The organism is Paucilactobacillus kaifaensis (assembly GCF_005405145.1).
Lineage (GTDB): Bacteria > Bacillota > Bacilli > Lactobacillales > Lactobacillaceae > Paucilactobacillus > Paucilactobacillus kaifaensis.
Map to the genome: position 1 here is coordinate 1 of NZ_BJDM01000008.1, position 57,671 is coordinate 57,671.

At 38.0% G+C, this 57,671-nt stretch carries 61 protein-coding genes (1 of these 61 running past the window's edge); 7 read left to right on the forward strand and 54 right to left on the reverse strand.

Annotation, left to right across the window (positions count from 1 at the left end):
* Nucleotides 1-279: 279 nt before the first annotated feature.
* Nucleotides 280-645, reverse strand: a complete 366-nt coding sequence (locus FFM51_RS04720) for a hypothetical protein (protein ID WP_137597487.1) — start codon at nt 643-645, stop codon at nt 280-282.
* A 173-nt stretch (nt 646-818) separates the two neighbouring features.
* Here FFM51_RS04720 and FFM51_RS04725 point away from each other — a divergent pair, with 173 nt between their 5' ends.
* Nucleotides 819-1,328: a phosphatidylglycerophosphatase A family protein gene (locus FFM51_RS04725; protein WP_137597488.1), complete on the forward strand. Its 510-nt coding sequence runs from the start codon at nt 819-821 to the stop codon at nt 1,326-1,328.
* A 49-nt stretch (nt 1,329-1,377) separates the two neighbouring features.
* Nucleotides 1,378-2,004, forward strand: a complete 627-nt coding sequence (locus tag FFM51_RS04730; RefSeq protein ID WP_137597489.1) for a VTT domain-containing protein — start codon at nt 1,378-1,380, stop codon at nt 2,002-2,004.
* Between the two features lie 8 nt (nt 2,005-2,012).
* On the opposite strand, the gene FFM51_RS04735 is transcribed toward FFM51_RS04730, so the two are convergent.
* The 17 genes from FFM51_RS04735 to ccpA all read right to left on the reverse strand — a co-directional run bounded on the left by FFM51_RS04735 (nt 2,013) and on the right by ccpA (nt 14,993).
* Nucleotides 2,013-2,654, reverse strand: a complete 642-nt coding sequence (locus tag FFM51_RS04735) for a TIGR01906 family membrane protein (RefSeq protein ID WP_137597490.1) — start codon at nt 2,652-2,654, stop codon at nt 2,013-2,015.
* Nucleotides 2,629-3,408 (reverse strand): TIGR01457 family HAD-type hydrolase, encoded by a 780-nt coding sequence (locus tag FFM51_RS04740; protein ID WP_137597491.1) that lies wholly within the window; start codon nt 3,406-3,408, stop codon nt 2,629-2,631. The genes FFM51_RS04735 and FFM51_RS04740 overlap by 26 nt, the downstream gene beginning before the upstream one ends.
* 16 nt (nt 3,409-3,424) lie before the next feature.
* On the reverse strand, nt 3,425-4,060 hold the full coding sequence (locus tag FFM51_RS04745; RefSeq protein WP_137597492.1) for a YutD family protein: 636 nt from the start codon (nt 4,058-4,060) through the stop codon (nt 3,425-3,427).
* Between the two features lie 25 nt (nt 4,061-4,085).
* Complete coding sequence (locus tag FFM51_RS04750; protein ID WP_137597493.1) at nt 4,086-5,465, reverse strand: bifunctional metallophosphatase/5'-nucleotidase; 1,380 nt, start codon at nt 5,463-5,465, stop codon at nt 4,086-4,088.
* Between the two features lie 40 nt (nt 5,466-5,505).
* Entirely contained in the window at nt 5,506-6,114 is a 609-nt protein-coding gene (locus FFM51_RS04755) for a metallophosphoesterase family protein (RefSeq protein ID WP_137597494.1), read from the reverse strand.
* A gap of 79 nt (nt 6,115-6,193) precedes the next feature.
* Complete coding sequence (locus tag FFM51_RS04760; RefSeq protein ID WP_137597495.1) at nt 6,194-7,384, reverse strand: acetate/propionate family kinase; 1,191 nt, start codon at nt 7,382-7,384, stop codon at nt 6,194-6,196.
* A 14-nt stretch (nt 7,385-7,398) separates the two neighbouring features.
* A complete protein-coding gene (locus FFM51_RS04765) occupies nt 7,399-8,412 on the reverse strand; it encodes a class I SAM-dependent methyltransferase (protein ID WP_349720520.1) in 1,014 nt (337 codons plus the stop codon).
* Between the two features lie 66 nt (nt 8,413-8,478).
* A complete protein-coding gene (locus FFM51_RS04770; protein ID WP_137597496.1) occupies nt 8,479-8,763 on the reverse strand; it encodes a hypothetical protein in 285 nt (94 codons plus the stop codon).
* Nucleotides 8,756-9,202 carry a competence type IV pilus minor pilin ComGF gene (locus FFM51_RS04775; RefSeq protein ID WP_137597497.1) on the reverse strand — a complete coding sequence of 149 codons (447 nt, stop codon included), beginning with the start codon at nt 9,200-9,202 and terminating at the stop codon, nt 8,756-8,758. The genes FFM51_RS04770 and FFM51_RS04775 overlap by 8 nt, the downstream gene beginning before the upstream one ends.
* The gene (locus FFM51_RS04780; RefSeq protein ID WP_137597498.1) at nt 9,199-9,486 is read right to left on the reverse strand and encodes a hypothetical protein; all 288 of its coding nucleotides are present in this window, start codon (nt 9,484-9,486) and stop codon (nt 9,199-9,201) included. The genes FFM51_RS04775 and FFM51_RS04780 overlap by 4 nt, the downstream gene beginning before the upstream one ends.
* Nucleotides 9,470-9,910 carry a prepilin-type N-terminal cleavage/methylation domain-containing protein gene (locus FFM51_RS04785; protein ID WP_137597499.1) on the reverse strand — a complete coding sequence of 147 codons (441 nt, stop codon included), beginning with the start codon at nt 9,908-9,910 and terminating at the stop codon, nt 9,470-9,472. The genes FFM51_RS04780 and FFM51_RS04785 overlap by 17 nt, the downstream gene beginning before the upstream one ends.
* Nucleotides 9,903-10,235 carry a competence type IV pilus major pilin ComGC gene (gene comGC / locus FFM51_RS04790; RefSeq protein WP_137597500.1) on the reverse strand — a complete coding sequence of 111 codons (333 nt, stop codon included), beginning with the start codon at nt 10,233-10,235 and terminating at the stop codon, nt 9,903-9,905. Before comGC ends, FFM51_RS04785 begins: the two co-directional genes overlap by 8 nt.
* Before the next feature lie 2 nt (nt 10,236-10,237).
* Complete coding sequence (gene comGB, locus FFM51_RS04795; RefSeq protein ID WP_137597501.1) at nt 10,238-11,293, reverse strand: competence type IV pilus assembly protein ComGB; 1,056 nt, start codon at nt 11,291-11,293, stop codon at nt 10,238-10,240.
* Nucleotides 11,229-12,215 carry a competence type IV pilus ATPase ComGA gene (gene comGA / locus FFM51_RS04800; RefSeq protein WP_137597502.1) on the reverse strand — a complete coding sequence of 329 codons (987 nt, stop codon included), beginning with the start codon at nt 12,213-12,215 and terminating at the stop codon, nt 11,229-11,231. The genes comGB and comGA overlap by 65 nt, the downstream gene beginning before the upstream one ends.
* Before the next feature lie 106 nt (nt 12,216-12,321).
* Complete coding sequence (locus tag FFM51_RS04805) at nt 12,322-13,056, reverse strand: YebC/PmpR family DNA-binding transcriptional regulator (RefSeq protein ID WP_137597503.1); 735 nt, start codon at nt 13,054-13,056, stop codon at nt 12,322-12,324.
* 100 nt (nt 13,057-13,156) lie between these two features.
* Nucleotides 13,157-13,966, reverse strand: a complete 810-nt coding sequence (locus FFM51_RS04810; RefSeq protein WP_137597504.1) for a hypothetical protein — start codon at nt 13,964-13,966, stop codon at nt 13,157-13,159.
* Nucleotides 13,967-13,991: 25 nt separating this feature from the next.
* Entirely contained in the window at nt 13,992-14,993 is a 1,002-nt protein-coding gene (ccpA, locus tag FFM51_RS04815) for a catabolite control protein A (protein WP_137597505.1), read from the reverse strand.
* 169 nt (nt 14,994-15,162) lie between these two features.
* Between ccpA and FFM51_RS04820 the strand changes: the two genes are divergently transcribed.
* Nucleotides 15,163-16,260 carry a M24 family metallopeptidase gene (locus FFM51_RS04820; RefSeq protein WP_137597506.1) on the forward strand — a complete coding sequence of 366 codons (1,098 nt, stop codon included), beginning with the start codon at nt 15,163-15,165 and terminating at the stop codon, nt 16,258-16,260.
* 73 nt (nt 16,261-16,333) lie between these two features.
* Here the strand turns inward: FFM51_RS04820 and FFM51_RS04825 are convergent, their stop codons facing one another.
* Nucleotides 16,334-16,762 (reverse strand): YtxH domain-containing protein, encoded by a 429-nt coding sequence (locus FFM51_RS04825; protein ID WP_137597507.1) that lies wholly within the window; start codon nt 16,760-16,762, stop codon nt 16,334-16,336.
* Between the two features lie 24 nt (nt 16,763-16,786).
* A complete protein-coding gene (locus FFM51_RS04830) occupies nt 16,787-17,203 on the reverse strand; it encodes a DUF948 domain-containing protein (RefSeq protein WP_137597508.1) in 417 nt (138 codons plus the stop codon).
* Nucleotides 17,204-17,365: 162 nt separating this feature from the next.
* Here FFM51_RS04830 and FFM51_RS04835 point away from each other — a divergent pair, with 162 nt between their 5' ends.
* On the forward strand, nt 17,366-18,232 hold the full coding sequence (locus FFM51_RS04835) for a mechanosensitive ion channel family protein (protein ID WP_137597509.1): 867 nt from the start codon (nt 17,366-17,368) through the stop codon (nt 18,230-18,232).
* Nucleotides 18,233-18,312: 80 nt separating this feature from the next.
* On the opposite strand, the gene FFM51_RS04840 is transcribed toward FFM51_RS04835, so the two are convergent.
* From FFM51_RS04840 to murI, 6 genes are all read right to left on the reverse strand, one after another.
* On the reverse strand, nt 18,313-19,458 hold the full coding sequence (locus tag FFM51_RS04840; RefSeq protein ID WP_137597510.1) for an N-acetyldiaminopimelate deacetylase: 1,146 nt from the start codon (nt 19,456-19,458) through the stop codon (nt 18,313-18,315).
* Nucleotides 19,459-19,475: 17 nt separating this feature from the next.
* Complete coding sequence (dapD, locus tag FFM51_RS04845; protein WP_137597511.1) at nt 19,476-20,186, reverse strand: 2,3,4,5-tetrahydropyridine-2,6-dicarboxylate N-acetyltransferase; 711 nt, start codon at nt 20,184-20,186, stop codon at nt 19,476-19,478.
* 24 nt (nt 20,187-20,210) lie between these two features.
* Entirely contained in the window at nt 20,211-20,678 is a 468-nt protein-coding gene (gene cbpB, locus FFM51_RS04850; RefSeq protein WP_137597512.1) for a cyclic-di-AMP-binding protein CbpB, read from the reverse strand.
* A 112-nt stretch (nt 20,679-20,790) separates the two neighbouring features.
* Nucleotides 20,791-21,312: a metallophosphoesterase gene (locus FFM51_RS04855; RefSeq protein ID WP_137597513.1), complete on the reverse strand. Its 522-nt coding sequence runs from the start codon at nt 21,310-21,312 to the stop codon at nt 20,791-20,793.
* Entirely contained in the window at nt 21,309-21,908 is a 600-nt protein-coding gene (locus FFM51_RS04860) for an XTP/dITP diphosphatase (RefSeq protein ID WP_137597514.1), read from the reverse strand. The genes FFM51_RS04855 and FFM51_RS04860 overlap by 4 nt, the downstream gene beginning before the upstream one ends.
* A 3-nt stretch (nt 21,909-21,911) precedes the next feature.
* Entirely contained in the window at nt 21,912-22,712 is an 801-nt protein-coding gene (gene murI, locus FFM51_RS04865) for a glutamate racemase (RefSeq protein ID WP_137597515.1), read from the reverse strand.
* 151 nt (nt 22,713-22,863) lie between these two features.
* On the opposite strand from murI, the gene FFM51_RS04870 reads away from it, so the two are divergent.
* Nucleotides 22,864-23,355 carry a YslB family protein gene (locus FFM51_RS04870; protein WP_137597516.1) on the forward strand — a complete coding sequence of 164 codons (492 nt, stop codon included), beginning with the start codon at nt 22,864-22,866 and terminating at the stop codon, nt 23,353-23,355.
* 49 nt (nt 23,356-23,404) lie between these two features.
* On the opposite strand, the gene trxA is transcribed toward FFM51_RS04870, so the two are convergent.
* The 4 genes from trxA to FFM51_RS04890 form a co-directional block, all read right to left on the reverse strand.
* On the reverse strand, nt 23,405-23,719 hold the full coding sequence (trxA, locus tag FFM51_RS04875; protein WP_137597517.1) for a thioredoxin: 315 nt from the start codon (nt 23,717-23,719) through the stop codon (nt 23,405-23,407).
* A gap of 80 nt (nt 23,720-23,799) precedes the next feature.
* A complete protein-coding gene (locus FFM51_RS04880) occupies nt 23,800-26,175 on the reverse strand; it encodes an endonuclease MutS2 (protein ID WP_137597518.1) in 2,376 nt (791 codons plus the stop codon).
* A 21-nt stretch (nt 26,176-26,196) separates the two neighbouring features.
* Complete coding sequence (locus FFM51_RS04885) at nt 26,197-26,730, reverse strand: CvpA family protein (RefSeq protein ID WP_137597519.1); 534 nt, start codon at nt 26,728-26,730, stop codon at nt 26,197-26,199.
* Entirely contained in the window at nt 26,731-26,979 is a 249-nt protein-coding gene (locus FFM51_RS04890) for a cell division protein ZapA (RefSeq protein ID WP_137597520.1), read from the reverse strand.
* A gap of 112 nt (nt 26,980-27,091) precedes the next feature.
* Here FFM51_RS04890 and rnhC point away from each other — a divergent pair, with 112 nt between their 5' ends.
* Nucleotides 27,092-28,009: a ribonuclease HIII gene (gene rnhC, locus FFM51_RS04895; RefSeq protein ID WP_137597521.1), complete on the forward strand. Its 918-nt coding sequence runs from the start codon at nt 27,092-27,094 to the stop codon at nt 28,007-28,009.
* A 68-nt stretch (nt 28,010-28,077) separates the two neighbouring features.
* Here rnhC and FFM51_RS04900 read toward each other — a convergent pair whose 3' ends face one another.
* The 21 genes from FFM51_RS04900 to yfmF form a co-directional block, all read right to left on the reverse strand.
* Nucleotides 28,078-28,392, reverse strand: a complete 315-nt coding sequence (locus FFM51_RS04900) for a DUF1292 domain-containing protein (protein ID WP_137597522.1) — start codon at nt 28,390-28,392, stop codon at nt 28,078-28,080.
* Between the two features lie 9 nt (nt 28,393-28,401).
* Nucleotides 28,402-28,839: a Holliday junction resolvase RuvX gene (gene ruvX / locus FFM51_RS04905; RefSeq protein WP_137597523.1), complete on the reverse strand. Its 438-nt coding sequence runs from the start codon at nt 28,837-28,839 to the stop codon at nt 28,402-28,404.
* A complete protein-coding gene (locus FFM51_RS04910) occupies nt 28,839-29,099 on the reverse strand; it encodes an IreB family regulatory phosphoprotein (protein ID WP_307722379.1) in 261 nt (86 codons plus the stop codon). Before FFM51_RS04910 ends, ruvX begins: the two co-directional genes overlap by 1 nt.
* Nucleotides 29,100-29,214: 115 nt before the next feature.
* Entirely contained in the window at nt 29,215-31,866 is a 2,652-nt protein-coding gene (gene alaS, locus FFM51_RS04915) for an alanine--tRNA ligase (RefSeq protein WP_137597524.1), read from the reverse strand.
* Nucleotides 31,867-32,132: 266 nt separating this feature from the next.
* A complete protein-coding gene (locus FFM51_RS04920; protein WP_137597525.1) occupies nt 32,133-33,485 on the reverse strand; it encodes a DEAD/DEAH box helicase in 1,353 nt (450 codons plus the stop codon).
* A 2-nt stretch (nt 33,486-33,487) separates the two neighbouring features.
* Nucleotides 33,488-34,444 carry a DHH family phosphoesterase gene (locus FFM51_RS04925; RefSeq protein WP_137597526.1) on the reverse strand — a complete coding sequence of 319 codons (957 nt, stop codon included), beginning with the start codon at nt 34,442-34,444 and terminating at the stop codon, nt 33,488-33,490.
* A 97-nt stretch (nt 34,445-34,541) separates the two neighbouring features.
* Nucleotides 34,542-35,660, reverse strand: a complete 1,119-nt coding sequence (gene dinB / locus FFM51_RS04930) for a DNA polymerase IV (RefSeq protein WP_137597527.1) — start codon at nt 35,658-35,660, stop codon at nt 34,542-34,544.
* Between the two features lie 184 nt (nt 35,661-35,844).
* Nucleotides 35,845-36,237, reverse strand: coding sequence for a preprotein translocase subunit YajC (gene yajC, locus FFM51_RS04935; protein WP_223875895.1), 393 nt, complete (start codon nt 36,235-36,237; stop codon nt 35,845-35,847).
* A gap of 70 nt (nt 36,238-36,307) precedes the next feature.
* On the reverse strand, nt 36,308-37,450 hold the full coding sequence (gene tgt / locus FFM51_RS04940; RefSeq protein WP_137597528.1) for a tRNA guanosine(34) transglycosylase Tgt: 1,143 nt from the start codon (nt 37,448-37,450) through the stop codon (nt 36,308-36,310).
* Nucleotides 37,451-37,461: 11 nt separating this feature from the next.
* On the reverse strand, nt 37,462-38,499 hold the full coding sequence (queA, locus tag FFM51_RS04945; protein WP_137597529.1) for a tRNA preQ1(34) S-adenosylmethionine ribosyltransferase-isomerase QueA: 1,038 nt from the start codon (nt 38,497-38,499) through the stop codon (nt 37,462-37,464).
* Nucleotides 38,500-38,502: 3 nt separating this feature from the next.
* Entirely contained in the window at nt 38,503-39,528 is a 1,026-nt protein-coding gene (gene ruvB, locus FFM51_RS04950; RefSeq protein ID WP_137597530.1) for a Holliday junction branch migration DNA helicase RuvB, read from the reverse strand.
* A 13-nt stretch (nt 39,529-39,541) separates the two neighbouring features.
* Entirely contained in the window at nt 39,542-40,141 is a 600-nt protein-coding gene (ruvA, locus tag FFM51_RS04955; RefSeq protein ID WP_137597531.1) for a Holliday junction branch migration protein RuvA, read from the reverse strand.
* Nucleotides 40,142-40,251: 110 nt separating this feature from the next.
* Nucleotides 40,252-42,219 (reverse strand): DNA mismatch repair endonuclease MutL, encoded by a 1,968-nt coding sequence (gene mutL, locus FFM51_RS04960; protein ID WP_137597532.1) that lies wholly within the window; start codon nt 42,217-42,219, stop codon nt 40,252-40,254.
* Nucleotides 42,216-44,801: a DNA mismatch repair protein MutS gene (gene mutS, locus FFM51_RS04965; protein WP_137597554.1), complete on the reverse strand. Its 2,586-nt coding sequence runs from the start codon at nt 44,799-44,801 to the stop codon at nt 42,216-42,218. Before mutS ends, mutL begins: the two co-directional genes overlap by 4 nt.
* A 176-nt stretch (nt 44,802-44,977) precedes the next feature.
* Nucleotides 44,978-46,537 (reverse strand): ribonuclease Y, encoded by a 1,560-nt coding sequence (gene rny, locus FFM51_RS04970; RefSeq protein ID WP_137597533.1) that lies wholly within the window; start codon nt 46,535-46,537, stop codon nt 44,978-44,980.
* 242 nt (nt 46,538-46,779) lie between these two features.
* The gene (gene recA / locus FFM51_RS04975; protein ID WP_137597534.1) at nt 46,780-47,844 is read right to left on the reverse strand and encodes a recombinase RecA; all 1,065 of its coding nucleotides are present in this window, start codon (nt 47,842-47,844) and stop codon (nt 46,780-46,782) included.
* Between the two features lie 94 nt (nt 47,845-47,938).
* Nucleotides 47,939-49,186 (reverse strand): competence/damage-inducible protein A, encoded by a 1,248-nt coding sequence (locus tag FFM51_RS04980; protein WP_137597535.1) that lies wholly within the window; start codon nt 49,184-49,186, stop codon nt 47,939-47,941.
* A gap of 117 nt (nt 49,187-49,303) precedes the next feature.
* Nucleotides 49,304-49,888: a CDP-diacylglycerol--glycerol-3-phosphate 3-phosphatidyltransferase gene (pgsA, locus tag FFM51_RS04985; protein ID WP_137597536.1), complete on the reverse strand. Its 585-nt coding sequence runs from the start codon at nt 49,886-49,888 to the stop codon at nt 49,304-49,306.
* 35 nt (nt 49,889-49,923) lie between these two features.
* Nucleotides 49,924-50,868 carry a helix-turn-helix domain-containing protein gene (locus FFM51_RS04990; RefSeq protein ID WP_137597537.1) on the reverse strand — a complete coding sequence of 315 codons (945 nt, stop codon included), beginning with the start codon at nt 50,866-50,868 and terminating at the stop codon, nt 49,924-49,926.
* 91 nt (nt 50,869-50,959) lie between these two features.
* Nucleotides 50,960-52,258 carry an EF-P 5-aminopentanol modification-associated protein YfmH gene (yfmH, locus tag FFM51_RS04995; protein WP_137597538.1) on the reverse strand — a complete coding sequence of 433 codons (1,299 nt, stop codon included), beginning with the start codon at nt 52,256-52,258 and terminating at the stop codon, nt 50,960-50,962.
* Nucleotides 52,258-53,514 (reverse strand): EF-P 5-aminopentanol modification-associated protein YfmF, encoded by a 1,257-nt coding sequence (gene yfmF / locus FFM51_RS05000; protein ID WP_137597539.1) that lies wholly within the window; start codon nt 53,512-53,514, stop codon nt 52,258-52,260. The genes yfmH and yfmF overlap by 1 nt, the downstream gene beginning before the upstream one ends.
* A 201-nt stretch (nt 53,515-53,715) precedes the next feature.
* On the opposite strand from yfmF, the gene FFM51_RS05005 reads away from it, so the two are divergent.
* Nucleotides 53,716-55,074 carry an aspartate kinase gene (locus FFM51_RS05005; RefSeq protein ID WP_137597540.1) on the forward strand — a complete coding sequence of 453 codons (1,359 nt, stop codon included), beginning with the start codon at nt 53,716-53,718 and terminating at the stop codon, nt 55,072-55,074.
* A 53-nt stretch (nt 55,075-55,127) separates the two neighbouring features.
* On the opposite strand, the gene cls is transcribed toward FFM51_RS05005, so the two are convergent.
* From cls to FFM51_RS05020, 3 genes are all read right to left on the reverse strand, one after another.
* Entirely contained in the window at nt 55,128-56,576 is a 1,449-nt protein-coding gene (cls, locus tag FFM51_RS05010) for a cardiolipin synthase (protein WP_137597541.1), read from the reverse strand.
* A gap of 64 nt (nt 56,577-56,640) precedes the next feature.
* The gene (locus tag FFM51_RS05015; protein ID WP_137597542.1) at nt 56,641-57,483 is read right to left on the reverse strand and encodes an amino acid ABC transporter substrate-binding protein; all 843 of its coding nucleotides are present in this window, start codon (nt 57,481-57,483) and stop codon (nt 56,641-56,643) included.
* A 23-nt stretch (nt 57,484-57,506) separates the two neighbouring features.
* Nucleotides 57,507-57,671, reverse strand: partial view of an amino acid ABC transporter ATP-binding protein gene (locus FFM51_RS05020; protein WP_137597543.1) — the final stretch only. It continues 492 nt past the right edge of the window; only the last 165 of its 657 coding nucleotides appear in the window; its start codon lies beyond the right edge, outside the window; the stop codon is at nt 57,507-57,509.

Sequence of the window (57,671 nt, forward strand, 5' to 3'; positions counted from 1 at the left end):
AATGTTTCTTGCCTTAAACCCGAAGGTTTAAGGACCCTACACATTTGATTTGTCGAAACTTTGTTCAGTTTTCAAAGGTCTACTTTGTTGCCGCAAGACAACTGTTATATAATATCATCATGTCAATCAAGTGTCAATTTAATTTTTTAAAAATGAATAAATATTCATTTTGCTCTCATTAAAGTTCAACTTAATTCATTCAATTAATTAACTTATCCTTTGCGACAACAAATATCATAGCAATAAAATTCAGCTCGGTCAAGGCCGAATTTAAAAAAATTAATCAAAAAAAGGAGCAGTATCCATTTCAATTGTTTGAAATAGATGTTGTAGCTGATCAACCTCAACAAACTTAAGGCCTTTGATACGTTGACATGCCGTAACAACACTACCTTCGTGATCATGGATGGAGAAGACAAACAAAGTCTGTTTATTATCTCCTTTGACCATTGATAGTTCTTCCAATCTTAAGCAGTCTGTATCAACGCCAACTGAATTCTTTAAATATTCAAGCATTGTTGCTAAGACAGTTGCATGTTCCTTTTCACTTTCAATAGATAAAAAATGATATGGTGCCTCACCCGTAACTAGAAAAGTTGTACTTTTAGAGTTACTGATTACGATTGTACCTGCTACTTTTGTCAAAGTTTTCCCCTCAAATCTCTCTTGATTATCTCATTATAGCTTCGTCGTCTAAGCAAGTAAAGCAACATGGTTAAACGCTAAAACACTACCTGTCTTATCAATAACATAACTACTGTGGATCAGTTAAATATGATATACTATGTGTCGTATTTTGAATATAGGAGGAATTTGAGTTGGTAAAAAAAGATACTCCTCTGCGCGAGCAGACTGTTGCCCTACTAAACAACCGTGGTGTAACAATTGATGATATTAGTGAATTAGTCTATTTTCTCCAAAAGGACTATGTTGTAGGAATTACAACTAACCAATGTAAAGAAAATGTGGATGCTGTTTTAAGTAAACGTGAAGTTCAAAACGCCATCATTACTGGTATTCAACTAGATATAATGACCGAAAAAAACGAACTTTTCGAACCACTCCAATCAATGTTAGATAAAGATGAGAGTCTATATGGTGTTGATGAGACCCTGGCGTTATCAATTGTAAATGTTTATGGCTCAATTGGCTTCACCAACTACGGCTACATCGATAAAATAAAGCCTGGAATTTTAACCAAACTAAATGCCCATAAGCAAGGAGAGGTGCACACATTCCTTGACGACTTAGTTGGAGCAATTGCGGCAGCTGCCGCAAGTAGAATGGCACACAAGGATCCTATCGATCAAGATGATCGCTTTCGCTAAAATCTACTAATTACAAATATCTTTCATACTAATTTAAAGGAGCAAACTATTGGAAACATTAATCGATTTTATCATTCATATCGACGCACACCTAATCTCAATTGTTAACACTTTTGGTAATTGGTCCTATTTGATCCTATTTGCAATTGTTTTTGTAGAAACCGGTGCCGTAATCTTACCCTTTCTTCCTGGGGACTCGCTATTGTTTGCAGCTAGTGCTTTAGCAGCAAATCCCAAATACAACTTGAGCTTCAGTGTCTTTTTTATTTTATTTTTAATTGCCTGCATAGCTGGTGACTCTCTAAACTTTTTGATTGGTCAAAAAGTAGGTAAAACACTATCAAGCCACTCATTGTTTGGAAAATTAATTGATAAAAAGAGCCTGGCCAGGTCCGAACAATTTTTCGAAAAGCATGGGGCTCCCGCAATCATACTTGCCCGCTATATGCCAATCATTCGTACCTTTGCACCTTTTGTAGCTGCTGGATCTGGTTTCGCGTATCATAGTTTCATTCGTTTCAGCCTAATGGGCTGCATCTCTTGGGTTTTAATTTGTACTCTGTGTGGTTATTTCTTTGGTAACTTACCATTTGTCCAGGATCATTTTTCTGTAATTATTTTAGCAATCATCGTAGTTACTTTAATTCCGGCAGTTGTGGGATTAATTCGCTCTTGATTTTCTTCTCACACAGATGAGCTAGATTGATGTTTGCTGATTAAATATAAACTGACCAATTCGACTTCAAGTAAAATAACAAACAACAACAGCGTTTGGGTAAAAAATGTTTCGTCTAAGACATTAATAATCGGATCCGTTACTGGATCAAATAGCCAATCATTGTTACTAAATACTAACTTATGAAATACAACAAAATAATGATTAAAATTAATTGCTAATATTGTGAAGAGTATTGGAACGCCCACGATTAATCCTTGCAGCGGAAACATCAATTGCCAAAGTTGATGTTTCTTTTTTTTATTCCACAAAAGTATGCTACCAGCAAATCCACTCAAGACCAGCACAATCTCGTTTAGCAAAAATAAGTTTTTTACGTCACTAAAGTGTTGTTGACCTGATACAGAAATTGCAACAAATTTAAAATGTAATGACCCACCTGGTATCTGTAGATAACTCATCAATCGCCAGTAATCGGACATAACTTGGGCGTGGGTGATACCAAAGATTTCATGGTGTGATAAATACACCATAATCGGGGTTATATTTAATGTAATAAAAATGGCCATACTAATGAAAAAGAGCACCATAATGCTCCCCGTTAGTATTGCCACTAGATAATATTTAATGTTTGCTAAGATCCCATTCATCTAAAGTATCCACCTGATAAGTTGGCAATATTTCTTCGTGTGCTACTTCATTACGCTTGGATAAACCCGTATACACAAGTAAAGTATCCATGCCAACATTAATTCCTGCTTTGATATCAGTATGATAGTTATCACCAACCATCACTACCTGTTCTTTGGACAATCCGAGCTTTTTCAAAGCCATTTGCATAATAATTTTTTCTGGTTTACCAACCATAACTGGTTTTTGTTGAGTTGCATACTCCACCAATTTAACCAATGACCCAGCTCCTGGAACCATGCCTCGTTCATTTGGTAAATTACTATCTGCATTGGTACCAATAAACGTAGCACCATTACGAATAGCCAATACAGCTAATTCCAACTTATGGTAAGTTACATCTGAGTCAAGGCCAACCACTACATAATCAGGCTGCTCTTCATCAAATGAAAATCCAACATTCAACAGCGCATTCTTCAGTCCAATCTCTCCAACCACATAAACTTTACGATGAGCTTGATTCGCACGCTGGTCCAAATAATCAGCCGTTGCTAACGCCGTAGTGTAAATATTACTTTGATCAACTGTAATGTTATGATTCTGACGTAAGTTATTCGCGACAAATTGCGGTGTTCGTGTACTATTATTGGTAACAAACATTACTTTTTTATTTAATTCCTGCAGCCGTTGTACGAATCTAGCTGCAGCTGGAATAGTAGTTGTCCCCTTGTAGGTTGTTCCATCCAAATCGATAAAGTACCCTTGATAATGCATCCCAAATACTCCTTAACTATTTATGCCGAATTACAAAGCGCTGGTTTTGCGACCGCTTATTATCTGTTCGAACCGCAGTCTGATTTTTACGTTCACTAACAGGAACAGGATTGACCTTTGTTTGGCGTTCTCTGATTTGTGGTTCACTTGCTCGATTACGATTATGATTAACCTGTTTTTTTCTATTATTTATATTTGTCGGTCGTTTAGGACGTTTTGACTCAGTCTGTGTTCGATTCTGTGAGTTATGTTTAGCCTTATTATGATGACTTGTACGTTCTTTAGGTGTCCTAACATCTAAATTCTGAATCACAAAATAGGCACAACCAAAATTACAATACTCATAAAGATAATCTTGAATTGTGTCAACCATTTGATTTTTTTGAGCATTCGCATTGTTTGCCGCATAAAATCCTTTTAATCTTAACTGTTCAAAGCCCCAATCACCAACGATATAATCATACTTACTCAAAATCGTACTAAATCGTTCTCCCAATTTATCAGTATCAAAAGCATCCCGATAATTAGCCACCAACTGATACTGGTGACCATTAATCGTAAATGCTGTTTCGTCTTCTCGCTCAACTTTAAAAATATCAGCCCGTTGTTCTTGCCTCTCGGCAATTAACTGTTTCATTTTTTCTCGATCCATCTTAAAGCCCCCTTTCAATCCTATTTTAAATTGGAAAATGTTTCATTAAATAACTGCCAACTACGTCCCTGAAAAACTTATTATACATTAATTTATTATTCCCTGCGATCTCAATCGTTGGAAAAAAAGGAATAAATAGATAGTGGTCTAATGTGGCCAATGTATATTGACCAAAGATGTCAATTGGCTGGTGGTTGCTTGTCACCTGCTTAGTTTTTTGATTAAACTCCAGTCCTGCATAATGAATTTCTCCAAATATTTTGCCGCGAAAGCCCATACCCTTTAATGGAAAACGGCGTAAAAAGCCTCTATTTTTTTCAATTTCTCGAACCAGTCTAATTAAATTAGACCCAGATAAAGTTACTGTCATTACGTGCATTGCATGTGGCAACATCTTATGCAATTGATCGCGATTCACAATTCCTTCATCCAAACCAGTTAAAAATAATCCCGTATTTAACATAGCGAGATTAGTATTCGTAGCTTCTCTAATAGCATCTAGCCCACAACCAACTAAACTAAGATCATTTTCAAAATCAACCGATAATGCGTTCGGTATTTTTGCTATCTGTTGATCGGTCAATAATTTCTCACCAGTTCGTCGGTACTCATCGATCTCATCCAAGTCTGTAGGCTCACTAGGTAAGTGCTCTGTGACAGTCACTCGTGCCTGAGCAGCAGAAACTTTATGATCCTCTAACTCTAAATCAATTTTACCAATATACTGTCCATACTTTCCCGCAGCAGCAAGTAATGATTGCCCCACGCGTTTACCGTGTTCTAGCAAATGATGTGTATGACTTCCGATGATAACATTAAATTCCGGAAAATTAGTTGCAATCTTTTCATCAACCGTAATTCCCAAATGGGACAATAAAACTAACACATCGTATTGACCCTCAATTTTGTCCAATAAATGTGGAATCGCCTCGAACACATCAATTGGCTGCCACCCCTCTAGTGGATAAGTCAAAGTAAACGGCGCTGTTAAACCTAAAATGGCGACTTTCGTTCCAGTTGCAGTCGTAATAATCTTAAATTGTTGGGCAAAATCAGGCTGTTGTCCATTTTTTTGATCTAGCAAATTACCCAAAACAACATCGAAGTTGGCATGTTGATACAATTGCTCCAATTGCTTTTTGGTGTTACCCAACCCTTCATTATTGCCAATTGTAACTGCATCGTAGCCAATCTGATTCATTAATTCAACGTTTGCCTGTCCGTCCGTTGCTTCACTAAGTGGATGAACACGATCCATCGCATCCCCTAAATCAAACGTCAGCACACTGCTGTCTGCACCACTCAAGGCTTTTTGCTGCATTTTTAGATATCGTCTAATTTTGGGCCAGTTCTCAAAATGTGAATGTAGATCGTTTGTATGTAAAATCGTAATTTTTTCGCTCATCAAAAACCTCCGGCACACTACTTACATGTAATTATCACAATTAACGACGTTTATCAAAATCGACTTTTTTTCCATCAACCATTTGCTCAATATCTGCTAATGAAAGGGGTGCTCCAAATGGCAAATGATAATCTAAATACGCGGTCTCTGGCGTATCAACCCCAACATTGATGTTTTCTTTGGCCGGAACCGCATAATGATGAATATGGCCATGCAAATTAATTATTTGCGGTGCAATCCCAAGCATCATTGGATAATGAGTTAAATAATATTGCCGGTGATCATACTTGAATAATACACCCACATCATGAAACTCAAATTTTGGTTTATCGTTGAGCAAATAATTGTTCTGATCAAGAAATTTAAATAATTCACGGCTATCATGGTTTCCTTTGATCAACACCAAATGACCATTTAACTGTTTTAAAACTGATAAAACAGCCTCATTTGATTTAATAGCTGGATGAGTAAAATAAAGTGCAATATCGCCCAGATGATAAACCGTATCTTTGTCCTCTACCCGTTCATTCCAATGATCAATAATGTCCTGATTCATTTGCTCAACATTGGCATAGGGCCGAATTGCAAAGTCAGTTTTGCCAAGTAAACTCTCATGAAAAAAATGTGTATCTGCTGTAATAAACCGCATGTTAAGTCCCCTTCGATTCAGTTCAAATAAAAAAGAATCAGATTAAATATTAATCTGACTCTCATTATATCTCATTTTACTATTTTTTTAATCTTTCAACATCACGGGCGATCATTAATTCTTCGTCTGTTGGTACTAATAACGTTTTAACTGTAGCATCATTAGTACTCAAATCACGCTCAACTCCACGGATATTATTTTTTTCAGGATCAATTCCAACTCCAAAATATGATAACCCGTCTGCTACACTTTGACGAATGCCAATATCATTTTCACCAACACCAGCAGTGAATACTAATACATCAAGTCCATTCATTTCAGCAACATATTGGCCAATATAACGAATAACTCTATTGATCCAAATATCTCGAGCTAATTTAGCACGATGATTAGTATCCATCACTTTTTCTAGATCACGCATGTCTGCAGATACACCAGAAACGCCTACTAACCCAGATTTATGATTTAAAATATCAATCATTTCTTCTGGATCTGAAATTTTCAACTTACCTTGCATCCACGACACTAAAGAAGCATCGACATCCCCAGAACGAGTAGCCATTGTAACACCGGCTAGTGGGGTAAATCCCATCGACGTATCAAATGACTTGCCATCTTTGATTGCCGTAATTGAGGCTCCAGCACCTAAATGAAGAGTAATCATTTTTAGATCTTTTAATGGCTTGCCGACCAATTCAGCAGCTCGATTAGAAACATAGCGATGGCTAGTACCATGTGCACCATATTTACGAGCTCCATACTTCTCATACCATTCATAAGGAACACTATACATATAATTAACTTCTGGCATTGTTTGATGGAAAGAAGTATCAAAGACTGCCACTGAAGTCACGTTTGGCAAGATCTTACGAAATGCTTTAATTCCAGTCAAGTTTGCTGGATTGTGTAAAGGAGCATAATCAGCTAATTCATCAATTTTAGCAATGACATCGTCGTCAATAACTACGGAATCTTTGAAATACTCACCACCAGCAACCACGCGATGTCCAACACCTGTGATTTCACTAAAATCACTGATTATTGATAGATCAAGTAATTGTTTCAAAAGAAAGTTAATTGCTACTTCATGATCCTTAATTGACATAGTTTGATTAAACTTCTTGCCGTCACCATATTTTATCGAAACAATCGCATCATCCATTCCGATTCGCTCGATAACACCTTTGGCAATTACCTCTTCACTTGGCATTTCAAATAATTGAAATTTTAACGTAGAACTTCCAGCATTAATAGCAATAGTTTTTGACATACTTTACTTCTCCTTTAGACGCTTAAATTTGTGGCTACCCAACGATCAATTTCCTGCATAAATGAAGCAAATTCAGCTTTATTTTTAAACGATGGAAATTCTCCTAATAATACTTTGGTTGCTTGTTTACTATTAGGCCCCTGTCGTTGCAATAACAAAATCGATTTTTGCGCTTGTTTAGTTTGAAATAACTCACTAGGTAGGTTGATAAGACCTTGTAAATGGGCGTGTTTTTGAATCCACTCAACAAACTGCTTAGATTCACTCGATTGAAACAAACTGCTAGGAACCAAAAATGCCCCAAACCCACCAGGCTTAAGATAATTCATTGCCTGTTCAATCAATAGATGATGAACATAAGAATGGCCCTTGTTGGCGCGAGTTTCATAGTTAGCAACATTATCATCCAAAGGATAATAACCTACTGGTAAATCAGAAACAACCAGTTCGCTTTGTGGAATATCAAGTGAATCAATCGCATCTTGATGATATAGATCAATGTCTTGATGCTGCAATGTTGTATTGATACTAGCAACTGCTAGCATGGAGTCGTCATTATCAATCCCATAACCATGGACTTTCAACTTAGTTACACTATGCAAATGATTCATTACAGTTGTCAATAAATTGCCAGTTCCAACGCTTAAATCAAAAATTGAAAATGGCTTAGTAAAATGACTAACCTTTTCCAGTAAATAAGCCATCAAAATGCCAATCGTATCAGGAGTCATTTGATGATTAGACTGAATTGCATCTTGTTTAATTGCTTTAAGCATGATTAACTGTACGACCGTGCGAATTTCCTCAGGGGTAACATTTTTTAAATTAATCGTCTGGTAGATCGCCTGCAATTTTTTTGCCGCTTGTTGATCGGGCTTGCCATCTTCAATTTGAACGTTTCCATCATCGATCAAATTATCGGCATTTTCAATGAAAGCATCCAAGTATGAGTTTGAAACCGCTTGCTGTAAAATGGTTGTTGACTCATCAAATAATTTAAATAATGGCTCTATTTTTTCTTGTGCCAGTTTGCCTTCACTCCAATCTCACTATTTTCATTCACCCCACTAGTTTACAGATTTTCACAATCGAATTCAAGAACCCTGAGGACTTTGATTAGCTGAAAATACAAATCCATTTGTTAATTTCGCCTGTACCTGCTCTGAATTCTTACGTGTAACGACTCCGGTATTAAATTTATTAATCTGCTTTTTATCAGATTTAAGATTAATCATTGTTTGGCACAGTAATTCATTTTGTAATTTAGAATAGATCTGACGTTGTTCGCTATACTGTCGGTAGCGATACAATTCAATAGTCGTCGTCACCGTCATTACAATTAAAACGCTTAGCAATGCATAAGCAGGTTGTCTATTCATTGTTTTCTCCCATAAATTTATTGAAAATGACAATATTATCATATTTATGACCACTTAAAGTTTCCACTTTAAGTTCAACTTGTCGGTCAGAAATTTGTTGCGCATGAAAATCTTTGACACGGTCCAATAGCGGTAAATAACCACCGCCATTTTCTTGTAGGCTCAAATACAGGTGTGTACTTTTTCCATTTAATTGGTAATATTTCACACTAATCGGGCTATTTAACATCAAGCGATGATCCGAACAACTCATTAATTGAAATTGATGGGTTGGTGATTCTAATTCCCGCAAAAAAAGGTACCATTGAGCCGATTCATCAATCGTTTGATGATCGTTTTTTTGAAATGAATGTAAAAATAATCCAATTAGCATAGCTACCATTGAAGTAATTAGCAAGGCTAAAATACACTCGATTAAAGTAAAGCCACTTTTTTTCATCGTGCCACCGTTAACAGTAATTTATCATTTTGGTTAACTCTTACTGCCCGTTCATTAACCACAACTGAATATCCATTCTGGGTGAATTGACGTTTCTCATGATTAATCAAAAATTGATCAGAGGCCTCCTTTGCAATTCTTGCAATAATAAGTTCTTGTTTGGCATGCCAGAGCTGTGACTGTAGTTGATGTTCATTAATACAGTACCAAGTAATTACAATGCTTAATATTATCAACGCAACAATGCTGTCAGCCAACACGAAACCACTATTTTTCAATTTCAACGTAAAAACCTCCCCAGGCCAACTGAATCTTCATATCATAATTTTGATTTGTTAAATTCGAACGAAATTTTTGCGTTCGGGCCTTAACATAGCCATTCGGTAACATTTTCAATTTTGCAAAACTAATAACCTGAATAGTTTTAGGAATAACAACATCATTATGTCTTGGAATAATATGTTGATCTGTCCAACTAAACCTGATTGCACGTCTTGACGGTAAATAATTTATGTCCGTGCCTTTATCATTTCCTCGTGCTCGCACCTGGCTAGCTTGCCAATTTTGCCGTAAGCTTTGCCAAAAATGTCGTTCCTGACTTGCAGCAGCAACCTGTCTTAATTGCACTGCACCAAACCCAAACATCAAACTTACCAACCCTAAGACAATTAAAGTCTCTAATAATGTAAATCCCTTATTTTTATTCATTACCAGCTGTTGCTTTGTCACCCACTATTTTAATGTGTTCCCTTTGGGCTTTGGCAACTTGATCCTTTGTCAGATAATCTTTTTGTTGCAACGTTTCAAAATCAACTTTATTGTCATCAGTTTCATTTTCATATAAATCAATTTGAGTTTGAACAACCGATACCATTGCATTTCGATGGACACCAGAAGCATGTTTCCGCTGTGCCGCTAAATTGGGTAATATGATTAACACTAAGAGACTAATTATAAATAGTACGACTGACATTTCTAATAGCGTAAAACCTTTACGCTGCTTACTTTTAATACTGTTTTTAATTTTCTTCATGACTAATAAATTCCTTTCATTGACTGATAAATTGGTAACATGATTCTTAAATACATCCCAATAATCACGATTGCTATCACTCCAAATAGTAGTGGCTGCACCAGAGTTAATAAACGTTCAATTGATTGAATTAAACGCTTAAATAACATTCGTGAAAAAACATCTAGTTCATTGCCTAATTCTAAAATTGATTCACCCTTATTCATAAATATTATTAATTCATGTGGTAGATAAGGATACTGTTTAATTAATTGATTCGGACTCTGCCCACTATTTAATGACTGGTCCAGCACTTCTCCCAACTGATGCAATAACGATGTTTCATCAAATTGTTGCACCAGTTGACAAACTGACTTAATCCCCATTCCATTTTGCAACAGCAAAGCAAAATTAGTTACTAAATAATAGCCATAATATTGACGATAACTTTTACCAATTACAGGCAATTGGCAAAGTAAATTCACTCGATTCATCGTTGAAGTTTTCATCCATCTAAATAATGTCAGTAGTATCAGCCCGATCACTACCATAGCAAGCCCACCCCACAACCATGGCAAAAAAGATAACTTTCCAGTCCCAATGCCCTGGTCATTTTGCCAAACAGCCAACTCAGGAAAAACTAATACTTTTAATGCCAGCAATAATAGTCCCAAAAGTCCTAATAATATTACAGGATATCGTAACAGCGTTTTTAATTTTAACTGTTGTTGAACTTTCAAATTTAGAAAGTTTCCTAATCGAGCAATTGTCTGCTGCAAATTACCATGCTGTTCAGCTATTTTTAATTGATAATAAATATCTCGACTAACATACTGCCGTAAACTGTCCGCAAAGTTAGCACCCTGTGTCATTTGATGATCAACTGCCACTAACATTTTGGCATGCTCAGGCATCAAAGTCTGTGAGAAACTAATTGCCTGATGCATTGAAAACCCAACTTTCAACAAATCAGACAACAATGAGAACCATCCTGCCTGTTCTCTGGTTTTGAGTTTACCCCCATTGATATTTATTTGCCGTTGTCCTGGTAATTTTATTTTCTTGACTGCATTGATCAAGATGCCGCCCCCATTCAGTTGTCATTGTTCCCAAATTGTTTTTTTCAAATGCCATTTGTAACTGAGATTCGCTAAGCAAATCATAGAGTACCGCAAACTGACTATCAGTTGTTGGCAACAGTCTTTGATAACACACTCCTTGAATTACCTGTTCTAAATAACTAGCATCAACCTCTAGTTGCAACATTCGATTAATTACTCCAAATGTATTTCGGGAATGAATGGTAGCCATCACCAAATGACCACTTAATGCCGCCTTAACCGCCATATTAGCAGTCATGGTGTCTCTAATTTCTCCAATAATGAAAACATCTGGTCGATGGCGTAGTCCAACTTTTAATAACTGTTCGTAATCCATTTGTGCTCGCTCATTAACTTGTAACTGAATAAAATTTGGTTCTTGGATTTCAACAGGATCTTCGATTGTCATTACAATTTGTGATTGGCAACAATTTTTTGCTAGTTGGTACATAGTAGTCGTTTTTCCTGAACCCATTGGTCCTGAAAATAACACCAATCCACGGCGGCTAATAATCTGTTCTAACTGGGGCCACTGTTGTGACACTAGTTGCTGACCTCTTAACTGTCCCAAAGGATAGATAAATCGAATTACTAAGGACTCATTTCCCTGAAAATCTCCAACACTTGAAAGTCGTAGATTGATTGCTTGCTTATTTACTTGCCATAAAATGGCTCCAACCTGAGGCCGACGATGTTCGCTAACAGCCATGTTAGCACGATACTTTAAATACGTAATTAATTTATTTCCCTCCTCTTTTGTCACCTGATCGACCGTTGTTAACTGAATTTGTGAATTGAGCATTATTTTATATCCCTTATTAGTCGGCAAAATATACAAATCAGACGATTGACTTTCAACACATTGCAAAATATAACCCGAAAACTTTTCTGAACTAATCATAAAAACCTCCCCCCACTAACTATTAAATACGCGAAAGAAAAAACAATTTCACGAAAAAAAAGACCCAAACATCAATTTGATGTTTGGATCATTCATAATCAATTAATTAATCTTCATCTGAAACTACTCCAGCTTCATATACATCAGCAACATCATCATTACTTTCTAATTCATCAATGAGATGTTGATACTGTGAAACTTTATCTGCCGGTACCTCAGTAGTATTTTCTGGTAACATCGTTACTTCTGCTGTATCCAGATCGTATCCTTTTTCTTGTAATGCATCACGAACGCTAACTAGATCACTTGGAGCAGTGAAAATTTCGAATGCTTCATCTTCAGCATTCATATCTTCAGCGCCAGCATCTAAAGCATCCATTAACATTGTATCTTCATCAGTGTCTAATCCATCACGTAAAATAACAATATAGCCGCGACGGTTAAACATATATGACACAGAACCAGTTGCACCAAGTGCACCACCGGAATGAGTAAACGCTGAACGAATTGCAGCAGCAGTACGGTTCTTGTTATCAGTCAGTGCCGATACCATTACAGCAATACCGCCAGGCCCATACCCTTCATAAGTAATTTCATCAAACTTGGCGCCACCAGCACCAGTTGCCTTATCAATTGCACGTTGCACATTATCTTTAGGCATGTTAGCACCACGCGCTTTATCCATCACCAAACGTAGTTGAGGGTTATTCGCGGGATCAGGATCACCTGCTTTAGCGGCTTGATACAAGTCACGTGAAATCTTTTGAAAAATTTTGCCACGCTTGGCATCTTGGGCGTTTTTACGTCCTTGAATATTATGCCATTTAGAATGTCCTGACATGTCGAACTCCTCTTTTCCGTAATTAGTGAATTTTAGCCTTTTCAGACCAATAAAAATAATATCAAATCTCCATCTATAAATCAAGCATGTACGCCTGTGTCTATCCTCTGAACACCCTGCGTAAGCCTAACAAGATGGCTCCAACAATTAATAAAGTCAGTGCCAATCCATTACCAAAATGGCCTAAATCCTGAATTGCCTGACTACTTAAAGTGCTCAAATAAGATGAACTCTCAACCAAGCTATTCAAGAATACCATCATTGCCTTAATAAGGGCCAGGGCTAACAATGAACTAATTATTAAAATCCAGCTCAATGAAGCAATCAAATGATGCCGCATCAACGCCCATATCAGCAATAATATCAAGATAATTGTACTTAGAACCAACACCATTGTTGTGGTTTTTTTTGCCATCAGTAATTTACTAGAAATTTCCTTGACCCGGGCTGTATTTATTTGCTGCGTGATAGCTTCATTAATTTTGGTTTTGACAGTGCTTGTAATTGCAGTTGGTAACTGACTTGTGCTAACACCTAAACCTGATAAATCTTGATCAATCAACTTTTCTGCCCTAGTAAAAACTGGATTTAAATTCAATTTGATTTCATTGCCAGCATAAACTTGCTTTACAGAAGTCTTGACTAAACGATTAGCTTCCTTTTTGGTCATTATATTGTCTGGAAGACCATATTGTGATAACTCCTGATTAACATTAGTGACAATAGTGGTACTAATAGACGATTTACTAATTTCACGAGCAACAAAATTCTGATTGAATATTGTGCCATTAAAAATTAGCGCCATCAAAAAAACAGTTGCAACAATTATTCCAATTAAATTAAAGCTACGGTGGTGTTTTTGATTACTTAATTGAACTTTACTTTTAAACTTTACTTGTCGACTCTCCAATTAACCACCTCCGGAACAAATACGATTAACGGGTAGAATCACGTTTTATTAAGCCATAGGGCAAAATCACGTTTCGTTCATCCACTTCTTCACCATTCATTAACTTGGTTAGCAAACGCATTGCCACCGCACCAATATCATAAAGTGGCTGAGTTACTGACGACATTTTTGGCCTTGTGATTTCCGTATATTTAGTGTCGTTAGCAGTTGTGATTTCAAATTGTTCGGGAACTTTAATTCCATGGTCAGTTAGGCCATTTAACAAACCTGCAGCTAATTCATCATCACCAACAAAAGCAGCAGTGACACCACTTTCTTGGATTTTTTCAGCTAGTTCATATCCTGTATTATATGAATTATTGGTCTCGTACACAAATTGATCATTAAATTGTTTGCCAGACTCTTCGATTGCTTGCCGATAACCTTTCAAACGATAATCGCGATTAATCGATTGTGACATAGGACCAATTACCAACGCTACTTTAGAGCTACCGCGTTTTAATAAATTAGTCACTGCTTCTTTAGTTGCAGCAACATAGTCAATGCTGACACTTGGTAAATCTTGTTTGATGTCAACGGAACCAGCAATAACGACTGGCATTGATGCGCGCTCAAATTCGTGCTTTAAATCGTCCCCCATTTGATTACCCATGAAGATAAGACCATCAACTTGTTTCGCCAATAAAGTATTCACCACTTGTAATTCTTTATTACCATTTTCATCAGAATTAGCCAAAATGATATTATACTTATACATTGATGCAATATCATCAATTCCTAATGCCAACTCTGCAAAATAAGCATTCGTAACATCTGGAATAATCACTCCGATTGTAGTTGTCTTTTTGCTAGCTAACCCTCGAGCAACCGCATTTGGTCGGTAGTCCAAGCGATCGATGACATCCAATACCTTCTTTCTAGTCGCTGGTTTAACATTAGGATTGCCATTGACAACTCGTGAAACTGTGGCCATTGAAACAGCTGCTTCTCTGGCAACATCATATATTGTAACTGTTTGTTTTTCCATTGTTTTAAGCCCTTTCTTCATTGATATGATTTGTTTTCATATTCTTTCATAACTCAGCTAATATAGCAGATTACCAGCAAAAACGCAAACCACAAGATTATTCGCCTACTCGGTTCAAGCCAAGAATTGTGCTATAATTGGTGCCAATCAATTGAAGGAGCGATGTTAGATGACACAATTAGAAAAAGTGCAACAATGGGTTAGTGACCAAGAACTCGACGCTGCCTACTTGAGCGATCCTATGACAATTACATACTTGACAGGATTTAATAGCGATCCAATTGAGCGAATTTTAGCTTTGATTGTATTTCCAGATCAAGATCCGTTTTTATTTGCCCCAGCACTAGAAGTTGAAGCAATTAAAGACACTGGTTGGAAATACCCTGTTTATGGATATTTAGACCATGAGCACCCATTTGAAATGATCGCCAATCAAGTTTTTAAGCGTAATTCCAATCCAAAAAACTGGGGAATTGAAAAATCACAGTTGACCATTGATCGGCTTAACTCGTTGACTGAACAATTTCCTAAAGCTCATTTTGATATGGATGTGACCGAATTAATTCAACGATTAAGACTAATCAAAAATCAAGATGAAATTGAGAAGTTAAATGAAGCTGGTAAATGGGCGGATTTTGCGTTTAAAACTGGATTTGAAGCCGTTAAAATTGGACAAACCGAACAACAAGTTGCTGCTCAATTGGAGTACGCCCTTAAACAACATGGTATTATGCAGATGAGTTTTGAGACTTTGATTCAAGCAGGTGCACATGCTGCAGAACCTCATGGGGCAACTGCCGCAAATAAAATTACTGGTGATGAACTAATTTTGTTTGACCTTGGGACAGTTTTTGAAGGGTACATTAGCGATGCTTCTAGAACAGTTGCTGTCGGAAAATTAAATGATAAACAGGCCGATATTTATAAGGTTTGTTTGGAAGCTCAGTTAACCGCCCAAGCTGCTGCTAAACCTGGCTTGACTGCAGAACAATTAGATAAAATTGCTCGCGACGTCATCACTAAAGCTGGTTACGGCGATTATTTCATCCACAGATTAGGTCATGGAATGGGAATGAGTGAGCACGAATTTCCATCCATTATGGAAGGTAACACCATGCAATTGGAACCTGGCATGTGTTTTTCTATTGAACCAGGAATCTATATTCCCGGTGTTGCCGGTGTCCGAATTGAGGACTGCGTTCATATTACTGCAGATGGCTGCCTACCATTTACACATACACCAAAAGAATTAACTTATGTTGGTTAAATCAAAAGTATAAGTTGTATATAAAAACACCCCTTTATCTTTGAAGGGGTGTTTTTATATACAACTTATACTTTTAAGATTGATCATCTGCATCGATAATTTCATCATCCGAATCAGTTTTGTCAATCACAATATCATCTGAAACATCATCTTCGTTTTCAACTGCAGAAGCTAATTGTTCACGAATTGATGCTGTTTGTTCCTCAAAATGATCATTGCTAAAATGGTCGACCACTTGATCTTTTTGTGCTTTTAATTTTTCGCTTGCTGTCCGTACCTTAGATTGGGCATCTTCTTTATATTGGTCCGCATTACTAATTAAGTCATCCGCCGCATCCTGAGCATAAAGCGCATAATCAATCACTTGATCCTTTAAGTTTGCGCTAGTATCTCTAACTTTTTGTTTAAGCTGATCTTTTTGTTCATCAGTGAGTAAGTAATGTGCTGCAGCAGCGGCAGCAACTCCACCAAGAGTCAATCCAATCAAAAATCCTTTAGCCATTGCCATCTTCCTCTCTATTAAAAACTATTTGTTTAATTTTCTATTTTTGTGACGTTGCCAAAAACCACTTACTGCTGATCTACCAAACGAAGCTACAATTCCTGCCCCTACAGTCTTCTTTGCATTGCCCGAAAAACGGTCAGTAATCCTGCGGGTTGCAGAATTTAAATCTGACACGCTTGTTCCCAAGTCAGCAACCGCCTGAAAAGCAGGATCAACGATCGCTGATTTTTGATTAACATCTTCCAGCAGCTCGTTTGCATTACTCAAAATTACTTCTACTTCTTTGCTAAGCGCATCAGCATCATTGGTTAAAACATTGATACTTCGGTTTGTTTCCTTTAGCGTGGTACTTAATCGAACCAAAAAATAACCGATAAATAACACCAAAATTAAAAACGCAATGGCAGCGATGAGTCCAGCAACTTGTCCTAGAGTCATTTAACGAAACCTCCTTGAGTGGCTAACGTATTTGTAAATTAAGCATATCACGACCACTAGTCAACCGCAATTAAAACAAATAGTTTTCCTATTTGTTGTCTGGTTGTTAGCTCCGATTTTTGGTAGAATAAGTGCAGTTATCTTACTCGGAGGTCTTACTTAGTGAACCAATTATTATTATTAGCAACTTTAAATTCAAAGTTAACCCAGCAAACCCAAAGTTTTACCAGTTATTTCACTAAGATAGATTGGGAAACAATTGGAGAACATATTGCTAGTCGGTTTTTATTACTACTTGTAATTACCATTGTTTTTGGCCTGATTATTTGGATTGGTCGTCTCACTATCAACCATGCCTTTAAGCGTTATATCAGTCGTTCACCACTGACGACCAACCGAACGAACACAATTCATGCTTTGAGTCTGAATATTTTTCGCTACACTTGCTTCTTCTTTTATTTATATGCCATTTTATCATTGATCGGGGTTCCAGTTGGTACCTTAATTGCCGGTGCTGGAATATTTAGTATCGCATTAGGTTTAGGTGCCCAGGGATTTGTTAACGATGTCGTGACTGGCTTTTTTATTTTGCTGGAGCAACAACTAGATGTTGGTGACACAGTTGCAATCGGGGCTATTAAAGGAACTGTCACCGCCCTTGGAATTAGGACTACACAAGTAACCAGCCCAGATGGAACACTTAATTTTATTCCCAATCGCAACATTACCATTGTCAGTAATTTTTCACGTAATAACATGCGTGTCCTCATAGATATTAAAATTAGTACCACAACCGAATTGGCCCAACTTAAGCAACAAATAAAACAGGTTAATGCTGATTTAGTACCACAATTTACTGAATTACAAACAGCTCCTGATATTGTTGGCCCCACTCTCAACCAAGATAATGTCCTAGTGTACCGAGTTGTTTTAATGACAGCTAATGGAACCCAAGAAAAAATAAGAAGTGCTTTCTTATCAGCTTACCTAGATGCAATTCGACAAGCCAATATAACATTAATACCTTAAAAAGCAGGATCCTGTCATCACTGACATGATCCTGCTTTTTTAACTATCTAGCCTGCGTTTTAACTTTTTCATCAATCTAATTATTCTGCCAGACGATGTTCAAGATAACCTGTAATCGCACCGACTCCAGCAGCAATCGCGTCTGTGTTTGGTGCCATTTTTTCACTGTGCAATGAATACGGACTATCAACGCCGAGCCAAAACATAGTACCCGGAATTTTAGAAATTAGATAACCGAAGTCTTCACCAGTCATTGCTGGTTTAGTTTCAACAAAATTAACATCATTTTGTGACTGCATATAATCCATAAAGTCAGCTGTAATCGCAGCATTATTTTCAACCGGCAGATAACCACCTTGATGCAATTGCAGCGAAACTTCACAACCATAGGCTAAAGCGACCCCCTGAGCGATTGCACGGACTCGCTTTTGCATCTGCTGATTATTGACTTGTGTCAATGCACGGATGGTTCCATCAATATGCGCGTGCCCCGCAATCACATTGCCTGTCTCACCAGCACTTAAATGTCCTAGTGTAACAACGCCACCTTCGATCGGATCGACGCTGCGACTCACAATTGTTTGAATTTGCATTACAAACGCACTCGCTGCAACCACCATGTCATTGGCATCATGTGGGTAAGCCGCATGACCACTTTTACCGTTGAAATCCACATGAATTTCACAAGTCCCAGCAAATAAAGTACCATTTAAACAACCAATCGCACCAGCAGGTAATTGTGGGTTGTCATGAAGTGCATAAATCTCATCCGGCATCCATTCATCTAATGCACCGCTTTGATAGAGTTGCATTCCACCACTATGGTTTTCCTCTGATGGTTGAAAAATAAAGACCAAATCACTATTGGGTTGGTGATTAGCAAAGTAGCTAAGTACACCTAATGCCACGGTCATATGAATATCATGACCACATGCATGCATTTTTCCTTCAATTTTAGAGCTGTACGGTAACCCAGTTTGCTCGGACACTGGTAATGCATCAATATCAGTTCGATAACCTGTCATTTTATCATGTGACTGACCAGCAACTTTAACTAATAATGCAGTCGGTAACGCTGCTACTTCCTTAATACTAAGATATTGTTGCGGCATTTGTTTGATTATTGACAATAAATAATCGTGAGTTTTAAATTCTTCCAACCCTAACTCTGGAAATTGGTGTAGATGACGATAAATGGTTAATAATTCCTCAGTTGTCAAAATCATTTGTTTAACCACCCATCCTACAATTTACGTAATTCATCCATTAACTCTGTTTTACTTTTAGTCTTGTCGTCAATATCCTTAATTTTGACTGCAGGAACACCGGCTACTACAGTGTTAGCCGCAACATCCTTGGTAACCACAGCTCCAGCCCCAACGACAGCTCCAGCTCCAACATGAACCCCTTCCAAAACAACACAGTTAGCACCAATCAAAACGTCATCTTCCACAATTACGGGGGTAGCCGAAGGTGGTTCTACCACACCAGCAAGCACAGTGCCCGCACCAATATGACAGTTTTGACCAACAATTGCTCTACCACCTAAAACGGCACCCATGTCAATCATTGTATTGGCACCAATTTCAGCACCAATATTAATCTGAGCGCCCATCATGATCACAGCATTATCACCAATTAATACTTGCTCGCGAATCACTGCACCTGGTTCAATACGCGCGTTGATTTCCTTCATGTCTAACAATGGCACACCAGAATTACGGCGATCATTTTCAATTTCGAAATCAACAATTTCAGCCTTGTGATTGGTCAAAAACGGCTTTACATCTTTCCAATCTCCAAAGATAACCCCGCTATTTTCTTCCACAAATGGTCTAATATTTGCTGGAAAAATTAGGTCCTTTAGATTCCCGCGAACATAAACCTTAACAGGTGTTTTCTTCGCTGAATTGCCGATATAATCAATAATTGCTTGTGCATCTAGTTTTGCCATACTATCTCCCCTACTCATCTATTTTTAATGTTTACTTGTAATATCATATTCCTCATCAATGTCATGAGCAAGATGATTTACTGCTTTAAAGATCTCACGTCGAGTCACAATCCCCGTAAAATCTCCATTTTCAGCGACGACTGGTAAAAATGGTTGATCCGTCAATAAATGCAAGTTCTGTTCAACATCATACGGATCTACAATCGTTGGTGCATCAGTTTGCATCACCTGTTCTACTTTTATATGCTTTAATTTTTCAACGTCCACGCTTTCAGTTTCGAGCATTTGCTCTGTAATCATCGGCAAGGATAATAAGCCACGATACTTGCCATCCTTATCAAGCACAATAATCTTTGCATATCGCACTTTAGTTAATACCAAAAAAGCATGGTACAAATTATTTGTATTCATCACATTGGCAACCACACTGCCAGGGATTAAGAACTTTTCTTGATGATCGGTTAACATTCGTTTAACCGCTGAATCAATCATAAATAGTTTCCTCCTTCATTGGCTTAATTGTATCTAAAAAAGACCCATTTTTGTAATCATGTCACTAAGATTTGTTAAACTTTAATGTTAACCTCAATCATTTTTCATATCCTCAAGGTCGATGAAAAATAAATGACAATTCTTTGAGCGCTTTAAATTGACGGTTGTAAAACTGCACATTAAATTGTTCTGGCGTGACATCTACAATGGCATACGTTCCACCAATTGAAGTAAATTCTCCTCGGGGTAAGCTAATGCTACCAGGATTTAAAAATAATGTTCCCTCGCTCATAACAACACCTAATTTATGCGTGTGACCAAAAAAAACGAGATTAGCTTCCTTTTCTTGTGCTAAAAGCTCCAAATTAGTCATCGTAGTATTTACATTTTGCAAATGGCCATGTGTTATCAAAATACAGTCATCATTTCGATTTAATATTTTTTGCTGCGGTAGCGCATCATCGAAATCATTATTTCCCTGCACAGTAACAAAATGTTCAAATAAGTTATCACTTGCTGGTAATTGTGAATCACCACAGTGAATCATCAAATCAACATTACCGTAGTATTTGGCATCAAGCGCTACCAAAATATCCCGGTCAAAATGATTATCACTAACAACCAATATTTTCATGCTTCACGCCACCATTCTTGAAATTGCTCGATTAACTTGCGCATTGCCTTACCACGATGACTAATTTCATTTTTTTGTACTGCTGACATTTCCGCCAAAGAACGATTCTTCATAGGAACATAAAATAACGGATCATAACCAAATCCATTGTTTCCTTTTGGCTCAAGCAAAATAAGCCCATCTAACTGACCACTTACGACTAGCTTTTGCCCTGACGGCTTTAAGGCAACCAACGTCGTATTGAAATGAGCAGTTCGTTTTTTCATTGGAACATCCAACAATTTTTGCAGTAACTTATTATTATTTGCTTTGTCGTCATGATCACCAGCATATCGCGCAGAGTGCACTCCAGGTTCACCATTTAAAGCATCTACCAGTAAGCCCGAGTCATCAGCAATAACTGGTAATTTTGTTGAATTAATCACAGCTTGCGCTTTAATCAATGCATTTTCAGCAAATGTATTTCCATTTTCATCAATTTCAAAATCCTGTGAAAAATCAGCTAACGTTTTAATTTCAAGATTAAATGGTTTTAAAATTGCCTGATACTCGCGAGCTTTGTTAGCATTGTTAGTTGCAATTACAATTTCTGCCACTGTTTAATCACCTAACTCAATCTTTTCAATTTTTAAGTGCTCGTTATTTAACCACTTGCTAGCAACCTCGTTAAACTTTTCTGGATTACCAGTTGTATAAAAATGAGCTGTGCCTTTATTTGGCTGAGCCAGCATGTTTTTACGTACAAGTAAGTCTTCAACATTCCTAATAGTAGCTGCGCCAGCATCAATCAAAGGCACCCTTGTTCCCATAACATTGCTAATTTCATCTTCTAATAATGGAAAGTGAGTACAGCCTAATATCAAAACGTCGACATTTTGACCATCGAAAAACGTTAATTTATCAGCTACTTCTTCTTGGGCCTGCTGACTACCAGCCAAGTCATCTTCCACCAACGTAACAAATTCCTGACAAGCTAAACCAATCACTTTTACCGATGAGTCCAACCGGTGAATAGTATCACTATAGGCCTGATCTTCGATTGTCTTTTTGGTACCGATCACACCAATAACTTTGTGTGCTGGAAGTCGCAATGCAGCTTCGCTACCGGGTTCAATTACGCCAATTACAGGAATTGGTAAACTATTCTGTAAATATGGCAATGCAGCAGCAGTTGCAGTATTACAAGCAATTATTAATAGTTTAATATCTCGATGCAATAAAAACTGTGCAATTTGTGTACTAAATAGCTGAATCTCTTCACTTGAACGGACACCATAAGGCAACCTGGCTTGATCCCCCACAAATTCTATTGACTCATTTGGTAATTGCTGTTGTAAGGCTTTGACCGCTGTCAAACCGCCTATTCCAGAATCCATAACCCCAATTGGTCGGTTATCCATATTTAATCATCCTTCCGAATTTACCTGAAACTTAATTATTGCCTTAAGTCACTTGTTTTTCAAGTTAATTCATTAATTTTTAATTACTTTTAACTGGCAGATAAATCTTAAACCTGTATAATAATTATGATTACAAAAAAGGAGCCCAATTATGTCTCAATTAATGTATGATCAATTATTACATAGTGCCACCGGTTTAAATCAAGGAGTACTGCGCGATGTTCTCATTCCGTCCATTTTAGGAGATGAGACTAGTGGAATTTTATATTGGGCCGGTAAAGATCTGGCCCACCAATTTCCCGTTTCAAATTCAGATCAGCTAACACTTATTTTTGAACAACTAGGCTTTGGCCAACTAACAAAACAAAAAAGTTCTGCTAAACAACAGGTCTGGCTATTAGATGGACCTATTGTGGCACAGCGTTTGAAAAATAATCATCCTGATTTTAATCTGGAAGCCGGTTTCATTGCCCAGCAAATTGAGTTTCAGACTAACGCAATTACCGAAGCACAAATTACTGAACAAAAAAAAGGAAATGTCCAAATAACTGTTCAATCTGATCTAAAAGATCCTTCCCTTGATACAGAAGCCATTGAATTTTTAAAAATTGAAACACCCACACCAGAAACAACAGAAGAATAATAAAATAAAAAATGATAAGCAAAAGTAAATTGCTTATCATTTTTTTATTTTATAAATATTGGCCCAAAATTTGTTGTAATTGTTCCTTTGAATGGTATCCCACAATTGAATCCACAACTTGTCCGTCTTTTTTGACTAATAAAGTTGGAATACTCATAATACCAAACTTTTGTGCAGTAGCTGGGTTCTCATCAACATCCATCTTATTAAACTTAACTTGATCACCCATGTCTTTAGCTAACTGCTCAACTACTGGCGACTGCATGCGACAAGGACCACACCAAGTTGCCCAAAAATCTGTCAATGTTACACCACTACCTGTATCTTCTTCAAACGTTTTATCTGTTGTTACATCTACTGCCATCGTTTCTACCTCCTCTTTACAATAACAAGTCTATCAAAATAGTTTAAAAAGACAAAATATTTTGCCTTACTAAAAGTCACCTATTGCAAATAAGCAATCGTAGCCCCATCACCACCAGCGTTTGGCGCAGCATACTCAAATGACGCGACTCGTGAATTGCTCTGCAAATATTCATGAGTGCCTTTTCTCAACGCACCCGTACCCTTGCCATGAATAATGGTAACCGGCGTGAGGTTATTTAAAATTGCATGATCAATAAACTGATCAAGCTCTTGCATTGCCTGCTCATAGCGGTGCCCACGTAAGTCTAGTCGAGCAGTTGCCTGCCTGGTTTGCGTTGTTCGAATTAATGGTCGCTTTTTTGTTTCCGTTCTTTCTTGTGCTAATTTCTGGTCTTGGCTTACTTTCTCAAGGTCTCGTTCATTAACCTGCATTTTCAAAATACCTAATTGAACTTCCCAGTCTGATTGACCTCTTTTTTGAACTAACTCACCATATTGGCCATACGACTTAACCAACACAGCATCTCCAACTGCAAAATCATGCTTTCGTTTCTCACGTTGTAGTACTTTATTATGCTTCAACCGAGGATCTTCAACATGTAGTGCATTCAATTGTCCTTTAGCATCAATTAGCTGATTTTCTTTAACTTCAACTCCCTGCCGCTGTAGCATCCGCAGTTGATCAACAATTTTATCTGCTTTTTGCCGCGCAGCCGAAACTGTATGATTGGCTTCCTGACGCGCCTGTTGCATCAGCTTATCTTTTTGCTCTTCATACTGTTTTAGTTTAGTTGTCAGTTCATCATGTAGTTTTTGTGCTGCAGTCAAATCCTGTTCCAACTTGATTGTTTGATCATGTGCCAACTTACGTTGGGCCACCAAATCACCAATCATGTCGTTCAAATCCTGGCTGTCTTCGCTGGTCAGTGACTTAGCTTCAGCAATAATTCCTTCGTCAAGTCCGAGCCGACTAGCAATTTCCAACGCATTTGATCGACCTGGAATGCCCATCAATAACCGGTATGTTGGTTTCAAGGTAGTTGCGTCGAATTCCATACTAGCATTTGTAGTTTGTGGTCGGTTATAACCATAAACTTTCAACTCTGGATAGTGAGTTGTTGCAACGACCAAACTCCCCTTTGCACCAATTGCATCAAGAATAGCCATTGCCAGAGCAGCTCCTTCTTTCGGATCGGTTCCGGCACCCACTTCATCCAACAACACCAAACTACGAGCATCAATTTGATGCAGAATAGAAATTGTATTATCCATATGCGCTGAAAAAGTACTTAAACTTTGCTCCAAGGACTGTTCGTCCCCAATATCCGCAAACACATCAGAAAAAATACCGATAGTACTTTCTTCATTAGCGGGAATATAAAGTCCCGCCTGTCCCATTAATTGAATTAACCCTAATGTCTTTAAAGTAATCGTTTTTCCACCAGTATTGGGACCCGTAATAACAATTGCTTGGTAGTCGGATCCAATCGAAATATCGTTAGCAACTGCCTTTTTAATATCAAGTAACGGATGCCGTGCCTGACGTAAATCAACATGATTATCTTCATTTAAAATAGGTAATGTATCATGGTTATCATGGGCAAATTGTGCTTTTGCATTAATAAAATCCAGCTTACCCAGTATAGTTTCATTGTGCCCAATATCTGCTCGATATGGAGTGATTAAAGTAGACAAATCCTCCAGTACGTGGATTTCCTCTTGACGTTCCTCAATTTGTGCTTGACGTAACCGATTATTCAGCTCCATCACATCCTGTGGTTCAATAAATAGCGTTTGTCCCGTCTGACTTTGGTCATGAACAACCCCACCAAAATGACTTCGATAGTTAGCCTGGACAGGAATCACATAACGATCATTTCGCATAGTAATAATAGTATCACTAAGATACTTTGCATTCTTACCCCGGGTGTATGCTTCCATCTTTTGGCGTATTTGGGCTTCAGTTTGGGTAATTTTTTGCCGGATTCCATGTAATTTAGACGAGGCTTCATCAGTAATATGTCCATCATTTTCAATAGATATCACCAACCGCTTCGTCACTGTTGGAATAGTAACAATCTCATCAATGTATTTCATAATTGTTTGTAATGGAACAGATTGCTGACGCAACTTATCGAAAAATAGTTTGACACTTCCCGATGCACGCAAAACGCGCCCAATTGCGGCTAATTCGGTAGCACTCAAAGTTGCGTCAATTTTCAAGCGTTTCAACTGAGTGCTAATGTCATCAAGTTGAGGCACTGGAATTAGTCCAACCAAACGTAAGATGTTTGCACCATCCGTTGTTTCAGTCAACAATTGATTTACCTGTTCAAATTCTGTTAGTGGCTCCAACATTTGTAATTCTTTTTTTCCTGCTGCTGTCACCAAATACCTTTTCATTTGATCCTTAACTTGATCAAAGGCTAAAGTTGTTAAAATTTTTTCATTCATAGTAGTCTTAATTCCTTTACTTTAACGCCCAGCCAACCAGTATACAACTTGCTGAGACAACACGGGCGTATTATTAATAATCCACGAGGCCAATCCTGACGTATTAATTTGATTTTGCCACCATTCACTTGGCCACACCTGAAAAATAGTTAGCAAGAAAAAAATACTCATATAGACGATTACGAAGTTAATTAGTCCTCCTAAAATCGCATTTAATTGATGAATAACTGGCAATTTGGTTACCAAACTAAACCGACGTGTTAACCAGCGACAAATAAATAACACCACTATAAAAATGATAATAAATGCCACTCCATTATAAAAGAACTGATTACCATTGCTATCATTTAGTGCACTACCCGCATTTTGAGTCGATGTTTTGAGGATCGGAAATAGACTTGCCAATTGTATACCTAAAAACGATGCACCTGTTTTAGCAACCACCAATGCCACTAAATATCCTACTAGTCCAAGAATCATTCGAACCAATCCGCGATGGTGACCGATGCTAAAGCTAATAATTAGAACAATAATAATGCCGATTGTTAAAATCATTTATTGCCCACTTTCTGAACCGTTAATTTGATTAATTTCTTGTTGTTTACTAATTTGATCTGCCACCGCATTGAAAGCAACTAGATTAGCACGTTGTAACGCACTCAATTCAGGATTCACTTCTTTTAGATGATCAATTTGTTCGTTCACAAGCTGCTGTGCTGCCAGAACTTCTTTTTGAGAACCCGGACCGGCAATAGTGTATTCCTCGCCATCAATTTTTATTTTATATCTTTTATTATTGCTCATATGTGAGCCTCCTAGCTTAACGCAATTATTGTTATTTTAGCATGAACATTTTTTTATTCCCACTTCCGTGATATGCTACACTAGTTTTATTAAACAAAAAGGATGTTTTACCATGCGAGAAGTTCTACAATGCTCGAAATCACAACTAAATCAGATGCAAAAGACATATGCACCATTTACAGTTACTACTCCTAATGGTGCCATTTTTCGCGCCAAGAAAAATGGCATCACAATCACAGCTTACCGATCAGGAAAAGTTATGTTTCAAGGTAATAATACTACAGCCGAATCTAAAATATGGCAACCAAGTGCCATCAGCAAAGAGCCCACCAATAAATCAACTGAATCTGCGGGTCTCCCTGCTGATTTTGCTAACTGGTCTGTCATTGGTTCGGACGAAGTAGGTACTGGTAGTTACTTTGGTCCCTTGACTGTAGCTGCAGTTTATGTTGACAATTCGCATTTAGAGCAGGTCCGCCAACTTGGAATTCAAGATTCAAAAAAGGTGACTGATCCCGAAATTATCCGCATGGCAAAACAACTAATAACATTTCTACCCTATCATGTTGTCAACTTAATGCCAACAAAATATAATCAATTAATGCAGCACTACAATCAAGGCCAATTAAAAGCACTTTGTCATAACCTAGCTCTCCAAACAGTTTTAAATAAAATTAGTCCCACTAAACCAGATGGAATTTTAATTGATCAGTTTGTTGCTCCAGCAACCTACTATCGCTATCTGAAGGGGCAGCCCAACATTATTTCACAAAATGTTTACTTTAAAATTAAGGGTGAGCAAGCTCATTTGGCAGTAGCGGCAGCTTCCATTATCGCTCGTTACGTATCATTAATTGCGATGGATCAATTGACTGAACAGGCAAAAATCACACTTCCGATTGGAGCGGGTAATGCGGTTGATCAAATTGCAGCAAAACTTTTGCGCGAAGGCCACTCGCTGGATCAATTTGCCAAACTACACTTTGCTAATACTGCTAAAGCAAAAAAATTGGCACAACGATATCATTAGAAGTGCTAACTAAAAGGATCTGAACATTTTGTTCGGATCCTTTTAGTTAGCACTAATATTCTAGTTATTTAAACATCAAAATTACCATCGTCATCTAAAAATGTGTTTAAAACTTCTTCAACCATGTCCCATTCGGCATCGTCTTCGATTTGTTCTAGCTCACCTTCAGAAACTTCATCACTACCGTCTTGGACTGGTTGGTACGCATATGCCTGAATATCAACTTCATCGTCATTTTCAGCACTAGCAGGGTATAACAGAATGTAAGATTTACCATAGTCCTTGGAGTCAAATGTAAACAGAACCTTATAAAGTTCTTCATTGCCATCATCATCCACCAATGTAATTAAATCATCATTTTCATTTTGTGCTTGTTCACTCATTACATTTCCTCACAATTCTTGGGTTAACTTGCCATGACCATCTAAATAATTTTGCAAAATTAAGCTTGCCGCTAACTTATCAATAACCTGCTTTTGCTTTTTTCTAGAGGCGTCTGCCTCTTCAATTAGCATTCGTGAGGCTTCAACAGTAGTTAATCGTTCGTCTTGATATTCAATTGGTAAACCAAATGTGGTTTCCAATAGACGACCATAATTTTTTGCGGCTTCAACACGGGGGCCAGAGCTATTGTTCATATTTTTAGGCAACCCCACAACAAAGCCAGCAATTTGGTATTGCTTAACTAAGGATTTAATCCGGTCAATACCAAATTCTTCTTGCTCTTCATTAATTGAAACAATTTCCAACCCTTGAGCAGTCCAGCCCAGCGGGTCACTAATTGCAACACCAACAGTTCTAGATCCGACATCTAATCCCATTAGTCGCATTATGATTCCTCATTAGTTTTCAAATATGAACGAACCAATTCTTCAATAATCTCATCACGCTCATGTTTACGAATTAAATTGCGAGCATCATTTAGTCGTGGAATGTACGCCGGATCTCCCGAAAGTAAATAACCTACAATTTGATTAATCGGATTATAGCCCTTTTCTTCGAGTGCTTGGTAAACTGTATTTAACGTATCTTTAACATCTTTTTGATCTTTGTCCCCAAAGTCAAAAAACATCGTTTTATCTGTTGCCAATTAGTACACCTCCATCAACTCTTATCTCCTCAATTTTACTAAACCATCAAGGAAAGTACAATCATCATGAATTGATGTAACCGATTCGTAACACCGTTGTAATCAGTTCTGCGATTTAGTCATTCAAGTATTGTTCGGCTAATTGAAGTGCTTTTTCAATGCCAGCAGGATTCTTCCCCCCTGCTTGTGCTAAATTAGGTCGGCCACCACCACCGCCACCGATAGCAGGTGCAATTGCTTTAATGATGTCACCAGCCTTAATTCCTGTTTTGATCTTATCATCGCCAACCGCAACCAACATGTTGACTTTACCATCAACTGCATTGGCCAACACCAATACATCAGATAATTTCTTAGCCCGCCAAGAATCAGCTAATTGTCGAATTTGGTCCATTCCGGCAACTTGCACCTGTTCAGCAATCAAAGTTCCTTGCTTAGTTTCTCGAACGTTTGCAAACACGTCTTGTGCTTGCTGTGCAGCAATTTTAGCTTGCAAACTATCATTTTGTCTTTGCAATTGCTTTAACTCATCCTGAAGGCCTTCAACCTTATGTGGTACTTCTTTGACTTGAGGCGCCTTCAAAATAGCCGCTGTTTGAGCCAATAAATTCTCTCGATCATGTAGTAGTTGGTAAGCGTCACTAGCAGTAACTGCTTCAATTCGACGAACCCCAGCTCCAACACCAGCTTCAGAAACAATTTTAAATAGTCCAATTTCATTGGTATTTGTTACGTGATCACCACCACAAAATTCAGTATTAAAATCGCCAATTTTAACCACGCGCACATGATCCCCATATTTTTCACTGAACAATGCGATTGCGCCCATATCTTGCGCCGATTGTAAATCTGTTTCAACTGTTTTCACAGGAATTTCACGCCATATTTGTTCATTAACCATTTGCTCAACACGCTCCAAATCATCTTTGGTTACTGAACCGAAATGGTTAAAATCGAACCGCAAATAATGTTGTTCAACTAAGGAACCAGCTTGTTGAGTATGACCACCCAATATATTCCGCAATGCCTGATCTAACAAATGTGTTGCTGTATGATTCTTTTCAATTTTTAAATGACGCTGACGGTCAACTACTAATTGATAGCGAGCACCCTTCTTTAAAGTTCCTGTCAACTTAATTGAATGTAGATTTTGTCCATTAGGGGCATGCTGAACATCTACCACAGAGCCAATCTTCACTCCCTGATTGTCCAATATCACACCAGTATCAGCAACTTGCCCACCCATTTCAGCATAAAATGGTGTTTGTTCAAAAATAACCTCGGCAGGTTCACCATTGTTAGTTTCATCCACCATCTGCTCATTTTGTGCGATTGCTAATACTTTGGCATCCGATACAACTAGCTTTTCATACCCAACATACTGACTTTCAGCCTTAAAATCAGTCCATAAATCACTTTGAACTCCCATTGATTTACCATTGCCCCGAGCATTGCGAGCACGATTTTGTTGTTGTTTCATTTCATCTTTAAATCCGGCCTCATCAATCGTAATGCCTTCATCAGCAGCATATTCACGTGTTAACTCAACAGGAAATCCATAAGTATCATACAGCTTAAATGCTGTCTTACCTGACATTTGTGTCTTACCTGTTTCTTTAGTATCGCGCATCGCTTGATTTAACAAATCCAAGCCATCATTTAACGTAGCATTAAATCGTTCTTCTTCGGATTGAATTACTGAGGCAATATAATCAGCATTTTTTAATACCTCTGGATAATGGGACTGCATAATTTTTCCGACGGTTGTCACCATCTTAAACAGGAATGGTTCATTAATACCTAATTTCTTTCCATTCACGACTGCACGCCGAATTAACCTTCTAATTACGTACCCGCGACCAACATTAGACGGTAATGCTCCGTCGCCAATTGCAAATGTAATCGCCCGAATATGATCAGCAATAACTTTAAAGGAAACATCATCCAAATCATTTTTGCCGTATTGTTTGTTATCACTCAAAGTCTGCGTTTGTTCAATCAGTGGCAAAAAAAGATCCGTTTCAAAATTTGTTTTGGCATGTTGGAAAATAGAAACAACTCGTTCTAATCCCATTCCAGTATCGATGTTTTTATGTGGTAGTGGTTCATAGGTATCTTCTGGAGTGTGGTTAAATTGTGAAAAAACAATATTCCAGATTTCAAGATAACGTTCGTTTTCGCCACCAGGATAATTTTCAGCATCATCTTTTGCAACATTATTCATTTCCTGACCGCGATCATAGAAAACTTCAGAATCAGGTCCCGAGGGTCCCTGACCAATGTCCCAAAAATTATCTTCATCCTCAATGATGTGATCGGCAGCTACACCGGTTTGTTCCCAAATTGCACGAGTTTCTTTGTCTTTGGGATAAACAGTGATATATAGCTTATCCGCATCAAAACCAAACCACTGATCAGACGTTAGTAGCTCCCACGCCCATGGAATTACCTCTTTTTTAAAATAATCACCCACTGAAAAATTACCAAGCATTTCAAACAAAGTATGGTGACGAGCAGTCTTACCGACATTTTCAATATCATTTGTGCGAATGCTTTTTTGTGAACTAGCTAGTCGTGGATTTTCTGGCACAACGGAACCATCAAAGTACTTTTTCATTGTCGCAACACCTGAGTTAATCCAAAGTAACGTTGGATCATCAACTGGCACAAGTGGTGCACTAGGTTCTATTTTGTGTCCACGTTCCTTAAAGAATTCCAAAAACATTTGTCGTACTTCACTACTAGATAATTGTTTCAATGCTGTCATAAATTCAATCCTACACTTTCCTTTTTTGTATAATAAAATCCACCATTGCCAGCCAAGACGCCTGAAATTAGACGCGGTACCACTTTGCTTGCAACGATGGATCTCGTTAACCACTTAAACTCGATAATGCTGAGTCGCATTTGTCATCACTGGGTAGCATTTAATAAATTTAATCGTTTTTTACAGCAATTCAAAACGTCTCTGAAAAATAAACATTATTAAATATATCCCGAACATGGATATTATAGTTGACCAATTTAATAAAATCAACGGTTACTCTTTTTCTTATCTCGCCGCGCTTTGCGCATGTCATGGCGTAACTCCAACTTACGTTTTTGTCGCTCCTGTTCTGAAATTGCCGACTTAATTTTTTTCTTGTATCCTGGTTTAACCTTTTTCTTGGTCTTTTTAACGTACCCTTGCATGGTACTGTCTAGTTTATCGTGTCGCGGTTGTCGTTTTTCTCTGCGTCGTCGGTCATAAGTATCCACAATTTCATTATTTTTAAGTTCTTTGGGTTTAAATGTAATACCCATCTGTTCTAACTCAGTGACTTTTTGGTCATCCCCTGGTTCATACAGCGTCACTGCAATTCCTGGCATATTATTACGACCTGTTCGGCCAACACGATGAACAAAATATTCCAAATCATTAGGAATCCCATCATTAATGACCATTGAGACCCCTTCAATGTCGATTCCTCGAGCTGCTAAATCAGTTGCCACAACAAACTGAAAATCTAAATTATGGACTTGCCGCATTACTCGCTTACGTTCACGTGGTGCAATGCCTCCGTGAATCATAGCAACTTTTAAATTTTTAGTCTGCAGATAGTGATTAATTTCTTCAACCCGTTCTTTAGTGTTAGCAAAAATTAGCACCAAATAAGGTTCCCCAATGGTCAATAACTGATAAATCAATTCATTTTTACTCTTACTTTTTGTTGACAACAACCAGTTGTCAACGGTTGGACTGATTACCGATGTCACAGGGATTTCTTCAACCACTGGATTATTCATATACTTACGGAGAAACGGCCGTAATTTATCAGGAATCGTGGCAGAAAAGACCATCATTTGAAGGTCTTCTGGCAATGCACCGGCTATTTTATCAACCTGTGCCAAAAAGCCCATATCAAGTGTCATATCAGCCTCATCTACTACAAATTGATGTGCTTGATGAATATCTAACGCTCCACTGCTGATTAAATCAGCAATCCTTCCTGGTGTCCCAACAACAATGTGTGGTTGGTGATTTTTTAATTGCGCAATTTGTCGTTGCTTGTCTGTCCCACCAACATAATTATGAATCCTAAATTCAACTGGCGAAAAAGACGCTAATTGCTTAGCCGCCTCATAAATTTGATATGCTAATTCACGGCTGGGGGTCGTAATGACTATCTGGACATGTTCTTTAGTTGCGTCAATTTGATTGAAAATTGGCAGTAAAAAAGCGTGTGTCTTACCACTTCCAGTTTGCGATTGGCCAACCACACTTTTACCTGCTTGAATGATTGGAATAATCTTTGATTGAACTGGTGTTGGCGTCTGAAAGCCGAGGTCCTTAACTGCGGCTAATATAAATGGTTGCAGGTTAAATGCTGCAAATGAATCCGCCATACTTATTCTCCTTTTTGTGTTTCTATCGTTAACTGATCCAATTGAGCAATAATTTGTTTAATTTCCTGCTCATCTTTTGCTTTCGCACCACTAGCTAATGGGTGTCCTCCACCATCGTGTAATTTAGCGATTTCATTAATATGAGCATCCTTTGAACGCATGCGAACTCGATAAGTACCATCATCTTGCTGAACAAAGATAGCCCACGATCGCACTGTCTTGAGTCGACCAGGAATTGGCACAATACCAGCAGTCCCTGAATCACCTAAATTAAATTTAGCTAAAATATCGTTAGTCAAAATTAGATAAGCTGCTCCGTGCTCCAAAACGGTCAAGTTCTCATAGACATAGGCAGATAAACGCGCTACCGGTAATGAGAGCTCGTTTTCATGTTGTCCAATTGCTGCTGCATCAGCACCTGCTTCCATTAAACTTGCTGCGACTCTCATGGTATGTGGAGTGGTTGCAGGATACAAGAAACGTCCTGTATCCCCTATAATGCCAGCTAATAATGCATGGGATGCCTTTTGTGGAAGTGTTAGCTCAGTTCTAAATTGATCATAAAAATCGAAAATTAATTCCGACGAACTAGAAGCGGCCTCTCTCACCCACATAATATCACCGAATGGTTCATCATTAGGATGATGGTCAATCTTAACTAATTGAGCCCCTTGATCGAACCGTCGATCATCAATCCGTGGAGCGTTGGCAGTATCCACCACAATCACTAATGCATCGTTGAACGCATCGTTGTCAATCTCGTCCATCGCACCAATCCAGTTAAACCCAGCAATTTGTTTACCAACGATCGAAATTTCCTTATACGGAAAAGAAGCACGCAATATCTCTGCTAAACCAACTTGTGATCCGATCGCATCAGGATCAGGACGTTGATGACGATGAATTATAATTTTTGAATACTTTTTAATTTGTGCAAAGATTTGGCTCTGTACATCCATTATCTTAATTTCTCCTCTAATTTGTACTAGCAACTTAATGCTATATATACTGATCGTTCCTTAGTATACAGGTTATCTGTACCAGTTTCAAAGCAGCTTACTGTTTAAATAGTGGTAAAGTAATATTTTCAAACATTAACGGAGCCAAGTTAGTCATTGTAATACCTAATAATCTAATCTTTTGTGACGACGCCTGAAGTTCTTCCATAATCTGATTAGCAAGAAAATAAATTGCTTCCTCTGAATTTTCAATATATTCAACCTGCGTAATTCGCTTAGTAATTGTTGTAAAGTCCTGATAGCGAACCTTCAAAACTAGGGTTTTTCCATGTTTCTGCTGTTGTCTTAAAGCATCAGATACCATCTGTGCAATTTTTTTTAGTTGAACACTGGCTTCCGCATCAGATACCAGTAACTGGGTGTAGGTCCTCTCTTTGCCAATCGACTTACGATCACGTTGATATTCAACTGGTCGATCGTCAATGCCTCGTACCCGCCTAAATAAAATATATCCTAACTTTCCAAAATGCTGCATTAACGTTCCTTCACTTAATGCAAACAACTCCTGTCCTGACTTAATTCCTAAATCATGCATTTTAGGCACTGTTTTCTTCCCAACACCTCTAAATTTTTCAATTGGCAACTGCATTAGAAAATCGTGAACATCAGCTTGTCTAATTATCGTTACACCCACTGGTTTACGATAGTCTGATGCCAATTTTGCCAAAAACTTATTATATGAAATTCCCGTTGAACACGTTAAATGCGTTTTTTCAAAAATTTCAGCTTGCAGTTGATGTGCTAATTGGACAGCACTATCAATTTGCAATTTATTTTCGGTTACATCAAGGTATGCTTCATCAAAAGCAATTGGTTCAATTTTATCAGTATACTCGTGAAAAATAGCATGAATTTGAGCAGAAACCTGCCGATAAATTGTAAAATCAGGCGTTTTAAAAATAGCTTTTGGGGCAAGTTCTAATGCTTTCTGAGCCGCCATAGCGGAATGAACACCTGCTTTTCTAGCAATGTAATTAGCAGTTGTAACAACACCGTGTCCACCTGTTTTTCGTGGATCCTTGGCAACTATCAAAGGCTGATTACGCCACTGCGGGTGGTCACGCATCTCTATAGACGCATAAAAAGCATCCATATCAATATGAATAATTTTACGAGAATCATCGACTTGCAATGGTTGTTCCATAAATTCAGCCATCTAATCACCACCAATTGAGGTAAATTATAGCAAAAAAGTTATCCAGTAACAGTTTCTGCGCATCCTACTACTAAACAAACAACATACACAAATATTACCATCAAAATTCAATTTCTAAAAAAGCTATCAAAAAAGCCGCGACAAACAAGTCACAGCCTCAATATACATTAAATTTTAAATGAAATTACTTTTCTGAATCACTAGCAGCACTTTCAGGTTCAGCATCTGCTGACTGACTTTCATCGACAGTTGCTTCACTGGTAGCTGCAGCATCAGAAGTTGACGTAGTCTCAACAGCAGGTTGTTCCTCTGTTGTAGCAGGTGTAACACTAGCAATTGCAGCGAGATCAAAAGTCAAAAAGATTCCTTCGCAATCTAACACAACCGTTTTATTAGCATTGTTGACTTCATCAATCACACCATGAAGGCGCCCAATTGTAATTACTTTGTCACCCTTTTTTAGTTTACTAACCATTTCCTGATGTTTGTTCCGTTGACGTTGCTGTGGTCGAATCATCATGAAGTACATCAATGCCACCATAACAACAATAATTAAAATTCCAGACATTCCTTGCATCTAATTAACACCCTTTCAAAAACATTATAGGTTATACTCTATCAGAAATTCATATAAATTACCAACTATCTTAAAAATTTCGTGCATTTAATTGATTAAAACCATACTTTTCAAATACCATTTCGCGAAATTCTAATACTTGGTCATCTGCAATTGCTTGACGCAAATCTTGCATTAGATGATTGAGAAAGTATAAATTATGGTAACTTGTCAATCGAATACCAAATGTCTCGTTAACATGAATTAAATGCCGAATATAAGCCCGGCTATAGTTACGACATACATAACAGTCACATTCGGAGTCTAACGGGCCAAAGTCACGCGCATACTCTGCATTTTTGATTACTAATCGTCCGTGAGAAGTCATACAAGTTCCATTTCTTGCTATTCGGGTTGGTAAAACACAATCAAACATGTCAATTCCTCGAATAACACCATCGATCAGTGAATCAGCTGTTCCAACACCCATCAAGTAACGTGGCTTATTTTCAGGTAAAAGTGGGGTTGTAAACTCTAATACACGGTTCATTTCTTCTTTAGATTCTCCAACCGATAAACCGCCAACTGAATACCCCGGGAAATCCAAGCTTACTAGATCACGGGCACTTTGCTGCCGTAATTTTTTAAACCCCGCACCTTGAACAATTCCAAACAAGCCCTGCCAATCCGGGTTCTGATGTGCCTCTAATCCTCGTTCAGCCCAACGACTAGTTCGCTCAACAGATTTTTTTATATAATCATATGTTTCAAAGTATGGTGGACATTCATCAAAGCTCATCATAATATCAGGACCAAGTGCATTCTCAATTTGAATTGCTTTTTCTGGTGATAAAAACATCTTGCTTCCACTTACTGGATCGCGAAAAGTGACACCTTCTTCTTTAATATCACGATGTTTTGCTAATGAAAACACTTGAAAGCCACCTGAATCAGTTAAAATCCCCTTATCCCAATTCATGAATTTATGCAGCCCACCAGCCTCTTCAACCAATTTTTCTCCTGGCTGTAACCATAGATGATACGTGTTGGCCAAAATAACTCCTGCTCCCATCTCATCTAATTCGTCAGGGGAGATACTTTTGACGGTAGCTTGCGTTCCCACAGGCATAAACATAGGTGTCGGAAAAGTTCCGTGTGGCGTAATTAGCTCGCCTAATCGCGCTCCTGTATGCTTATCTTTTTTAATCAGCCGATATTTAATTGCTGGTTCCATAAATTCCTCCGTTATTTAATAAACATTGCATCACCAAAACTAAAGAAACGATATTTCTCTTGGATGGCATGCTGATAAGCATTTAAAATCTTATCGCGACCTGTAAAAGCAGCCACTAACATCACTAACGTAGATTTAGGTAAGTGAAAATTAGTAATAAATGCATCGACAACTTTCCACTCATATCCTGGCTTGATGAAAATGTCAGTCCAACCTGAATCTGCCTTTATTGCACCATCAAACTTGCTACCAATTGTCTCTAACGTTCTAATTGATGTTGTCCCTGTGGCCACAATACGGCCACCATTTTGTCGAACTTCATTTAGTGTTTTAGCAGCTGCTTCATCTAAGCGGTAAAACTCACTATGCATCTTATGGTCTTCAATTCTTTTTTCATCCACCGGTCTAAATGTTCCTAAACCTACGTGTAAAGTCAAGTATACGAGTTTAACACCCTTAGCCTCGACCTTTTGTAAGAGCTCTTTTGTCCAGTGTAACCCCGCTGTTGGTGCTGCAGCAGAACCATTTTCCTTTGCATAAACCGTTTGATATCGTTCAGGATCATCAAGTTTTTCTTTAATGTAAGGTGGTAACGGCATCTCACCTAATTTTTCTAGCACTTCCATGAAAATTCCATCATAGTGAAATTCAATCATCCTACCACCATGATCTAATTCTTCCTTGATTGTCGCCGTTAATTCACCATTTCCAAAAGAAATTTGAGAACCAATTTTTAATTTTTTTGCCGGCTTAACCAATGTTTCCCATGTATCACCCTCAGTATTGTTTAATAACAATACCTCCACATGACCACCAGTATCTGGTTTAATACCATAGATTCTAGCTGGTAACACACGTGAATTATTCATAACAACTGCATCCCCTGGATTCAGTTGATCCAAAATATCATAAAAATGTTTATCTTGCATTGCCCCCGTTTTATGATCCAATACTAATAAGCGTGATTCATCGCGTTCCTTGATTGGAGTTTGGGCAATTAATTCATGTGGTAAATCGTAGTCAAAATCATCAACTGTTAATTCAGACATTTTTTATTCTCCTTTAGTTTGTGGCAAATCAATTCCAAGATGTTGATAGGCAGCCGCTGTCACAATGCGACCACGTGGCGTGCGATTGATATAACCAATTTGTAATAAATATGGTTCATACATTTCAGCAATCGTATCTGCCTCTTCACCGATATTGGCTGCCAATGTGTTTAATCCTACTGGTCCACCTTGATAAAAATTAATCATGGTCGTCAATAGTTTAATATCTGTCTCATCAAGTCCCATATTGTCAACCCGTAACAAATTCAATGCAGAAATAACAACCGTTTGATCAACAGCCGATTTCCCATCTACTTGAGCAAAATCACGAACCCGCTTTAATAATCGATTGGCAATTCGAGGAGTGCCACGTGAACGTAAAGCCAATTCATGAGCACCAGCAGTTTCAATTTTAGTTTGAAAAATTGAGGCAGTTCGAAAAATAATTTGTTCCAGCTCTGCTACCTGATAATAATCCATGTGTTCCACGATTCCAAACCGATCACGTAATGGTGCCGATAATAGTCCGGCCCTTGTCGTTGCCCCAATTAATGTAAATGGTGGCAGCGGAAAATGGACCGGATGAGCAGTCGGGCCTTGTCCGACCACAATATCTACAAAGAAGTCTTCCATGGCAGAATAGAGCATTTCCTCAACAATTTTAGGTAACCGATGAATTTCATCAATGAATAAAACATCGCCCGGCTCAAGTTCATTTAACAAAGCCACCAAATCACCCGGTTTTTCAATTGCAGGCCCACTTGTTGTTCGAATGTTGACTTGCATTTCATTTGCAATCACCATTGCTAGCGTTGTTTTACCTAATCCTGGTGGGCCATATAATAAGACATGATCTAATGATTCATTTCGTGCTGTCGCAGCTGTAATATAAACCGTTAACTCATGTTTTATTTTAGATTGCCCAATATAATCGGATAAGTGCTGCGGACGCAGTGATGTCTCAATAACACTTTCTTGCTGATCAGTCGTTTCACCTGATAATAAATGTTGATCATCACCCAACTTCATCCGCTCCTCTCGTCTACTTAGTTAATAGTGTCAGTCCATGACTGAGATATTCATCCGTTGAAGTTTGCGGTAATTCCCGCAACTTCTTTGCAATACGCTCGACTTCCTTACTACGATAGCCTAATGCTTCTAATGCAGCAAGTGCATCTAATAACTCGACTGGATCAGAGCTATTAGTTGTTGATGCAACAATAACATTATCAGTTTGATCTAACGACGTAATTTTATCCTTTAAATCCAGAATAATTTGTGAAGCTGTCTTTTTACCAACACCTGGAAACTTAGTCAGGTAGCTGGAATCATTATTGGCAATCGCACTGATTAAACCACTATGATCTTCATTGGCCAAAATTGCTAAGGCACTCTTAGGCCCAATCCCTGAAACATTGATTAACTTTTCAAACAATTGTTTTTCCGCTTGATCAATAAACCCGTACAGCGCCATTTCGTTTTCTCGTACAGCTTGATACACATAAATTCGGACTAATTTGTCGTTATTTTCTTGATACCTGTATGGATTAGCCGTTAACAGTTTATATCCAACTCCAGCAACATCCAACACAACAAAATTGGGTGTCACAATTGTGACATGACCTTCAAAATATTCGAACAATTTAATCCCTACTTTTCTTCAATTTGCTTGTTAGATTGTACCACATATGTATTTTAGTGCGCCCATAAATTTCAACTAGGCACACACTAAATAGTCACTTGATTACTAGCTTAGAACTCATGATCATCAAATTCTTCGGCAAACGAACTATGTGAATCTTGAATTCGTTTAAACATCTTTTGGAGATCTGTATCCGAGAAATGAACTAATACAGGGCGACCGTGGGGACAATTAAACGGATTTTCACATTCGGGCAACTTTTTCAACAATGCCTTGGCTTGTTCTGCATTCAAATAATGATTAGCTTTAATTGCGCGTTTACAACTCATCATGATGGCCGTCTTCTCACGAAATTGAGCTACACTCAGTTGTCCATCATTGATTGTCCAATCAATCATTTCTTTAATAGTGTCTTCTTCTTGTCCTTCTTTAAACCAAGTTGGATGGGCACGGATAATAAAGCTATTTTGTCCGAATGGTTCTGGATCAATTCCAACTTGTTGAAGCACAGCCAAATGTTCATTTATTTTCATAACATCTGTAGTAGGATAATCCAACACTAGCGGAACTAGCAAACTTTGTGTGTCATTACTAACCTCACCTATTGCTTGCCGATAATACTCATAATTAATTCGTTCCTGAGCCGCATGTTGATCCAAAATATATAATCCATCGGCTGCTTGTGCCAATAAGAAGGTTCCATGGAATTGACCCAAATATTGCAGCGTTGGAAACCGATCTTTATTATCAGATCCATGTTGGTCCAATTCTAGTTCAATGTTTCTAGGCTTAGCTACTGGATCAAAGACGTTAACAGCATCTTCACCAAAAGGACTCGCTGAATTTTCTTGTCGATATTTTTGATCAAAATCTTGCATTAATGGCGTTACTAATTCACTTTGTGTCTTAATCACAATTGGTGCCACGCTTGGATCATTGTCAACAATATTTTTAGTGTTGCTCTCTTGCGTGGAAACGTTAGTACCATCATGTTCTAATGGATACGACTGTGAAACTTCATTTAAACTTTTTTCTAATTTTCCATAGTCAATTTGATGCTCATCAAATTGGTCCAATGCATCTGGAATTAAATTTTCTGTCGCAATCCGCTCTGAGATAGTTCTAGCGATTAACTGTCCCAGTTGTTCTTCCTTACTAATTCGGACTTCACGCTTTGCTGGGTGCACATTAACATCCACCAATACGGGATCCAATGTTATATTGAGAACACTAATAGGATACCGACCAACCATTAACTTAGAACCATAGCCTTGAATCAAAGCTCTTGTTAGCTGAAAATTACGAATATACCGATGGTTGATCATAATTGAAATATACTGTCGTGAAGACCGTGTAACTTCTGGTAATGAGGTGTACCCCTCAATCGAAAAATCAGCATCATGACCACTGAAATCAACCATCTTACGTGCATTACTGATACCATAAATTGCAGCCACTACCTGTTGTAGGTTCCCATTTCCTGGCGTCCGCAAAATTTCATGATCATTATGCATAAAACTAATTGCAACGTCAGGATTTGCTAGCGCTAATCGATCGACAATATCAGTAATTTGCGTTAATTCAGTCTGAGGTGATTTGAGATACTTCAACCGTGCTGGAGTATTGAAAAATAAATCTGTTACCGTAATATCCGTACCACGGCGCGTTTGAGCCGGTTGATTAATTAGTAGTTGGCCACCCTTAATTTGAAACTTGGTTCCTGAATCTGCTCCAGTAGATGTGATCATCACAACATCAGCAACCGATGCAATACTGGGCAGCGCCTCACCGCGAAACCCCAACGACTTGACCTTAAACAAATCTTCTCGTGAAGTAATCTTGCTGGTAGCGTGACGTTTGAATGCAATCGGAACATCATCGGCCGCAATTCCATCACCATCGTCAATAATACGAATACTATCTAATCCAGACTGCGATACAATAATATCAATCTGGTGACTGTGGGCATCTAACGAATTTTCAACTAATTCTTTTACAATCGAAGCAGGCCGTTCAATTACTTCACCAGCAGCAATTTGATCAGCTAAAACCTCATTTAATTCATGGATTTTGTTCATGCTTTGCCGCCTCCCGATTGAATTTTACGTTGCCATTCGTACAGCTGATTCATCACATCCATCGGGGTCATGGTCATTAAATTTAGCTGTTTAAGTTGAGTAATTATTTGTTCATATTTTGGATCAAGTTGAACAGTGTCAAACAACGCTAATTGCTGATCTGCTGAATTTTCAGTTTGTTTTGGTTCGATAGCTTGTGCAACCGTCTTACCAGCTGGTAACTGCACATCTTTATTCTCTAACTGCGTTAAAATCTTATTAGCTCGCTGTAATAATGAATCTGGCATCCCCGCCAGCTTAGCCACATGAATTCCGTACGATTGATCCGCCGGCCCTGGTTCAACCTTGTGCAAAAATACTAATTCACCATTTTTTTCAACAGCGCCAACATGGACATTCACCAATTGAGGTAATGAATCGGACAGTTCTGTTAATTCATGATAATGCGTTGAAAACAGTGTTTTGGCATGAATATTATTATGCACAAACTCAATAATAGCCTGTGCTAGTGCCATACCATCAAAAGTTGCCGTTCCACGACCAATTTCGTCAAATAAAATTAGACTGTTGGCGCTAGCATGGCTGAGAGCATTGTTAGCTTCCTGCATTTCAACCATAAATGTACTTTGACCAGAAATTAAATCATCTGCCGCACCGATTCGGGTAAATATCTGATCAAAGATTGGCATTTGGGCCTCTTTAGCAGGTACAAAGCACCCCATTTGTGCCATAACAACTGTTAATGCCAATTGACGCATATACGTACTTTTACCGGACATATTAGGACCGGTAATTAATAAGATCGTGGTTTCATCATCCATTGTAACGTCGTTTGGCACATATGTCTGGTGACCCATGAATTTCTCAACTACTGGATGACGGCCATCAATAATATGCAATTCATGGCTCGAAGTGAATTTGGGCCGAACAAAATGATATGTTTCACTCACGACCGCAAAGCTTTGCAATACATCTAATTGAGCTACTGCCTTAGCCAACTGTTGTAGGCGTTCAATTGCCGCCTTAACTACTTCCCGAACCTTTGTAAACAAGTCATATTCCAATGCCGTCGATTTTTCCTGTGCTTCCAAAATTAGTGCTTCTTTTTCCTTCAACTCCGGCGTCGAAAAACGTTCAGCATTCGTCAACGTTTGTTTTCGTTCATAACGATCCTGTGGCAATTTAGATAAATTAACCTTAGTGACCTCAATGTAATAACCGAATACGTGATTAAAACCAATTTTTAAATTATTGATCCCCGTAACTTCACGTTCCTTAGCTTCCATTTGCGCAATCCATTGCTTACCGTTTTTCATTGCGTCACGATATTCATCTAGTTGCTGATTATAGCCATCTTTAATAACATTGCCATCTGTCACCGACATCGGTGGCTCATCATTAATGGCTCGTTCAATCAGGCCCGCAATATCCTCAATTGGATCCAACTTTTTTTGTAGCTCCTCAAAAGCCGGGGCAGCCAATGATTCCAAAATATATTTAATTTTGGGAATTTGTTCCAACGATGTCCTTAGTTGAATCAAATCACGACCATTTACATTTCCGTACGCAACGCGCCCTGCTAATCGTTCCAAATCATAAACTTTAGTCAATTCATCTTGCAAGTTACTTCGTTCAAAATAGTGCGTTAAAAGCTCCTGCACTTTGTCTTGCCGTTCGATGATTGCAGCTTGATCTAGTAACGGCCGATCCAACCATTGTTTTAGTAAACGGCTTCCCATTGCCGTTTTGGTCTCATCAAGTAGCCAAACAAGTGTCCCTTGGCGCTTACCACTGCGAATATTAGTATTCAATTCCAAATTGTACTTAGAATAATGATCCATTTTTAGAAAATACGACGGTTCGTAAGCAACTGCTCGTTGTAAATGAGCTAATGACCTTTTTTGTGTCGTCGTTAAATATGAGATTAGAATTGAAACTGATTCTTTTTGTAACGACTCATCCAAATCCTGGGTTAAATAACTTTGTTCTGCTGAAGCAACCACTTTATCCTGATGCGAAATTAATATTGAACGCTGCTTAAATTGATCCAAAATATCATCAGGTACCGACTGATCAACTACCACTTCTTTAGTTCGTAAATTAATCATTTCATTCATGAGTGTTGTTGCCGTTTTTAGAAAACTGGTTTTTAACTCGCCAGTGGATAAATCAACATACGCAAACCCAAACTCTTTTCCCTTATTTGCAATCACTGCCGTTAAATAATTATTATCGCGAGCCTGGTCTCCGGATAAATCCATTTGTGTCCCAGGAGTTACTAATCGTGTAACAGCTCGTTTCACCATTCCTTGAGCCTGCTTAGGGTCTTCCATTTGTTCACAAATAGCGACTTTATAACCCTTATCGATCAAAATATCAATATAATTTTCAACCGCATGATGGGGAACCCCACACATTGGAATTGGATTTGCAGCACTTTTATTACGTGTTGTTAATGTAAGTTCCAGTAACTGGGCTCCCTTAATTGCGTCATCGTTGAATAATTCATAAAAATCACCTAAACGATAAAACAAAAAAGCATCCTGATATTGATCCTTAATTACTTGATATTGTTGCATCATTGGCGTTTCTTTTGTTTTTTGTGACACGCAATTTCACCCCGTTATCAATGTACATTCATAGCAATAATTTTAACACGTTTTTGGCAGAAGTAACATTGCAAACCGCCCGATTGTAATTCAATTAAATGGAAACAAACAAGGATCGGTTCCAAAGCACAATCGCTTGGTCCCAATCCTTATTTGGCATAATCAACTGAACGAACTTCTCGAATCACGGTCACCTTAATGTGACCAGGATATTCAAGTTCATCTTCAATCTCATTTTTTATATCATGTGATAAAGTTGCCGCCTGTAAATCTGAAATCATTTTTGGCTTTACAATTACACGGACCTCTCGGCCAGCTTGAATTGCAAAACTATGGTCAACGCCTTTATGTTTATTAGCAATTGACTCCAGTTGCTTTAATCGTTGAATATAATTTTCCAGCGATTCGCTTCGTGCTCCCGGTCGGGCTCCAGAAATCGCGTCAGCCGTCGCAACCAATACAGAAATAACATACTCAGGCGCCACATCACCATGATGCGACGCAATTGCATTAATTACAACTGGGTTTTCCTTATACTTTGTTGTTAGTTCAACACCCAATTCAACGTGGGAACCTTCAACTTCATGATCAACTGCCTTACCAATATCGTGTAATAATCCTGCGCGCTTAGCTAATGTAACATCTTCACCAAGTTCAGCAGCAAGAATGCCTGCTAACTTAGCAACTTCAATTGAATGATTCAAAACGTTTTGACCGTAGCTAGTACGGTACTTCATCCGCCCAATTATTTTAATTAAGTCTGGATGAATTGAATGAATTCCCAAGTCGAAGACGGTTTGTTCACCAATTTCACGAATTTGTTGGTCCATGTCCTTTTGAGCCTTAGTAACAGCCTCTTCAATTCGTGCTGGATGAATCCGGCCATCTTGAATTAATTTTTCTAACGCCAGACGAGCAATCTCTCGTCTAATTGGGTCAAAGCCACTCAACACAACCGCTTCTGGTGTATCATCAATAATTAAATCAATTCCTGTCAGAGTTTCTAACGTGCGGATATTGCGGCCTTCACGACCAATAATCCGTCCCTTCATATCATCATTAGGTAACGTTACCACTGACACGGTCGTTTCCGACACCATATCTGCAGCACTACGCTGAATAGCAGAAACGATTAAGTCCTTTGCTTTTTTATCCGCTGTAGCAGCTGCTTCTTGTTCACTATCACGAATCAATACTTCACGTTCGTGACCCAGTTGCGCCTTGGTCTCATTCAAAATCAATTCTTTGGCATCATCACGTGACATCTCTGCCACTCGTTGCAATTCAGTCTCACGTTGTTCAATCAATTGTGTTACTTGTTGTTGATCTTTTTGAATTTGTTCTGTTTGTTCATCAAGCTTGTGCTCTCGCTCGCCCAAAACATTTTCGCGTTTTTCAATAGAATTATCTTTACGATCCAGAGTTGTTTCACGTTGTAGTAAACGATCCTCTTGCTTTTGAACTTCAGCACGACGACTCTTTAGTTCTTCTTCAACGTTTTCCCGATACTGATGACTTTCTTCTTTTGCCTCTAAAATTGCTTCTTTTTTGGCAGTCTCAGCCTCTTTATTCGCAGTGTTAATAATCCCTTCGGCAGTATTATGTGCTTGATCTAATTGTCGTTCAAAACTAGTTTTACGGACAAAATAACCCACAATAACACCGACAACAATAGCGATCACGGCGAGAATTATGCTTAATGCATTCATTTTTTCACCTCCGTATCAACTATTAAATTGTTGCTGTTCAAATAATCTTTAAAAATTTAATGTGTTAATTGATTATTTACACTGGATTAATTTTAATATTGCAGTGCTCACATGTCAACTAGTTGTCACTTTATAAACCGCATGATTACTATCATAACGTCAATTAGCACCATAAAATATTTTTATAATAAAAAACTATGACGACCAATATCGTCATAGTTTGATAGTTTTGCTACTAAAATTTACTCTTTTGGCGTCGTTTTATCGTCCAAATCAAGCTCTGTTGGATCATTTTCACTGGCTTCGGCAGTGCTGCCACCGTCCATACCATAAGCAATCCGAACTTTTTGCATTAATTCTTCCATTGCATCTGGATGATCAGCAAAATATTGCTTAGCATTCTCTCGACCTTGTCCAACCCGCTCGTCACCATATGAGTACCATGAACCGCTTTTATCAACAAGGTCCTTTTCGACAGCCATATCAACTAATTCACCGGTCTTGGAAATTCCGTGACCATACATGATATCCACTTCAGCACGGCGAAATGGAGGCGCAACCTTATTTTTAACAACTTTAATTTTAGTTCGATTTCCTAAAACTTCAGTTCCATTTTTTATTTGTTCTGCTCGTCTGATTTCTAGACGAATGGTTGAATAAAACTTCAATGCACGACCACCGGGAGTGATTTCTGGATTACCAAACATCACACCAACTTTTTCACGAATCTGATTAATAAAAATCGCAATTGTCTTGGTTTTATTGATTGAGCCAGATAATTTTCTTAAGGCTTGTGACATCAATCGTGCTTGTAACCCCACATGGGCATCGCCCATTTCACCTTCAATTTCGGCTCGTGGAACTAATGCAGCTACAGAATCAACTACCACAATGTCTATTGCACCACTAGAAATTAGAGCATCTGCAATCTCTAACCCTTCTTCTCCAGTATCCGGTTGCGATAATAGCAAGTCTTCAACATTGACCCCCAAAGCTTCAGCATACTTAGGATCCAAGGCATTTTCAGCATCAATATATGCAGCAGTACCACCTTGATGTTGTACTTCAGCAACTGCATGTAAAGCAACAGTTGTCTTACCAGAACTTTCGGGACCGTACATTTCAACAATTCTACCACGTGGATATCCACCAACCCCTAATGCTTCATCTAGAGCTAGTGAACCACTTGAAACAGTAGCGATTTTAGTATCAGCTTGGTCCCCCATGCGCATAATTGAACCCTTACCGAAATTCTTTTCAATTCGTCTTAATGCAGCATCAAGTGCTGCTTTTCGTTCGTCAGCCAAGTTAGTTCCTCCTTAAAATTCGAACATCATTCTTAACAATCATATCAGTTAACGCTAAAAAATCAAGTAAAATCGAACAATAGTTCGCATTTTTTTATTTTAGCCTTGATAAAATCATTTGTAAGCCAGTTAAAACACTTTTTTCGCGAATAGCTTGTCTTGAGTCGGATTGTGGCAACTGAACTAATTTTGCCACAGTCGTTTCCCCTTTAACATCTAATCCAATCCAAACAGTGCCAGCCAAATTTCCTTCAAGTGAATCTGGTCCCGCTACCCCTGTAAATGAAATGCCAATATCAGCATTCATGATTCGCCGTGATCCCATTGCCATTGCAATTGCAGTTTGTCTGCTTACAACACCATACTGATCAATAATTTGTGGGTCAATTTGAAGTAGGTCTTTTTTGGCATCATTAGCATAGGTAACAAAGCCACCATTGAAAATATTTGATGCACCCGCAATCCCGCAGATGGAGCTCTGAAATAACCCACCAGTTAAACTTTCTGCCGCTGTGATGGTTAGTCCCCGTTGTCTTAGGTTAGTCACGACTTCTTTTGCCAAGCTGTTTTCAGTCCCATTTCCATAATAAAACTCACCTACTCGTATTAAAATTTTTCGTTGAGTTTCATCTAGTAGACAATTAATCTGTTCTTCATTGTCTCCCGGCGCAGTTAATCGAATCAAAATCTCATGATTTTTAGCATAGGACGCAATGGAGGGATTATCACTTTTTGTGACTGAATCATCCAGTTGATGCATTAAGACCGACTCAGAAATACCATAAAATCTTAAGACTCTTGACGTTAATTGCTGCTTTATCGGATAAACTTGTCTTAAAACTGGAATTAGATGATTTAAAAACATAGTTTTCATTTCAGCTGGCGGACCGGGAAGAACTGCCACAGCCGTGTCAGTATTGTTGTAAAAGAAGTCTCCTAATGCCAATCCAACATCATTTTTCAATTTTTGAGCCCCAGTTAAATATTGTGCTTGTTTAATGTTTTCTGGTGCCATGGGACGATGTTGTCTAGTAAAATAATTCTCAATTTGACTAAACTGCCGTTGATCAACTTTTAGTTCAACACCTAAATATTTAGCAACTGCACTCAACGTTTTATCATCATTTGTTGGACCCAACCCACCGCAAATAATAATCAGATTGCAGCGAGTAGCTGCCTGTTTTAACGCAGTGATAATTCTTGTTTCGTTGTCGCCAACTACAGTTTGAAAATATGACTCAATTCCCAACTGAGTGAGCTGATCAGCAATGAAACGTGCATTCGTATTCTCGATCCTGCCTAATAACAACTCTGTCCCTACTGTAATGACCTCACTCTTCATTTTTATCCTCCTTCTAATTATTAATATACGTAAAGTATAACTAATTTTAACTAAATAAAGTCCAGTCAAAACAAATGTTTTCGACTGAACTTAAAATTAATATTATTATTGGCTGACTTATTTCAGACCATCTGAAAATACAGAGCGACCTTTAACAAAATAATCAATCCCTGAATACACAGTGAAGAATAAACATACATACAACATTATCTGACCAAATGGAACATGAATTAAGGCAAAAAACATGTTATTAAGTAATAAAAATGAAATCGCAATGAATTGACTCACGGTCTTTATTTTTCCAGGCATTTTAGCTGCTAGAACTTCTCCATTACTTTCAACAATCAACAAGCGTAGTCCAGTAACCGCCAATTCCCGCCAAATAATCACAACTGTTACCCATGCAGGGACAATTTGATTGGCACTCAAAACAATAAAGGCTGTCATTACTAATAATTTATCCGCCAATGGATCAGTAAATTTACCAAAATTGGTAATTAGATGATACTTTCGGGCGATAATACCATCTAAATTATCAGTAATACAAGCAGCAATAAAAACAATTGCTGCTATTAGCTGTTCAACTGGAACAGTTGCACCAGCAAATGACACATTTCCCCAATTAAGCGGTAAAACTAACAATAGTAAGAAAAACGGAATTGCAATTAATCGCATCACCGTCAATTTATTTGGTAAATTCACAATATTATCCCCCTTATTATTCTTGTTGCATGTTGTTAATTACTTGTACTTGAAGCAGAGATGCTCGTCGAGCTAGCTGCCGAGGATGAATCTGACGTTGTTGCAGTAGAACCACTTAGAACAATAGTAACGGTACGAACATTGGGATACTTATTATTATCAGTGACATCAACTGTCTTACCATTAAGCTTAATAGTAGTACTCCCAGCATTTCCAAGTGTTAACACAACCCGGGCAACAGACTTACCTATTTTTACACTCTGCTTACTATTTGCTGTCATTGTTTGACTAAACAACGACGTACCATCACCGGTTACTGCAACCCAGGCACGTTCACTAGGAGCAATTGCCAGCGTATACTTTTGCGACTTAGCATTTTCTACTTTGAAAGTAGCGGCACTTGAAGTTCTAGTAACAGAACTTAGTTTAATTTTAGCAGATGTGGTAGACGAACTACTACTGCTATTTTTCTTGCTTGTGTCAGATGACTTTTTCTTACTCGATTCACCAGAAACCGACACAGAACTGCTGTCAATATTGCTCTGTGAACTACGGTGGTCACTGTGAATGGCAGTCAACCAAATCGCACCTAATACAACAATAATTACCACTACCACAATTACGGTTGGTAGGTACTGTCTAATTCGATCAATCTGATCTACTGCTTTATGCTGGCCTGTCCTAGTCTCAACGGCTTGCTCAATGTGCTTAGAATACTCACCTGTTTTTGTTTCGGGTAACTGATCATTAAATTCCAGCAATAAATCATTGCCATCCAGCCCAACCGTGTCAGCATATTGTTTTACAAACGCACGGACATAAAAATCACCTGGTAATTCATCAAACTTCTCATCTTCAATTGCAATCAAATAACGCTTTTGAATTTTAGTAGCCTGCTGTAAATCATCAAGTGTCATTCCCTTTGCAACACGTGCATCATGTAACTTTTTTCCTACTTCAATACTTGCATTTTCACTCATTAATCTGTTCTCCAATGCTTTGAAATTCCTTGATTTAACCTTGCACAGTATAGCATACTTTATTATCAGATTATCTTAAAAAAGATTGAAATTAGTTTCGCTTAGGAACTACCTGGTAAACCGAAATTCCTTGCGATTGAATAAAATCTTTTTCAATTTGATACAAGTCATCAATTTTAATTGTTGCTAACGTTGTAATTTCATCTAATAGGTTGGCACCACCAAATAGTTTGCCTGAATAATGATTGGCAATTGCCTCCGGTGAATCCAGTAAGCTAATCATACGACCTAACATTGCTCGTTTAATGTTATCAAATTGGCTTGTGGCAGCTTCAATTTGTTGTTTAGCTCCCTCTAAAATTGCGATAATTTCATCTGAAAAACGCTCAGGTTGATTAGTATCGCTGCTAAAATAGGCAAAATGAAAACCACGTTGCATTTCAAAGTTGTAGCTAAACGAGTCATCAATCGTTTCGTTATTATATAACCGTAAATAGTTGTCTGAAGTATCATCAAATAAAATATCTAGCAACAATTCAACCGCTAACCGATACTTAAGGCCCGTTCTACCAGTTTCAACTGGATCTAATCCACGAACACCAACCATTACTTTAGGTCGACTAACGTCCATTTCCAAAGTTCTAAACGGAATTACATCCTTGCCAGTTTCATCATTTAAGACAAGTTCGCTCTTGGGATCTGTCGCAGGTTCAAACTTTTTTGCTGCTTGATTTTGCTCAATCCATTTCAATGTATCTTGTGCATCAACATTACCAACAACAAATAAATTCATATTACTTGGTTGGTAAAAAGTACGATATGTCGTGTACAAGTCTTCCGCAGTGATTTTTTCAATGGACTCAACACTCCCTGCAATGTCAATATGCATAGGATCTTGTGGATACAGATTACCTAATAAGCCAAAGTATAATCGCCAATTAGGATCATCATCATACATTTTTATTTCTTGACCAATAATCCCCTTTTCCTTTTGCACCGTTTGGGCAGAAAAATATGGATCTTGAACAAAATTAAGCAGAACATCTAGGTTTTCATGGATATGATCAGTTGCTGAAAATAAATAGCTCGTCTGTGTAAAACTTGTAAACGCGTTCGAGTCAGCTCCTAACTGTCCAAACAAATCAAAGGCATCATGATCCTCTTTTTCAAACATTTTATGTTCTAAAAAGTGAGCTACCCCATTTGGAACTGTATAAATATCTTCCTTTCCAGCCGGAATAAATGAACGATCAATCGAACCAAAATCAACCGTCAAAATAGCATATGTCTTATGAAATCCAGTCTTTGGTAAAACCTGGACTAGTAATCCATTTTCTAACTGGCTGGAATAAATAGTTTCGTTCAATTTTTGATAATACTGCTCATTCATTAATTCAAATCTCCATTCAGATAGTAAACAGCCTGCAATCTAAGTTGATTAGCTACATGTACTACATCTGATGCTGTTACTGCTTTAATTTCTTGGACCAAAATTTGCGTATCCGTGCGTGATTGCGTAATTTTATCGAGCAAAACCTGTTCAACAATATTACTACTAATATCCAATCCAGTTTCATATTGGTTAACAATGCCATCCTTGACCTCTTGAAGTAACTCTGAATCAAATTCTCCTTGCATGACGGCTGTCACTTGGTCTTGAATTAAGCGCTCAACTTGTTTTCGATTTTCACTTTGAATTCCGGTCTGAATCGAAAATAGACCATTAAACGCGTTATGTTGACTACTAGCATAATAAGCCAAGCTAGCTTTTTCACGTACATTCACAAATAATTTAGACAACGGTGAACCGCCTAAAATTCCGTTCATTACCAGACTAGCATAATAATCTTTTTCTTGATAATAAATTGGCAACTGATAGGCTAAATTCAATTTAGCTTGATTTAATTTTTGAGTTTGTTGTTTTCTTTTAGGTTCTATTATTGGTGTTTGTTGATAAAATAGGGGCCCAAAACTAGCTGATCGGGGTTGAAACTCGAACTGCGAGAATTCTTCAGCAATATGCTGTTCATCAACGTTACCTAAAACAACAATATTAATTCGGTCATTAACCACCATATCACGGTAAGTTGTTACTAAAGATTCAGCACTCAATTTGGGTAAATCAGATAACTGCCCAAAACTAGGAATTTTTAATAGTGACCCATCTTTAAAATATAAGTCGCGCAATTGCATTCCTGCATAAAATTGTTTATCATCCGCCAACGCCTTAATTGAGCTTTGCAAGTTGTTACGTTGCAAGGTGAACGTGGGTTCATCAAACGAATCATTATCAATTAATGGATGAAAAATCATTTCATGTAGCAAATCAATGATTTGATCAGTCAATCCAGCCACTGCATATTGGTCATTCACAAAGCTCGCACGAACTCGCAGTGTGTGCAAATTGCCCATCCGAGTTACATTAGTACCCACATATGCACCAAATAAACTCGACATTTGTCGAGCAAGCGCCGTTTGTGTTGGATACTTATGAGTACTAGTTTCTAACAAATCTGCCAATAAACTGCGAGCCGTAATATTTTTTTTACTTTGCTGTGTGCTAAAATTAATTAATATTTGATTAGTTTTAAATTGGGGTGTTGAAATAACATGCAGATCAACACCATCAGTTAACTTAAAATCCAAACTTGTTCCCCCTGTTTTACTGTCATTGACCAATGACCTGAACAATTATTACCGCATGTTTAACAATAATACGTGAAAATGTCATAAATTACAAACTGCCACCTGCTTGAATGAAAATTTCATTAAAAAATATCTTGAAGTCAATTGTAAGTATGTGGGTGGTTTGCTATCATATTAACTAATAAAAAGGAGCGAATTATTGTGAAGGTCATAAAATTTGGCGGCAGCTCGCTTGCCAGTAGTGAACAATTAAAAAAAGTAATCCACATTGTCTCAGAAGATCCCACACGTCGCTGTGTGGTTGTTTCGGCACCGGGTAAAAGAAATCCCACCGACACAAAAGTAACCGACTTGCTAATTCGTTATGCGGAAACGGTCATTGCAGGACGTGACTATCAGGATATTGCACAACAAATTATTGAGCGTTATCAAGAAATTGCTCTAGGTTTTAACTTCACACCAGAAGATTTTGCTCCCATTCGACGTGCCATTTTGAATCTACCATTAGCAACCTATCCTGATAATACATACTTAATGGCCGCTTTTAAAGCACACGGCGAAAAACTCAACGCACAATTAATCTCACGAGTATTCAATCTAGTCGGAATTGCTGCCCAGTACCTTGACCCAAATGATGCTGGCTTAGTAGTAACCGACGTTCCAGATGACGCTCAGATTCTACCCGCTAGTTATCCTAATTTACGTAAATGGCAAAACAAAGCAAATGTACTCGTGATGCCTGGTTTCTTTGGTTACAACGAAAAAGGTGAGATTTGTACCTTTTCACGCGGCGGTTCTGACATTACCGGTGCCGTGATGGCTCGTGGATTAAATGCAGATTTATATGAAAACTTTACTGATGTAGATGCAATTTATTCTGTTAATCCTAACATTGTGGCCCATCCACATGCTATTGGTCACATGACTTTCCGTGAAATGCGCGAACTATCCTATGCTGGATTTTCTGTTTTTCATGACGAAGCCTTAATCCCGGCAATTCAGGGTAATATTGATGTTAATGTTCGCAATACTAATCATCCAGAAGCACCGGGCACGATTATTTCCGCACGAATTGCACCTAATAAAAAATATCCAGTTCGTGGTATTGCAGCATCAAAGAATTTCTGTGGGCTCTATATTAGTAAGTATTTACTAAATAAGGAAGTTGGTTTTACTCGCAAAGTTCTCGACGTTTTGTACAAATATAACGTTGGTTATGAACATATGCCGTCCGGTATTGATGATATAACCATTATCATGTCAGAGGACAATTTAAATCCTGATATTGAAAAGGCAATGATGGCAGAATTGCAAGCCACGATTCACCCAGATGAAATGCATATGATTCATGACTACGCCATTGTAATGGTAGTTGGAGAAGGAATGCATGATACCGTTGGTCTAATGGCTCGAGCTGCTGCTGCCTTTGCCAAGGCTAATATTAGATTGCAAATGGTCAATCAAGGAGCTTCTGAAATCTCAATTATGTTTGGAGTGGCACAAGAAGAAGCTAACCGTTCTGTTAGTGCTTTATATAACGAATTTTTTAAACAAGATTAATAAAAAAGTCTAAGGTCTTTGACGTAATTTTACGCGTCTAGCCTTAGACTTTTTTATAATATTGGTGCTAACAATCGTGACAGTGCCTGCTTTATTTTAATAAATCGAGATTGTTGTGTGAAATAATCTAGTGTTAAAAACTCCGATCTTTCTTGATCATGAAGAAAAATTAATTCCGTTGCCCGTGCAAACTCACGATCATATAAAAAGGCGTTTGCTTCAAAGTTTAATCTAAAAGACCGAATGTCCATGTTAGCTGAGCCAATGGATACTATTTTCCCATCAATCACAACCATTTTTGAATGCATAAAACCTTTACCGTAAGAGTAAACTTTACCACCAGCCTGAATTAGCTCACGACAGTAATATTCAGTTGCGCGATAAACAAATGGATGATCAGGTCGATCAGGAATAATAATTCGCACGTCAACTCCTGCCGTTGCCGCAATAGTAAGTGCCTCTAAAACACTGCCATCGGGAACAAAATAAGGAGTTTCAATATAAACTGACTTAGTGGCAATGGCAATCATTTTGACATACCCTTGTTTTATTTTTTCACGATCATCATCAGGCCCGCTAGAGACAATTTGCATACTGGTCTGGCCTGCAGACTTAGTTCGTGGGAAATACTTATTATCAAAGGCAACCTGCCCTTTTTTACTAGTAGCATTCCAGTCCAAGAAGAATCGGCTTTGCATGGAAAGCACTGCGTCACCTGTGACTCGCAAATGTGTATCTCGCCAATAACCAAATCGCATTTTTCGTCCTAAGTATTGGTCACCAACATTAAATCCGCCAATATAGCCAATGTTTCCATCAATCACTGTGATTTTACGATGATTACGAAAGTTCAAACGCAACGTAATCGGAAAATATTTCGGTGTTAAAAATGGTTCTGCATGGCCACCAAGCTCAATTAGATGCTGAAACAACTTTTGCTTAGAACCATGTGATCCCAGCAAGTCATAAATAATCCGGACTTGGACACCCGCAGCAGCTTTACGCTCCAACAAATGCACTAGTTCATTGCCAATTTGATCATTGTACCACGTGAAAAATTCGATATTAATATGATGCTGTGCACGGCGAATATCTTCAAACATGCTGTCAAACAGCTTATCACCGTCTGTAAAAATCCGCACTGCATTTTTTTTAGTTAAAATAGCATTATCTGTCTCCAGAAACAATCGCACTAGCTCACGGGCAGAATTAGTCACTTGATTGGCAGGTAACAGTTCATTATCATCAAATTGAAGTTTTTGATTAGCCACAATTTGATCAATCCCCAATCGTTCTTGAGCCTTCAAATTAAAAATTTTACGATGCGATAGTTTTCGCCCTGCTATAAGATACAACAAAAACCCAGCAATCGGTAAAAGTAACAACACCAATAGCCAGGCCCATGTGGCTGAAATATCACGTTTTTCGCGGAATACAATAATAATGGTTGCAATGGTATTTAACGTAATGACTACATCAATCAAAAACCATAGACTAACCATTTTGTTCCACCCCCGAGTATTCGATAATTCAAGGATACCAAGAGTTTATTAATTTGTCACGACTTTATGGTTGGCCTAAGAAATTACTTGGCTCACCAAACCATTTTTCATTAATCTTTTTTAACTGTCCATTTTGTTGCAACTGTCTTAGTCCTGAATTGACTTTCTTACGTAATGTAGTATCACCTTTACGCATTCCAACAGCAAAGTTTTCAGCTGTAATGTCTTTACTCATATAGGTTGAATAATCATTACCATCAGGCTGATGCTTGATATAATATTCTGCATAGACTTTATCCATCAAAATTCCTTGAATTCGGTTTGCATTTAAATCAATAAAAGCTTCTGGAAATGTATCATATAAAACGGCTTTTTTATCTTTAAGTCGATTCTTTAATAACGTTGGTTTTTCATCCAGCACACTACTACCAGTAGATCCATTTTGAACTCCTAATGTTTTGCCCTGCATATCTTTAAAATTATTAATATTACTCTCTTTTTTTGTCACCAAGATTTGCTGATTTTGCTGATATGCTAGACTAAAGGCAATTTTTTTAGATCGGGCTGGCGTAACTGTATAGCCATTCCAAATTAGATCAATCGTGCCATTACGCAACTCTGTTTCCTTCATCGACCAGTCAATCGTTTGGAAATCAACCTTGATACCATATTGCTTGAATACGGCCCGTGCCAAATCCACATCATAACCAACTAATTTCCCATTTTTTTGCCTAAATCCCATTGGAACAAAACTATCATCTAACCCAATAATTACCTTACCACGGCGCTGGATGCGTGCCCAAGTATCAGCTGAATCAGATTTTTTGGTTACACTTTGACAACCGGATAAAACCAACATAGGCACTAGTAAAACCATTAAGAGAAACCAAATTTTAACTCTTTTCATCTTCTCTTCTCCTCCTAATTATGCTAGTCCGTTCCTTGATTAAGCTTATCCAATGAACTAACTTCTAAAATATCGTCAGCAATATTTTGAGCAAAATCCATATCATGGGTTACCACTAACTGCGTCATACCATCTTGTTTCAGGCCCAAAATTAGCTTTTCAACTTCCTTACGTAAATTAGGATCCAA

Bases quoted from the DNA above. Each gene is read 5' to 3' on its own strand.
- FFM51_RS04735 (WP_137597490.1), bottom strand. From the start codon at position 2,654: ATGAATGGGATCTTAGCAAACATTAAATATTATCTAGTGGCAATACTA.
- FFM51_RS04740 (WP_137597491.1), bottom strand. From the start codon at position 3,408: ATGCATTATCAAGGGTACTTTATCGATTTGGATGGAACAACCTACAAG.
- FFM51_RS04745 (WP_137597492.1), bottom strand. From the start codon at position 4,060: ATGGATCGAGAAAAAATGAAACAGTTAATTGCCGAGAGGCAAGAACAA.
- FFM51_RS04750 (WP_137597493.1), bottom strand. From the start codon at position 5,465: ATGAGCGAAAAAATTACGATTTTACATACAAACGATCTACATTCACAT.
- FFM51_RS04755 (WP_137597494.1), bottom strand. From the start codon at position 6,114: ATGCGGTTTATTACAGCAGATACACATTTTTTTCATGAGAGTTTACTT.
- FFM51_RS04760 (WP_137597495.1), bottom strand. From the start codon at position 7,384: ATGTCAAAAACTATTGCTATTAATGCTGGAAGTTCTACGTTAAAATTT.
- FFM51_RS04770 (WP_137597496.1), bottom strand. From the start codon at position 8,763: ATGAATAGACAACCTGCTTATGCATTGCTAAGCGTTTTAATTGTAATG.
- FFM51_RS04775 (WP_137597497.1), bottom strand. From the start codon at position 9,202: ATGAAAAAAAGTGGCTTTACTTTAATCGAGTGTATTTTAGCCTTGCTA.
- FFM51_RS04785 (WP_137597499.1), bottom strand. From the start codon at position 9,910: ATGAATAAAAATAAGGGATTTACATTATTAGAGACTTTAATTGTCTTA.
- comGC (WP_137597500.1), bottom strand. From the start codon at position 10,235: ATGAAGAAAATTAAAAACAGTATTAAAAGTAAGCAGCGTAAAGGTTTT.
- comGA (WP_137597502.1), bottom strand. From the start codon at position 12,215: ATGATTAGTTCAGAAAAGTTTTCGGGTTATATTTTGCAATGTGTTGAA.
- FFM51_RS04805 (WP_137597503.1), bottom strand. From the start codon at position 13,056: ATGTCAGGACATTCTAAATGGCATAATATTCAAGGACGTAAAAACGCC.
- ccpA (WP_137597505.1), bottom strand. From the start codon at position 14,993: ATGGAAAAACAAACAGTTACAATATATGATGTTGCCAGAGAAGCAGCT.
- FFM51_RS04820 (WP_137597506.1), top strand. From the start codon at position 15,163: ATGACACAATTAGAAAAAGTGCAACAATGGGTTAGTGACCAAGAACTC.
- FFM51_RS04825 (WP_137597507.1), bottom strand. From the start codon at position 16,762: ATGGCTAAAGGATTTTTGATTGGATTGACTCTTGGTGGAGTTGCTGCC.
- FFM51_RS04830 (WP_137597508.1), bottom strand. From the start codon at position 17,203: ATGACTCTAGGACAAGTTGCTGGACTCATCGCTGCCATTGCGTTTTTA.
- FFM51_RS04840 (WP_137597510.1), bottom strand. From the start codon at position 19,458: ATGATTTTGACAACTGAGGAATTATTAACCATTTATCGTCATCTACAC.
- dapD (WP_137597511.1), bottom strand. From the start codon at position 20,186: ATGGCAAAACTAGATGCACAAGCAATTATTGATTATATCGGCAATTCA.
- cbpB (WP_137597512.1), bottom strand. From the start codon at position 20,678: ATGATTGATTCAGCGGTTAAACGAATGTTAACCGATCATCAAGAAAAG.
- FFM51_RS04855 (WP_137597513.1), bottom strand. From the start codon at position 21,312: ATGAAAATATTGGTTGTTAGTGATAATCATTTTGACCGGGATATTTTG.
- murI (WP_137597515.1), bottom strand. From the start codon at position 22,712: ATGGATAACCGACCAATTGGGGTTATGGATTCTGGAATAGGCGGTTTG.
- FFM51_RS04870 (WP_137597516.1), top strand. From the start codon at position 22,864: ATGTCTCAATTAATGTATGATCAATTATTACATAGTGCCACCGGTTTA.
- trxA (WP_137597517.1), bottom strand. From the start codon at position 23,719: ATGGCAGTAGATGTAACAACAGATAAAACGTTTGAAGAAGATACAGGT.
- FFM51_RS04880 (WP_137597518.1), bottom strand. From the start codon at position 26,175: ATGAATGAAAAAATTTTAACAACTTTAGCCTTTGATCAAGTTAAGGAT.
- FFM51_RS04885 (WP_137597519.1), bottom strand. From the start codon at position 26,730: ATGATTTTAACAATCGGCATTATTATTGTTCTAATTATTAGCTTTAGC.
- FFM51_RS04890 (WP_137597520.1), bottom strand. From the start codon at position 26,979: ATGAGCAATAATAAAAGATATAAAATAAAAATTGATGGCGAGGAATAC.
- rnhC (WP_137597521.1), top strand. From the start codon at position 27,092: ATGCGAGAAGTTCTACAATGCTCGAAATCACAACTAAATCAGATGCAA.
- FFM51_RS04900 (WP_137597522.1), bottom strand. From the start codon at position 28,392: ATGAGTGAACAAGCACAAAATGAAAATGATGATTTAATTACATTGGTG.
- ruvX (WP_137597523.1), bottom strand. From the start codon at position 28,839: ATGCGACTAATGGGATTAGATGTCGGATCTAGAACTGTTGGTGTTGCA.
- alaS (WP_137597524.1), bottom strand. From the start codon at position 31,866: ATGACAGCATTGAAACAATTATCTAGTAGTGAAGTACGACAAATGTTT.
- FFM51_RS04920 (WP_137597525.1), bottom strand. From the start codon at position 33,485: ATGGCGGATTCATTTGCAGCATTTAACCTGCAACCATTTATATTAGCC.
- FFM51_RS04925 (WP_137597526.1), bottom strand. From the start codon at position 34,444: ATGGATGTACAGAGCCAAATCTTTGCACAAATTAAAAAGTATTCAAAA.
- dinB (WP_137597527.1), bottom strand. From the start codon at position 35,660: ATGGCTGAATTTATGGAACAACCATTGCAAGTCGATGATTCTCGTAAA.
- yajC (WP_223875895.1), bottom strand. From the start codon at position 36,237: ATGCAAGGAATGTCTGGAATTTTAATTATTGTTGTTATGGTGGCATTG.
- tgt (WP_137597528.1), bottom strand. From the start codon at position 37,450: ATGGAACCAGCAATTAAATATCGGCTGATTAAAAAAGATAAGCATACA.
- queA (WP_137597529.1), bottom strand. From the start codon at position 38,499: ATGTCTGAATTAACAGTTGATGATTTTGACTACGATTTACCACATGAA.
- ruvB (WP_137597530.1), bottom strand. From the start codon at position 39,528: ATGAAGTTGGGTGATGATCAACATTTATTATCAGGTGAAACGACTGAT.
- mutL (WP_137597532.1), bottom strand. From the start codon at position 42,219: ATGAACAAAATCCATGAATTAAATGAGGTTTTAGCTGATCAAATTGCT.
- mutS (WP_137597554.1), bottom strand. From the start codon at position 44,801: ATGATGCAACAATATCAAGTAATTAAGGATCAATATCAGGATGCTTTT.
- rny (WP_137597533.1), bottom strand. From the start codon at position 46,537: ATGAATGCATTAAGCATAATTCTCGCCGTGATCGCTATTGTTGTCGGT.
- FFM51_RS04980 (WP_137597535.1), bottom strand. From the start codon at position 49,186: ATGAAGAGTGAGGTCATTACAGTAGGGACAGAGTTGTTATTAGGCAGG.
- FFM51_RS04990 (WP_137597537.1), bottom strand. From the start codon at position 50,868: ATGAGTGAAAATGCAAGTATTGAAGTAGGAAAAAAGTTACATGATGCA.
- yfmH (WP_137597538.1), bottom strand. From the start codon at position 52,258: ATGAATGAGCAGTATTATCAAAAATTGAACGAAACTATTTATTCCAGC.
- cls (WP_137597541.1), bottom strand. From the start codon at position 56,576: ATGGTTAGTCTATGGTTTTTGATTGATGTAGTCATTACGTTAAATACC.
- FFM51_RS05015 (WP_137597542.1), bottom strand. From the start codon at position 57,483: ATGAAAAGAGTTAAAATTTGGTTTCTCTTAATGGTTTTACTAGTGCCT.